This is a genomic window from Bacteroides sp. HPS0048, assembly GCF_964240755.1.
In the GTDB taxonomy this organism is placed as follows: Bacteria; Bacteroidota; Bacteroidia; order Bacteroidales; family Bacteroidaceae; genus Bacteroides; species Bacteroides nordii.
Genome location: NZ_CAXSVC010000007.1, coordinates 1 through 57,671, shown reverse-complemented (window position 1 = coordinate 57,671; position 57,671 = coordinate 1). Strand labels below are relative to the sequence as shown.

Below are 57,671 nucleotides of genomic sequence, written 5' to 3'. Positions count from 1 at the left end.
AAGTAATAGTAAATAACATTCCCGATATTCTGGACGTCAATAATCTTATTCAGTTGATGAGAGATATGGGGGTGACAGTTGCAAAGCAAGGTGTTGATACTTATAGTTTCAAAGCAGAGAGTGTAGATCTGGCCTATTTGGAGAGTGATGAATTTCTGAAGAAATGTTCCAGTTTGCGGGGATCTGTGATGCTGATAGGCCCTATGGTAGCTCGTTTTGGCAAAGCAATGATTTCCAAACCCGGTGGTGATAAGATTGGCCGTCGTCGTTTGGATACCCACTTTATTGGTATTCAGAGTTTGGGAGCCGATTTTAGATACAACGACGAACGCGGTGTTTATGAGATTACTGCAGATAAATTGCATGGTACTTACATGTTGTTGGATGAAGCTTCCGTAACCGGAACTGCCAATATTGTAATGGCTGCTGTTCTGGCGAAAGGAACAACAACAATTTACAACGCTGCTTGTGAGCCTTATCTACAGCAGCTCTGCAAGATGCTCAATCGGATGGGAGCCAAGATCAGTGGTATTGCATCTAATCTTCTGACTATTGAAGGGGTGGAAGAGTTACATGGGACACAGCATACCGTATTGCCTGATATGATTGAGGTAGGTAGTTTTATCGGTATGGCGGCTATGACAAAGAGTGAAATCACTATAAAGAACGTTTCTTACGAAAACCTGGGTATTATTCCTGAAAGTTTTCGTCGTCTTGGTATTAAACTGGAACAGCGTGGAGATGATATTTATGTCCCTGCACAGGAAAGCTTCCAGATAGAATCATTTATTGACGGTTCTATTATGACTATTGCCGATGCACCCTGGCCGGGACTTACTCCCGACTTGCTTAGTGTGCTGCTTGTAGTAGCCACACAAGCCAAAGGAAGTGTGCTGATACATCAGAAGATGTTTGAAAGCCGTCTGTTCTTTGTAGATAAACTGATAGATATGGGAGCACAGATAATACTTTGTGACCCGCACCGTGCTGTTGTAATCGGACACAATCATGGTTTCAAATTGCGTGGTGGTAATATGACTTCACCCGATATTCGTGCCGGTATTGCTTTGCTGATTGCTGCTATGAGTGCCGAAGGGATCAGTCGTATTCATAATATAGAGCAGATAGATCGTGGTTACCAGAATATTGAAGGCCGGTTGAATGCTATTGGCGCGCGAATTACACGAATATGATAAGAAAAGAAGAAGTATATAAAATAGGAATTTTTAATAAACCTCATGGTATACATGGTGAGTTGTCGTTCACTTTTACAGATGATATTTTCGACCGTGTTGATTGTGACTATTTTATTTGTCTGCTTGACGGTATTTTTGTTCCTTTCTTTATAGAAGAGTACCGTTTTCGTTCTGATTCCACAGCTTTGGTGAAACTTGAAGGAGTAGATACTGCCGAGCGTGCCCGCATGTTTACCAATGTGGATGTATATTTCCCTATCGAACATGTGGATGAAGCAGAACCGGGAGAACTCTCCTGGAATTTCTTTGTTGGTTTCCGTATGGAGGATTCCGCTCATGGTGATTTGGGAAAAGTGACAGATGTAGACATGTCTACTGTTAATACGCTTTTTGTAGTAGAACGTCCGGATGGTGAAGAATTGTTGGTGCCTGCACAGGAGGAGTTTATTAAAGGTATTGATCAGGAACGTAAACTTATTGTGGTTGATTTGCCCGAAGGGTTACTGAATCTTGATGAACTTGAAGAAGAATGAATCAGTGTTAATCTGTGTGATCAGTAGTAGAAAGAATTAGCGAAATGCTTACATTTGTACGCAATACGATAAAATAATGCCAAAGAAGAAACGCAGTAAAGCTTTTTGGAACAATATAAAGTTCAAGTATAAACTCACTATTATCAACGAGAACACACTCGAAGAGGTGGTGGGGATTCGTGTATCAAAATTGAATGGTCTTTCTGTTTTGCTCTCTGTGTTGACTATTCTTTTTTTGATTGCTGCCATTATTATTGCTTTCACTCCTTTGCGCAACTATCTTCCCGGATATATGAATAGTGAAGTTCGTAACCAGATAGTAGCTAACGCTTTACGTGTGGATTCTTTGCAACAACTGGTAGAACGGCAGAATCTGTATATTATGAATATTCAGGATATCTTTAGCGGAAAAGTCCGTGTTGACTCCGTACAAAGTATGGATACACTGACAACTTTGCGTAAGGACTCTCTAATGGAACGTACCAAACGTGAAGAGGAATTCCGTCGCCAGTATGAGGAGGCAGAGAAGTACAACCTTACCTCTATTACTTCGCAGCCTAATGTGAACGGACTGATTTTTTATCGTCCTACACGTGGTATGATTTCTGCTCACTTTGATGCAGAGAAGAAGCATTACGGAACAGATATAGCCGCCAATCCCAATGAAAGTGTACTTGCTACGTTGGATGGTACGGTTATTCTGAGTACCTATACAGCCGAAACCGGTTATTTGATAGAAGTGCAACACAATCAGGACTTCGTTTCTATTTATAAACATTGTGGTTCATTATTGAAACGTGAAGGTGATAAGGTACAGGCAGGAGAAGCTATTGCATTGGTAGGAAACAGTGGTACGCTTACTACTGGTCCTCATTTGCATTTTGAGTTGTGGAATAAAGGACGTCCGGTGAATCCCGAAAAGTACATTGTATTCTAAATCATGAATAAAGAGATAAAAAAGAAACAAATAGCTATATTAGGCTCTACAGGCTCTATTGGTACGCAAGCTCTACAGGTGATTGAAGAACATCCCGAATTGTATGAGGTATATGCTCTGACAGCCAATAACAAAGTAGATATGCTTATAGCCCAGGCACGAAAGTTTCAGCCCGAGGCCGTGGTTATAGCTAACGAAGAGAAATATGATCAGCTGAAAGAGGCGTTAAGAGATTTGCCGATTAAAGTATATGCCGGTACCGAAGCTTTGTGTCAGATTGTAGAGTCCGGACCGATAGATATCGTGTTGACTGCTATGGTGGGATATGCCGGACTGAAACCTACGATCAATGCCATCCGCGCCCGTAAAGCCATTGCTTTGGCAAACAAGGAAACGCTGGTTGTAGCCGGAGAATTAATTAATGTATTGGCGCAGCAGTACCGTACTCCTATTTTACCTGTAGACTCGGAACACTCAGCAGTATTTCAATGTCTTTCCGGTGAGGTGGGGAATCCTGTTGAAAAAGTAATACTGACTGCTTCTGGTGGTCCGTTTCGTACCTATACTCTGGAGCAGTTGCAAACTGTCACTAAAGTGCAGGCGTTGAAGCATCCTAACTGGGAGATGGGAGCTAAGATTACGATCGACTCTGCTTCTATGATGAATAAAGGTTTTGAGGTGATTGAAGCCAAATGGTTGTTTGGTGTGCAACCAAGTCAGATAGAAGTAGTGGTGCATCCTCAATCGGTTATTCACTCGATGGTGCAGTTTGAAGATGGTGCCGTGAAGGCACAATTAGGTATGCCTGATATGCGTTTGCCTATTCAGTATGCATTCTCTTACCCCGACCGCGTTGCTTCTTCGTTTGATCGTCTGGATTTTGCCAAGTGTACCAGTCTCACCTTTGAACAGCCTGATACCAAACGTTTCCGCAATCTGGCTTTGGCTTATGAAGCTATGTATCGCGGAGGCAATATGCCTTGTATTGTTAATGCCGCCAATGAAGTGGTGGTTGCTGCTTTTCTGCGTGATGAGATAGGCTTCCTTGCAATGAGTAATGTAATAGAACAAACGATGGAACGTGCTTCGTTCGTACAGGTTCCTACGTATGATGACTATGTGGCAACTGATGCCGAAGCCCGCCGCATAGCCACTGAACTAATAGTAAATTGTAAATAGTAAAATTGTAAATAAACCGATGGAAACATTCTTAATCCGTGCCCTCCAGTTGATAATGAGCCTTTCGTTGCTTGTTATTATACACGAAGGAGGACATTTTCTCTTTGCCCGTTTATTCAAAGTGCGGGTCGAAAAGTTTTGTTTATTCTTTGATCCCTGGTTCACTCTTTTCAAGTTCAAACCAAAGAAGAGTGATACAGAATATGCCGTAGGCTGGTTGCCTTTGGGTGGTTATGTCAAGATCTCTGGAATGATAGACGAGTCAATGGATACTGACCAGATGAAACAACCTGAACAACCGTGGGAATTCCGTTCTAAACCGGCTTGGCAACGATTGTTGATAATGGTAGGTGGCGTATTGTTCAATTTCCTGTTGGCATTGTTCATCTATTCTATGATTCTTTTCACCTGGGGTGACCAGTATATTAAAATTCAGGAAGCACCGTTGGGTATGCAGTTCAATGAGACTGCTAAGGCTGTAGGTTTTCAGGATGGTGATGTGCTGTTATCAGCTGATGGTGTGGAGTTTCTGCGTTATGATGCTGATGTGTTGAGCCAGGTTGCCGATGCACGTGAAGTGACTGTACTTCGTGGAGGACAGAAAGCTTCTGTTTATATTCCCGAAGATATGATGCAGCGTTTGATGGCTGACAGCGTACGTTTTGCTTCTTTCCGGGTACCTTATGTGGTAGATAGTATAATTGCCAATTCACATGCAGCTCAGGCTGGCCTAATGCCGGGTGATAGTATTATTGCACTTGATGGCAAACCTGTTTCTTATTTTGATTATCTCGAAGAGATGGCTACACGTAAACAGAAGGCAGCAACTTTGAATAACGATACTGTAGATTTGCATCAGATCACGCTGACTTATGTTCGTGCCGGGGAGATGGATACCGTAACTTTAGGTACAGATTCTGCTTTCCGTATCGGTGTTTATGCACAGCCTATGAATCGGGTGATGCCGATGGTTACTAAGGAATATGGTTTCTTTGAATCTTTCCCTGCCGGTGTGCATTTAGGAGTGAAAACATTGAAAGGCTATGTTGGCAATATGAAATATCTCTTCTCAAAAGAGGGAGCTAAGCAGTTGGGTGGTTTCGGAACAATCGGTAGTATTTTCCCCGCTACCTGGGATTGGCATCAGTTCTGGTATATGACGGCATTTCTCTCTATTATTCTTGCCTTTATGAATATTTTGCCTATCCCTGCATTGGATGGCGGACACGTATTATTCCTTTTCTACGAAATTATTGCGCGTCGCAAACCGAGTGATAAGTTTATGGAGTATGCACAGATGGCAGGTATGTTCCTGCTTTTCGGATTGTTGATATGGGCTAACTTTAATGATATATTGAGATTCTTCTTTTAAGATAAATTCGGTACAGAATATACAGGAGGCACAGAGGTTTTATAATATTATCCTCTGTGCCTCCTGTGTTCATTTTTAATTTAAAAATTTCTATTCTTTTTGATGAAGATCAATCACTTATACACTGTCTCATAGGAAGATAAGGCTTATCTTTGCCCTAAATATAACATTGGGTATTATGGTAAAGAACATCGTATTTGACTTTGGGGGTGTCATTGCTGACATAGATCGTGATAAAGCGGTTCAGGCCTTTATTAAGTTAGGACTGAAAGATGCAGAAACACGTTTGGATAAGTATCATCAGACTGGTATTTTCCAGGAGCTGGAAGAGGGTAAACTGACAGCAGAAGGATTTCGGGATAAGCTGGGAGAATTGTGCAGACGTGAGCTGACAATGGAGGAGACCAGACAGGCATGGCTGGGATTCTTCACGGGGGTAGATATACGCAAGCTTGATTATATGCTGGAACTCAGAAAGTCTTATCATGTATATATTTTAAGTAATACGAATCCCTATGTAATGTCGTGGGCATGCAGTCCCGGATTTTCTTCTCAGGGGAAGCCTTTGACGGATTATTGTGATAAATTGTATCTGTCTTATCAGGTAGGTTGCACCAAGCCTGAACCGGAAATATTTAACTATATGTTGAAAGATAGTGGTATGCTTCCTTCCGAAACACTTTTTGTTGATGATGGAGCTTCGAATATACATATCGGCAAAGAGTTTGGGCTGCATACTTATCAACCGGAGAATGGTATGGACTGGCGGAAAGAATTGTCACAGTTGTTAGCAGGTCTGTAAAGTACCGGTATGTGAGAGTTACTTTGCCTGCATACAGAGTACGCCTTGGCTGTATGTACGCCGGGCGTATCCTGCATGCAGGCAATATATATACTCTATGTATCGCTTTTGTTGAGGTATATGGAGGAAATACATGATATTACTTTACCGTTGAAGGTTGAGAAATCCGTAATCCGCTGATAATAGCTGCTGCCACTGCAAATCCACTTCCTACGAGCAAGCAGACGGAAGTACTCTTTTCATGTGCTATGAAACTGAATAGCAATGCAACAAGTGTTGTTCCGAATGTTTGTCCCAATAACCTTGCCATTCCCAACATTCCGCTGGCTCCTCCCGACCGTGTGGTAGGTGCGGAGGATATGATCGTACTGTTATTGGGTGTTTGAAACAGACCGAAGCCTGCACCACATAGTGCCAATCGCCAGATAATGCTGAGATCGGTTGATTCTGCGGTGAGTGTAGACAGTGAAAAGAGTCCGGTTGCGAAAAGTATCATGCCGATACTTCCCAGGATTCCCGGATGGATGCGTTCAACAAGGTATCCGGCTGTAGGTGCGGTAATCAGAGTGGCAATAGGCCATGGAGTCAGTAGTAAACCAGTCATAACCTCATTGTGTCCCAACGTGTTTTGCAGAAAAAAAGGCAGGGAAACCATTGCCAGCATCTGTGCGGTAAACGAACAGATGGAAGTACTGATGGATAAAGTGAAAATGGGTATTTTTAGTAAATCCAGCGGCAAAAGCGGAGAGGATTGTCCCAATTGCCGACGAACGTAGTAGATGCCTACTATAACCAATATAACTATCTGAATGGCAATGTAGTCCATTCGCTCGTGATGAGCAAATCCGTCCATTGTATAAATAAGTAGTCCGAATGTAACTGCGTTGGCAATAGCACTTTTTATATCAAACTTACGTTTGGAACGTTCTTCTTTCCGGGGTAAATATTTGTGTCCGAGTATCAGGGCTGTTACTCCCAGAGGTATGTTGATGGCAAATAACCAGTGCCATGAACTGACGGCAAGTATGGCGCTTGCTATGGAAGGTCCTGCTGCTGCGGATATGGCAACTACCATTGCATTGATTCCCATTCCGCGTCCAATCTGGTTGCGCGGATAGATGGTACGTAATTGGGCTGTGTTCACGCTGGTAATGGCAGAGGCACTGAATCCCTGAAAGATACGTGCAAGTGTCAGTGTCCAGAATGAAGTAGACAGTGCGCAGATTAATGAGGTGATGCAAAAGAGCGCTATTCCCGAGAGATAGACACGTCTGTATCCGTATATTTCTCCTAACGACGAAAAGGATAATAATGAAATTACGATTGCCAGCTGGTATCCGTTCATAATCCATGTGATAACGGAAGGAGATACATCGAAGTCGTGTGAAAGAGTGGGCAATACGATATTTACAATATTAATATCAAGTACCGACATGCAAAGTGCAAAAGATATGGCTACTACCGCCCATATCCGTCGCGGAAGGGGAAGGCCGTCTGTTTCTTCTGTGTCAGAAGCTTTTGGGGGAAGTGTTTGGTCCATAAACGAAAAATGCTTTAGTCTTGCAAATTAAACAAAACAAAAACATTTTCAGTTGTTAGGATCAGTTGAATATAAGTTTTTTTAGCGGTGCAGGCGAATCACCCGTTGGTTGCTGCTTCCTCTGAACTCCAGATGAGGAGAATAGAGTGCCTGGATGAAACGCCCTTCTACAAGTACATCAATATAAGGCAGGGCGGCTGCCAAGCGGGGCTGTGCCTGTATCTCTTCATAGGTATATCCGGTGTAACACCAGATGTTTTGCCGGGTTTCTTCCTTTATCCGTTTCACTAATAAAAGAAAAGCTTCGGGATTAAAAAACGGATCGCCTCCCGAGAAGGTTACTCCATCCAAGAGTGGATTCGTTTTTATTTCACGGATCATATCCATGATTCGTTCTTCTGTCAGCTCTTTACCGGCACACGGGTTCCAGCTCTCCGGATTGTGACATCCCGGACAACAATGGCGGCATCCTGCCAGATAAATGGAATACCGGATGCCTTCACCATCTACTATCGTTTCCGGATAAGTGTATAGTAAGTTGAGAGTCTTCATTTGATTTAGTTGAAAATGGAAAATTGAAAGTTGAAAATGGAAAATTAGCTGCGTGCATTGTCATACTGAATAGTAATTTTCCATTTTCAACTTTCAATTTTCAACTCTACAAGTGTTTTACTCTATCTTTTTCTTCTGCCCGTTTAGCCGAATTCCACGAACTTAAATCACCTGTCAGGTAGCCGGTGATGCGGCGCATACGCAAAATATTCTCGCTTTGGCATACCGGGCATTTGTCATAAATGACTCCCTTGTATCCACAGTTGTGACAAGTATCTACCGGGTGATTAATAGAGCCATAGCCGATACCTTCGTCATACATGACCTTTACAATTTTAGCGATGGCACGTATATTCTTCTGTGCTTCACCATCCAGCTCTACATAAGTGATGTGCCCTCCGCGTGTAATGGCATGGAAGGGGGCCTCACGTTTAATTTTTTCTACGATGCTGATGGGCTCTTTTACATCCACATGGAAAGAGTTTACGTAGTAATCATTATCAGTTACCCCTTCAATTTTGCCATATTTACGGCGGTCCATCCGGGTGAAACGTCCGGAAAGACCTTCGGCTGGAGTTGCCAGCACAGAATAGTTAAGGTTATATTTAGCTTTATATTCGTCTGCTACTTTATTCATTTCCATCACAGTCTCGTACAAAGTATTCCACGCTTTATCGCTGTGACCATGTCCTTTGCCATAGAGCGCTACCATGGCATTGTGTCCGCCAATGAAGCCAATACCTAATGTACCGCTGCGCAATACATCGCCTACCTCCTCATTCGGATTCAGGTTGCCGCCCCCTTTCCATACATCATTGCCCATCATAAATGGGAACTGGCGTGCCAGAGCAGTGCGCTGATATTGATAACGGGCATAGAGCTGATCGGCTACTAAAGTGGCCATCTCACGTACCGATTCCAGGAAAATCTCTTTGGCTTTCATCTCAATGGCATCCGTATTACGCTTGTCTTCAATGATATTTTCTGCCTTAATGCGTGCCTCAATAGCTAAGCGGGGCATATTCAGAGTGGTGAATGAGAGATTTCCGCGTCCTAATGAAGATTTTTCTCCGACAACATTCTCAAATACGCGTGTACGACAACCCATTGTTGCCAATTCATAGCGATAACGTTTCGGATCGTTGGCATCCCACTTTTCGTTTTGGTTGAACGGTGCATCCAGGAACATAAAATTGGGGAATAGTGCCTTGGCTGTTGTACGGCAGGCTTTCAGAAAAAGGTCGAAGTTGGGAGCACTGAAAGTCATGCGCCCTTCCTCTGCTGCTTCAAAATCACTCATTGCCTTTTGATAATCTTCTTCTGAGTAAGATACTCCGTTTTTTACCTTAAATATCTGAATGGGGAATACCGGTACTTCTCCGCGGGTACCGAGCCCTTCGATAGTGGCTGTCAGTAGTTCTTCAATCACCATGCGCCCTTCGGCAGAAGTATCTGTTCCGTAATTTATAGAACTGAACACCACCTGGTTGCCTCCACGTGAATGCATTGTGTTGAGGTTATGAATAAAGCCTTCCATAGCCTGGTGCGTATCTTTGCGAGTCTGAAAGTAAGCTTTTTCTATGACTCGTGCCAGATGTTCTTTGTCTATATTGATCTGCAGAGCGGTTAGCGCCATACGCAGTGTTTCGCGTTCCAGTTCACTGGTTTTGATAGAAGGAAGGTGTTCTTCTATTAATGCGCGGATCGCTTTTTCTTCTACAGCTGTGTTGCTTTCCATTGCAACGTAGAAACTGATGAATGAACTCAGATGCTTGCGGAATGATTTGCTTACTCCCTTTGCCATGAAGAAGTCGAATGCAGGGATTGCTTGTCCGCCATGCTGCTCGTTCTGGTTGGTCTGGAAGATGATAGTGGCGAGTGTTGCATAGCTTTGTATGCTTTGCGGAGTACGGATACTTCCGTTTTTGGTACGGAACCCGCGCTCGAAGAGGTCGTCCATATCATACTGAATACAGGTCGTCGTCTTTGTCGGATAATAATCCAGATCGTGAATATGAATATCGCCCAACTGGTGTGCTTCTGCAAATCGTTTGGGTAACAGGTATTTATATGTATAGTCTTTGGTCACTTCCGATGCAAAGGTCATCATCTGACCTGCCGGAGTGTGACTGCTCATATTTGCATTGCTCAGATTTACATCGTTTTTGTCAATGGCTACAATACCATCCATTACGTGTTTCATTTGAGTTTTTTTATCACGTTCCGTATTACGCCATTCGCGGTAGATAATGTACTTTTTGGCTACTTCGGGCCGTACTTTCATTAATTCTTTTTCTACCAGATCCTGAATCTCTTCTACAGTAATAGTGGGATTGGAAAAACGGCTGATGACATTCATGGTAATGTCAGCCACGAGCTGCTGTTCTTCGGTGATGCCGGAGGCACTGAACGCTTTGGTTATAGCGTTCTTAATTTTACTAATAGAGAAATCTTCTCTTTTACCATCACGTTTGATGATACAAATTTCAGCGTAGTTCATAACTTTAACTCCCGAAAGCTTTATTCAGTTGACAGTGGGCAATTGACAATTGACAGTTTTTGGCTGACCAAAAGGCAGTTGACGTTTGACAACTGAGTGGTTAATAAAAAATAGGCGGCAATTAAAATCAGATAAACAGTAATCGCTCACTGCCAACTGTCAATTGTCAACTGTCAATTGTTAATTGTCCATTGGTTCCGGCCGGTCTTCTGACTTATCCCTCCTTCGCACGCCTTCCCACGCATAAAATGCAGTGACATAATGTGCGGATTCTCAGGGAATTACAGCAGCGGGTACTGTCGCCGATTTGCACAGCGTTCCCTTGTGACTAAACCTCTTTTTAGTTCCGAAACCGGGACAAAGATAAGAGATTTACTTATAGGTATAAAGGCTTTTAACATTAAATTTCGGGAAACTTTTCTTTCTTCCTGATATAGAAAGTTTTCCAAAACGGAAAACTTTTAAGATTTATAAGACCATCCAGATTGCTATAATATGCCCTACGCTACCTCCCAGGCAGAAGAGATGGAATACTGAATGCATATAAGGTTTACGAAGAGAATAGAATACTGCACCGATGATGTAAGACGCACCTCCACCTATCAACCACCAGAAAGCAGGTGAAGCTCCCATCTCCGAAAGACAGTTCATTAGTGGTTTCAGGGCTATTAGGATAGCAGCACCCATTCCAATGTAACAACATGTTTCGAGGTTACTGTGTTCTTTCAGTTTCTTGAAACTCAGAATAAAACCTGCAAGTGCGGAGAGCCATACGAAGGTGAAGATTCCCCATCCCCATCCGCCGGCATGCCGCATCACCAATAGTGTGAATGGGGTATAAGTGCCTGCGATATGCAGGTAGATAGCTCCGTGGTCAAATTTACGCAACAATTCTTTTCTCGGTCCCGGTCTGGAAGCATGATACCAGGTTGAACTGATATAGGACGATAACATACCTGCCAGATAGACTGCAATGCAGGTAACTGCCCAGTTCGGCTCACTACCGGTAGCCGCTTTTACCAGCAGGAAATATCCTGCTACAACTCCCAGCAAAATTCCGGCAGCGTGACTGAGTGTATTAGCGAGTTCTTCGCCATGAGTATATCGATGATTATCCAAAGTTGCACATTTTAGCTTTCGGCCGTAAAGGTACTCTATTTTTCTAAAACATTTTCCTGTGGCAGTTTAAAAATGGATAATAAGACTACTTGTTCATATCAGAATCTATTTACGATTGGACGATTTACGATGTACGATTGAAGTTACTCTTTTAAAAGCTTGTTTCAGCGTTGTCAAAAACGGAGTAATCCCAATCGTACATCGTAAATCGTCTAATCGTAAATAGATTCATATCTGAATAGTAACGAAGATTATGGGTATATCTTTTCGGTAGCGGAAGTGCCCCTAAACGACATCGTCACCGTTGCCCGGTGTTGTACTTTGTTTTTCTCAGAAAGGAACGTTCCTTTTCCCGGTGAGCAGTCTTGTTTTACATGTACATGTTTCACTGCTCCACATGTACATGTCGTACTGTCCCACATGTACATGTCGTGCTGCTTTACATGTACATCTAAAACAACGTTGCATACCGAGGCGTCATACGTTCCTCTATGAGGCAGAGCTTTATTGATACCGGAGAAAAAGACTGATGGTAATGACAAACATCATTTAGCACAAAATTGATTCTAATGAACTAAACTCACCATAGAATTACAGAATTTCACAGAGTTTCAATTAACCATCGCTTGGCGTACCTCCCCGTGCGGGAAGCACTTCTTTTTTTAAGATAATCTTGCTATTGTATTGTCCTGCTATCTGCTTGCGAAATTCAAGAAAATCTTTATAAGATTCTTTAGGGTAAACGCCTTTGTGCATTAGTAAACGGTGTACAATATATATTTCCTTGCCCTTCATTTGTAAAGAAGAGCTAAAGGTACCGAAATTGTTTTCCGCTTTATAGCTTTTGGGAAGAGATTCTATGGCATATCCTTCCGGTATTTGCAAAAGAATGCTGTCTGTATCCAGATAGCCGTAGTTGATATGGACATCCTGAATACGTTGTTTGAGTTCGGGCGTAATAAAACCCTTTCGAAAGATATTGGCAGGAATAAATAGTCGGTTACCTGTCTTGTTTCCATATTGCTCGGTATCCACTGCGTATTGCAGAGCAATCTGGGGGATTGCATCTTTTTTCTCGGTTATCTGTACATCACTTATGTTGGCTTGTACCAGATTGATATTAGAACGCAAATGATCTTTTTGCCGGGCGGGTTCAAGGTGGGTAATGCCTATCATGTTTTCATATTGGAAAAGACGGGAAGTTTCACAAGCCTTTACTTTTGCTCCTCCGGTAGGGGTAAGTGTGATTTGGGCAATTGTTGTTTGTGTGTTGAGTGAATCGGGGTAGGAGGGTAATCGGTGAAGTTTACCTCCGTCCGGTGTAACGAGGAGAGCATCGTGTCCGGCAATGTCACTGTGTATATATCCAAAAGGTAATTGCGGATTGGTACACTCCAGCCAAAGCGTATCTCCGGGGAGTGGAACTTGCAGGATGACATGGTTCATCTGATTGGCACTGGAAAAGTCGGGCAGTAGCCGTTCATTGTCTGTGCTGATGGCAGTATATACAGAAGAGATGCCCAGTTCATTCAACATAGCACGGGTGTAGTTGGATAATCCTTTGCAATCGCCGAAACCCGCACGGCAGACGTCGGCTGCTGCAATGGGTTGCAATCCTCCGATACCTAACTGGATACTCACATAGCGCGTTGTAGTAGCCAGGTAGTTGTAGATGGCTTGTACCTTTTCACGGGGAGTTGTACAATGGGCAGTTAATTCACGTAGTTTTGTTTTTATAGGTTCAGCCAGTTGGTCACGTCCCGTGAGTAAGCTGTTTTGCCATGCGCCATATGATTGCCAGGTACTCATATCTCCTTGTGTACCATCAAAGATAAATTGCCCCGGCGAAAAATAAATCCGGGGAATACGCTCGGGTAGTGATGCACCGAATGGTTCATATTCGAGGGCGGCTATTGGTCCTATAGATGCCTCTGTGAGGGTACTACCGTCCGGGGTTGTTTTTTGTGTAATATCTGTCTGGATATTGATTGCCCGGTAGCGGGTAGGCATGTTTGGGGGAGTCCGGAGACTGTATACAGCCTTGACCACCGATTGATTGTACATTTTTTGAGGAACAAAATTCGGATAGGCTATCAGCCCGTCTTTGCATTTCACTTCCCATTCATATTTTATCGTAAGCGGATAGCGTGGGAGGTTACACTCGTAATAATAAGTATAGTCATCACTGGTTAGTCCCGAAGAGTATTCAGTCATTTGTAAATCCGATTTCTTAATTTTGCGGATGACCTTGCCGGTCGGGTCTGTAATCTCTCCGGAGAATTTCCGCAGAGAACGAAACTTGTCACACATACAAAAGAAGTGTGCAGCGTTTCGTCCTTTTTCATTAAGAATGGTGATAGTATAACTTTCTTTTTGCAGAGCACTTGTTGCCGATTCACAGATAATCTCTGTGGTGGCATTTTGTACGACGGAGTAGGCGTCGCGAGTAATGTCTACTTGCGCTCGTATAGCAAAAGGTACAAGCAAGAGTAACAGAATACTACTGTATAATTTGTTTCTTGTCATGATCACTTTACAATTTTTTTAGTACTACTGTTTCATTATTCTTTTCTGCTATTACTTTCCAGAAGTGATGCAGTCCGGCATACTCTGTTGGTAGATAAAGCAATTTGCTGGAGTTGAATATATAATTGATTGTTAGTTTATTGCCTTGTACGGCAATATTGTAACGACACATGCCTTGACCATCTTCAGTTTTTATCTGTAGTGCCTCAGGCAGTTCATCTACTGCATATCCTTCAGGGATGGTCAGATTAACGGACAATGTGATTTGTTCTGCATAGGGATATTCTACAGGAAGCTTTCGTTCGGTTTGAGTGAAGGGATTCTTTTCTGTGTGCAGAAACACGAGCGGGTTTAAGTAAATGAAGTTGTCGTTGACGGTAGCTTGCTTTTCAAATATGATAGTTTCTTTGACTTGCGGAGAGAACTTGTTGATACCTTGTGTATTGAATACACTTATTTTTACGTCTTCTTTCGATGCCAGTTCGTTAACAAATTCTGTACTGTCTTTGGCTGTCTGATATTTTTTTCTGAAGGTAGAGGCATATTGTCCCATATAGCTTGTGTTACGGCTACCGTATATTTTACCATCCGGGCTGATAACTGCATTTACCATAGAGCGTAATTGATTTTTACAGGTTTGACTCAAATCGACCCATCTGCTTTGGCGACCTCCTATTATTGCCCGTGCCCGGTTTACCATTAGCACGGGAGGAAGTACATTCAGGTAGCCATGGGTTACTGAACCGTCCAGATAGACAAGTGTACTGTCTGTATTGGCTATACCTACAATGAAGGTATTCAGTTTCTGTATGCTAGGGTGTGCGTAAGGAAGTATTCCCATACTGCGGCGGCTCATAACTATCGGGAAAGAGGGAATGCCTGCATCCTTGAGCATGCTCATCAGGATGAAGTTGATTTCGGCATTGTTACCTATACCTTCTTTTACTGTTTTTTTACTTTTACCTCCATAAAGTGCATATTCTTCATTCCAGGATATTTTCTTTTTTAATAAAGTGTAAATAGCAGCTATTTTTTCTTCATTACTTTTTAAGTTATCTAAGTTTAAGGCAGCCATTTCTTCCCGGTATGGATTCTGTATTTTAAGTTGTCCGCCAAATTCACTGTCATCCAGTAATGCTTCATCTATATTCTCCCAGGTTTGGGTAAATGATTTATAGAGTGCTCCCGGAAAATCAAGTCCACCCAATTCAAGATTGACCTGTGTACCGTAATCTTCTACGCACCAGATGTAATTATCATCATGCAGGCCCGGTAGCTTGTTACCTTTGAAACACAAATGCCGACCGTTACATTGAAATACTTGCCCTCCGATAACGAGATTGACGCCAACTGTTTCATCCTCGGTTTGCAGTTGCTCTGTTCCGTGCATATCCAGGTTGAATTTGAAATATTCGGGCACGGTGATATCATATTCTGTATAATGAACAGGAATAGACTGTTGGGCACTCCAGTTATTTATATGGAAATAGAAGTCGGACAATATCTTATATCTGTATTCAATGACGGTTCCCGGTTTTACGTTAGGAACAGAGAATTTAACTTGCATGTATTTATCATTGAGGCGTTCTTTAAAGATGAATTCGCGTTTCATTTTCGTACGTACCGTTTTGCCCTCCTCTATATTATAGGCGAAAGCATCTATCTGACTTACTATTTCTTTCATGGAACTCCCTTTCTTGTCCTCATAATACGGTATGACAACATTGGCAAAAGAGGTTCCCTCTGGTTTGAGTACTTTGATTTTAGTTTCATAAATGTAGTTGATCCGGAAGTCATTATTGACAACATCATAGAAAACATTCGTCTTCTTGCAGAGTACTACGGCTGCGGCCGTGGTGTCCGGTTCGTAAACTGTCATTTTGAGTTCTTCGTCCGAGGGCTTTCCGAATTTCGTATTAACCTCCGGGGTCGTTGTTTCTTGTCCCAAAACACCGCTTGCTATGAAACAGGTGATAACAATGAATAGTGTGCGTTTCATTTCTTATATGTTTAAAGTTTTTTGAGTACAATGAGTGCATTGTTTTTTTCGGCAGTGGCGGCCCACAATGCTTGTAAATTAGGATATTCCGCCGGTTCAAAATGAAGCTGTTTCACTATAAACATATATTTCAACCGAATGATTCTTTCCTCTTTTTCGATGTAGTAATGACAACTGACCCCCTTCTTTTCGGTAATATATACCTGGCTTTTGGGAATTTCTTCTATTTGATATCCTTCAGGCAATATGAGGGTGTTTGTTACGGTGTACATATAGGCTTGAGGCAAGTCTATGGGCATTACTCTATCTGCCTGTATAAAGGGATTTTTGCTAATATGGGTAAATAACATCGGATTGATATACAGGTATTCTTCGTTGGCATTGTCTGCTTTCCGGGTGAATTGTATAGCTTCATAAACAGAATTATTGGCTGCATCAATCTTTTTTTGTGTGTAATTTGTAATGTGACAATCATTTTGGGCTTCGTGTTTTCTTATGAAATCTATACTGTCTTTGGCCTGCTTATACTGATTGATACGGTCGAATGCAAAATGGCCTGTACGTTTAATTTCTTGTGTTCCTGTGAGCAACTGTTCGGGTGTCAATGTTGCACGGATTGTCATGCTAATTGTATTATTGGGGATTCGGGTAAGGTCTACCCACTTTTCCTGGTCACTTAACTTGTTGACAATCCGGGCTTTTTCTACAGTTAATTTTTCGGGCAATACATTTGGGAAAACTTCCGGCATAGAACAGTCAAGATAGATAATCTTTTGTTTGTCAGTATGTATAGCCACTACAAAAGTGTTTAGTTTTTGTAGGGATGGATAATGAATGGGAAGTCTTCCCGTATTACGCATACGTAATACTACGGGCCATGCTTCAATGCCACAATCACGCAACATATTTATAAAGATAAAATTAAGGTCGGCATTACTTCCTGTTCCTTTTTTTATCGTTTTTTTAAGATCGGGGCTATAGAGTTTGTACTCTCCGTTCCATGTCATTTTTTGTTTTAGTAGTTTAAAGGTAGCTTCCACTCTCTTTTCAAATGGCATATCTGTTAGTTGTAACGCTGCCATTTCCTCATGGTAAGGATTAAACAGGAAAAGCTGTTGGCCGAAATCTTCAAAATCTTCTTTCAGTAAGAAGTTATCAATATCTTCCCAGGTTTGAGTATACGACTTATAATTTTCGCCTTGTTTCACTCCTTGCAGATCAAAAGAAACACTTACCTTGTGGTCATTGCTACACCATATATATTCTTCGTCATTGGGTAATGCCGGAAGATGGTGTGCAGTAAAGGTGAGTTCGCGTGCGTGTACCGAGAGAGTTTTTTTGACTTGTCCCAATCCTCCTAAAGTAGTATGTTCTATTGTGTATCCACCATCTTTCTCTTTTACTTTTATTCGGTCTCTGCCTTGCATTTCGATGTTGAAGATAAAGATATTGGGTATCAGGATACTGTATTCACTGTATATTGTAGGAATTTCTGTTTGCATCACCCAGTCTTCCAGTTGAAGATAATAATCGGATGCCTGTTTATAACGGTATTCAATTACAGTTCCTTCTTTTACGGCAGGTATGGAAAACTTGAGTTGCATATACCGTTCATTGATGCGCTCTCGTACGATAAAGTTGTTTTTAGTGGTTGTCTTTACTCGTTTACCATTTTCCAGATTGTAGGCATAAGCTTCCAGATCATAGATATTATCTCTATTCTCTGAGGTCTGTTCCGGTGCATAATAGGGGATATTGATGTCGGCATATTGTTTGCCTTCTGACTTTAGTATCTTTATTTTCACACTACGTTGTGTGATAAGTACGAATTCATTATTAGTATATCTGTAATTGCTTTTCCCTATATCATATAATACAATGGCTGTTGCTGTGGTATCGGGTTCGTAAACAGTCATTTTTAGTTCATTATCCGATGGTTTTCCAAATTTCAAGGTCGGCTCTATCGTATGTCCGGAAATGTGCAAATTGAAGAAGAATACCAGAAATTGTATAGTTAGTGTGTATTTCATAATTATTTGTGTTTTTGTTAATATTACAAATATATGTAAAAAGACATAATAACGGTTCTTTTCAGTATTTTTTTTGTAAAAAAGGAGTAAAAAGCAAAGGGATTGCTCATTTTTTGAGCAATCCCTTTGCATGAATGTAGAGTTCGGCTATTATTATTTACACCAGGTGGCCGATCCATTCTTCGCGATCACCCGGGAGAAGATCAATTACGGGAATTTCAATCATCGTGTAGCATCCCGGTTGTTGACGCATAGAAGCGCGGGCAACACAAACCAGAACCTGTGCTGTCAGGGCAGGGTTATTGATGCGCATATTGAATTCAAATAACTGATTTTGTGTTTTACCGGATACACCTTTACGGGTCAGGTTTACGCCATGCCCCATGTCAAGAAGTGCGTCGACGTTAGGTACTTGTTGTACGTGAGTTTCGTCGTTTACAAAATAAGCGTCAGATTTGATTGCAGCAGCCACTTCATCAAATTTGTAGCCATCTTTCAGCTCGATGTATACCATACGGCGATGGATTCCGGTTCCGGTAGGAATAGTCATTGAAAGGGCGGCTTTTACTCCGTCAATAGCTTTTACTGCTACGGTATGTCCCATGCTCATGCCCGGACCAAAGTTTGTATAAGTGATGCCTTTGGGAGCAATGGCTTCCAGCATAGTGCGTACAATGGAGTCGCTACCCGGATCCCAACCTGCTGAGATGATAGATACAGCTCCGTGTTCTTTTGCAGAAATACTGAGTTCACGGCGAAGTGCGGTAATACCTGTGTGAATATCGAAACTATCTACTGTATTGATTCCTAATGCTAAAATTTCTTTGGCGTATGTTTCTACGCTACGGGTAGGGGTACAAAGGATTGCTACATCTACTCCCTGCAGTTCTTTTATATCTTTTACTACGGCGTAATCATTTAGTTCGGTTGGTTTGTTTTCAGCTCCTGCGCGGCGAACTACACCTGCTATTTCAAAGTCCGGGGCTGCCTGAAGGGCTTCCAGTACATAACGGCCAATATTACCATAACCAACAATGGCTGCTCTTACTTTTTTCATTCTTTTATGGGTTTCGTTTAACATATTTCTTTTTTTATGCTGCAAAAATAATCATTTTTTCTGTTTCTGTCGGTGAAATGGTTGTTAAAGTTAGTTTTTGTTACTCAAGGTTAGTGAAGCACAATATTTGTCGTGCGCGTGCGTTAATAAAGTATTATGATAGAATACGTCAAAGGCGAGATTGCCGAACTTAGTCCGGCAACAGCAATAATCGATTGTAACGGTTTGGGGTATGCCGTGAATATTTCATTAAATACATACTCTGCAATTCAAGGGAAAAACACTTGTAAACTATATATTCATGAAGCCATTCGCGAAGATGCGTATGTGCTGTATGGCTTTGCTGATAAACAGGAACGTGAACTCTTTTTGTTGTTGATCTCTGTATCGGGTATTGGTGGCAATACGGCACGAATGATTCTTTCGGCACTTTCGCCGTCGGAGTTAGTTAACGTTATCAGTACGGAAAATGCTAATTTGCTGAAGACTGTGAAGGGGATCGGATTGAAAACTGCACAGCGTGTGATTGTAGATTTAAAAGATAAAATAAAGACTGCTGCGCCAGTAGCAGGGGGAGGGCAGAGTACTTTGCTGTCTGCCATGAATACGGAAATACAGGAAGAAGCTGTTGCTGCATTGACGATGCTTGGGTTTGCTGCGGCTCCCTCACAAAAGGTAGTACTTGCCATTTTGAAGGAAGAACCTGATGCTGCTGTAGAACAAGTGATAAAACTGGCCTTGAAGAGATTATGAGAATGATGTGCCAATATGCTAATGTATCGATGTGCCAATGTGCTGTGCTGTTATATCGCAGGTTCGTTGGCACATTGGCACATTGGCATATTGGCATATTGGCACATTACTCCATTGTCATATTATTCTTATTTTTAGGAAGTTTGCCTGTTGCAGCGCAGATACTGCAACCTATGCCCATTGTTGAGGAAAAGGTAGAGTATGATGCATTGACCAATCGCTATTTGATCCGTACTATTATCGGCGGGCAGGAAATGGACGTTCCTATCATAATGACTCCCGCTGAGTACTTAGATTGGAGTATGAAACGCTCCATGCAGAATTACTACCGTCAGCGTAATGACTCCGTATTTTCTAAGGGAAAAGAGGAGTTTGACTTTACGAATATGAAATTTAATCTTGGTCCGGCTGAAAAAATATTTGGTCCGGGTGGTGTTCAGATTCGTACTCAGGGAAGTGCAGAACTCAGTTTGGGAGTAAAGTACAACAATGTTCAGAACCCTACTTTGCCTGAAAGTATGCGTAAAACCTGGGGATTTGATTTTGATGAGAAAATTAATATTAATGTCAATGGTAAGGTCGGGGATAAGGTAAACCTTGACATGAATTATAATACGGACGCTACTTTTGACTTCGACAGTAAAAAACTGAAACTGAAATATGAGGGCAAAGAGGATGAGATAATAAAACTGCTTGAAGCGGGTAACGTGAGTATGACTACCGGCAACTCGTTGATACGCGGTGCTACTTCTTTGTTTGGTGTGCGTGCCGATTTACAGTTTGGAAAGTTAAAGTTGCAAACAGTGATCAGCCAGCAGGAGAGTGAATCAAAAACCGTTAATAGTAAAGGAGGGGCACAGACCATTCCTTTTGATTTCTCAGCAGATGAATATGATGAGAACCGGCACTTCTTTCTGGCACACTATTTTCGCGATACGTATGACCATAATATGGCACAATTACCTAATATTCTTTCCGGAGTGAAAATTAACCGGGTTGAGGTTTGGGTAACGAATAAGCGAGGTAATTATGAGAACCCGCGTAATATTGTAGCTTTTACGGATTTAGGAGAGTCTCAAGCCTATATTAGTAAGGGAGCTCCGTGGATCGCAATCTCTAAGGACACCCTTCCACCTGCTAATGGTGATAATAATCTTTATCAGCAGATGACAAGCACCTATAGTGCTGCACGTAATATAAGTGCAGTAAATTCTGTGATAGGATCCATTCCTGGGATGGAAAGCGGCATGAATTATGAAAAGATAGAGACGGCCCGGTTGTTGACTTCCTCGGAGTATACAGTGAATACTACTTTAGGTTACATCTCTTTAAAACAGACTTTACAATCAGATGAAGTACTCGCTGTAGCTTTTGATTATACCATTAATGGAAAGACCTATCAGGTCGGTGAGTTTTCATCCGATATCAAGGAGACATCCGACTGTCTTTTCGTTAAACTGCTAAAAAATACTTCCAACTCTCCGGATGCTGCTTGCTGGGACCTGATGATGAAGAACGTTTACTCACTGAATGCCTATCAGGTACAGAAAGAAAAATTTACATTAAATATTACTTATCTGAGTGACACCACCGGAGTTTATTTACGTTATATTCCGGAGGGTAAGATCAATAAGATACCTTTACTTAAAGTAATGAATCTGGATCGCTTGAATAGTAAGAATCAGCTAGGAGGTGACGGCTTTTTCGATTTTGTGGAGGGATATACGGTCAATGCACAGAATGGCCGTATCTTTTTTCCGGTAGTAGAGCCTTTTGGATCGTATCTGGAGACAAAATTTGATAACCCGAACATTGCTAAGAAATATGTTTTCAAGGAATTATATGACTCTACTCTTACCGTAGCGCGTCAGTTGGCTGAGAAGAATAAATTCCGTTTACAAGGTGAATATCGTGCTTCGTCTGCCAATGAAATACGTCTTGGTTCGATGAATGTGCCACGGGGATCGGTACGTGTTACGGCCGGTGGACGGACACTGACTGAAAATTCCGACTATTCGGTCGATTATACAATGGGAGTAGTTACGATTCTCAATCAGAGTATTATTGATGCCGGAACTCCTATCAGTGTAAATCTCGAAAGCAATACATCTTATAATATGCAGCGTAAGACAATGCTGGGATTGAACTTTACGTATGATTTTTCGCCTGATTTCCAGTTCGGAGGTACTGTGATGTATCTGAAAGAGAAACCACTGACTACCAAAGTGGCTATGGGAGACGAACCTATATCGAACACCTTGTGGGGGTTGAATGCCTCCTGGAAACGTGAAAGCCAATGGTTAACTAATATGGTAGATAAGTTGCCGTTTGTGGAGGCTACTGCTCCTTCCAATATTAATCTCGGATTGGAATTTGCTCAGCTTCTTCCGGGACATGGGGGAGGATTGCAGGACAACTCTTCTTATATAGATGATTTTGAGAGTGCACAAAGTGGTATCGATCTGCATCAGCCTTTGTATTGGCAACTCTCTTCTACACCCTTTAAGGCAACGGGACCTGATAATCTCGAATTGTTTCCCGAATCGAGATTGTCTGATAGTATTCCCTATGGAAAGAATCGTGCTTTATTGGCATGGTATCATATCGACGGATTATTTACGCGCCGTAACTCTTCACTTACTCCGACACACATAAAGAATGACCTCGATCAACTCTCGAATCATTATGTTCGTGAGGTGTACGAATCTGAGTTGTATCCCAAAAAGGAGCTGAATAATATGGAAGCATCTACTATGTCTATATTGAATGTGGCTTACTACCCTCAGGAACGTGGTCCTTACAATCTGGATAGAGACCTTGACGAAAATGGTAACTTGCTGGAACCGGAAAAGCGGTGGGGAGGTATGATGCGTAAGATTGAAACAACCGATTTTGAGAAGGCCAATATTGAATATGTTGAATTTTGGTTGCTCGATCCTTTTATTTATGCAGATGGAGATGAACCGGGAGCGGATAATACACGTAGAAAAAATGCTCGGAGTACAACAGAGGGCGGATATCTGTATCTTAATTTAGGAGATGTATCTGAGGATATCCTGAAAGATGGTAAGAAGTTTTTTGAAAACGGTTTGCCTATTGATGGTGATGAATCAAAAGTAGACTATACAAACTGGGGGCGTGTTCCTAAAGATCGTAGCCTTGTATATGCTTTTGATAATACGGCAGGAGCACGCAAAAAGCAGGATGTCGGATTGAATGGACTTTCGGTAGAAGATGAACGTGCTTATCCTACTTATGTTAAGTATTTGGAAGAAATCCGGCCAAAATTGAATGCTTCTGTTTTTGAAAAGTTCTACGAGTCGCCTGCAGGTGATAAATATCATTATTTCCGGGGTTCCGATTACGATGCAGAGGAAAAGAGTATTCTCGAACGTTACAAATATATCAATAATACCGAAGGGAACTCGGCCGCTAATGAAGATTCTCCTGAGGGGTATCCGACGGCTGCTAAGACTTCTCCTGATATAGAAGATATTAATCAGGATAATACACTTTCGGAAACAGAAAAATATTTCCAGTATCGTATTCATCTGACTCCATCTGAATTGAAAGTGGGTACGAACAATATTACCGATAAGCGTGTCACTAAAGTGAAATTGCGTAACGGCCAAACGGAAGAGGTGACCTGGTATCAGTTTAAAGTGCCAGTACGCAGTGGTACACCTGTTGGAAGTATCAGAGATTTCAAGTCGATACGGTTTATGCGTATGTTCCTTACCGGGTTTTCTAAACCTGTGATTTTGCGTTTTGCCACTCTCGAACTGGTACGTGGTGATTGGCGTACGTATACAGATCCGTTGTACAACCTTCAGAATCCTGCACCTACAGTGACAGGTACCTTGGATGTTTCAACCGTTAATATTGAAGAGAATGGGGATAAGACACCTATTAACTATGTGATGCCTCCGGGTATTAGTCGTGTTATTGATCCGGGACAACCACAGTTGCGTCAGCAAAATGAACAGGCTATGAGCTTGAAAGTTGAAAACCTTGCGCCGGGTGATGCACGTGCTGTTTACAAAAATTCTACGATGGATATGCGCCAGTACCGCCGGTTGAAGATGTTCACTCATGCCGGGGCTTTAACAGGCGATGTAACTGACCCTAAAGACGGAGAATTATCTGTTTTCATTCGTCTGGGTTCCGATTATAGTTCTAACTTTTATGAGTACGAAATCCCGTTGAAGCTAACTCCGGCAGGCAATTATAATGGAGACTCAGATGTTGATAAACTGATAGTATGGCCTAAAGATAATATGCTGGATATTGCACTTTCTGTGTTTACTGACATAAAGAAGAAGCGCAACCAAACAAAGAATAATTCGCTTTCAGGGGTAAGTTATGGAAAGCTTTATTCTGAATATGACCCTGACAAACCAGCCAATAAGGTAAGTATCATAGGTAATCCGTCACTTGCAGAGGTGAAGACGATGATGATTGGTGTGCGCAATAATTCACGTGCCAAGAAGTCGGCAGAAATCTGGGTAAACGAATTGCGTCTGTCCGATTTTGACGAAGAGGGTGGCTGGGCAGCACAGGGAAATATGAATGTGCAGTTGTCGGATCTTGGAAGTATCAGTATGGCGGGACATGTAGAGACTGCCGGTTTTGGTGGACTGGAACAGAGTGTAAGCGAACGTCGCCTGGATGATTATTATCAATACCAGTTTACTACTACGTTTGAGTTGGGACGTTTTTTCCCGAAGGCTGTGAAACTTAGCGCACCGGTCTATTTTTCATATTCCCGTGAAAAGACTTCTCCCAAATATAATCCGTTGGATCAGGATATGCTGTTGAAAGATGCGCTGGATGCTTTGTCTACAAATGCCGAACGAGATTCATTACGTAATATCGCTAATACGATAACGACCTATAAGAATTTTAGTTTGAGTAATATGCGTGTGGGAGTTACCAGTAAGAATCCGATGCCTTATGATCCGGGGAACTTCACAATGAGCTATAGTCGCACGAACAGACATAATCAGGGTAGTACCACTGTCTATGAGAACGAAACGGACTGGCGGGGGGCACTTTCTTACAATTATGCTCCTGTATATAAAGCCTGGGAACCGTTCAAAGGATTGAAGAGTAAATCAAAATGGATGAAGTTCGTTAAAGAACTCAATTTGAGCTATCTGCCGCAGAATATCTCTTTCAATACGGACATGAACCGGCATTACTATGAACTTCAGTTGCGTGATATGGAGAACCTGAGTGATCCGGCAGAAATACCAGTTAGTGTGGCAAAGGATTTTCTTTGGAATCGTGACTTCTCTTTGCGTTGGGATCTGACTAAAAATCTTCGTATGAACTTTACGTCAGCTACTCATGCTGAAATAGAAGAACCCTACGGAGTGGTGAACAGAACGCTTGATCCGGATGAATATGAAGCAAAGAAAGATACAATACGGCGTAGTCTGCTTAGTTTCGGACGTCCGATTGATTATCAACAGACATTTAATGCTACGTATAAATTGCCGTTTGATAAGTTCCCTGTTACAGACTGGATGACAGCAGATACGCGTTTCAATTCTTCTTATAGCTGGGATCGTGGTGTCTCTCTATCTGATGGAAAAGAAATGGGTAATACAATTGCAAACCAACGGACTTTTGATGTGAATGGGCGTCTCAATTTGGAGACTTTATATAATAAGGTGCCTTTTCTTAAAGAGACAAATCGCCGTTTTGCTACTACCTCTTCGACGCGTCGTCCTAATAATCGGCAGAAAGCAAAACCTAAACGGTATGAAAAAGAGATACAGTTGAAGAAAGATACTACTATAACCGTTCGTCACAGTTTAGGTTCGAAAAAGCCTAAGGTTTCAGCACTGACGGTTGATGGTGATCGCTATCCTATTCGCTATAAGGTGATAGATGCTAATACGATCCGTATTGAAACCAGAGATAGTGTCCGGGTGAAACTGACGGCTATCCAAGGGCCGAAGCCGGAGGATAATCCCTGGTATAAAATAGCGCAATCGGCAGCACGCGTCGCTATGATGGTGCGTAATGTAAGTATTACATATAAGAATACATATGCTATGACTTTGCCGGGTTTCCAGCCTGAAATAGGGGATATGCTTGGACAAACGAGAGGGAGTTCCGGTTTCGCTCCCGGTCTTGATTTTGCTTTTGGTATGACAGGTGGAGATTATATTGATAAGGCAATCCGGAATAACTGGCTTATTCAGAATAATTCTAATATAGAGCCTGCCACTACTAATGCTCAGGAAGATCTACAGATACGTATGACCCTGGAGCCTTTGCGTGATTTGAAGATAGACCTTAATGCAGGGCGCACACGCAATGACTCCCGCTCTATACAATTTATGTACGATGGAATGCCCGAGGTACGAAGTGGTAACTTTAATATGACTGTTATAACGATTGGTAGCTCTTTTGAACGACATAATCCATCCAATGGATATTCCTCGTCTTCTTTCAATCGTTTCTTAGGAAATCTGGATGTGATTCAAAAGAGAGTAGAACAATTGTATCAAGGCGTTTCCCTTCCGGGAATGGAGCATTATCCGCAGACTTTTAATAGTATTAGTAAATACAATTCGAGTGTGATGATACCTGCCTTCCTGGCGGCTTATACGGGTAGGGATGCGGGTAAAAGCTCGCTGGATATTTTCCCGGGAATACTTTCGATGATGCCCAACTGGCGTATAACTTATAGCGGACTGAGTAAACTTGAATTTTTCAAGAAGTACTTCAAGAGTGTCACCCTGACCCATGGTTATCGTAGTACTTATAGTGTGGGTAGTTATAGTACTTTCCAGAGTTTCCATAGTTATATGGGCGATCTGGGATTTGTAGACGATGTACAAACAGGTATCCCTGTTCCTTCATCTATATACGATGTTTCAGCTGTTTCTATCAATGAGCAATTCTCTCCTTTATTTGGAGTGGATGTTACTTTTAAAAATGGTATCACTACCAAAGTGGAGTACAAGACTACGCGTATTCTGAATCTTAGCCTTGCTGCCAATCAGGTAGTAGAGAGTGGAACGAAGGATTTTGTGGTAGGCATGGGTTATAAGATTATGGGACTGGAACTCTTCCCCGGGCGTAATACGAAGAACTCTAAGAATAAAATAAGTAATGACCTTGCTTTGCGTGCGGATGTATCTTTCCGCAATCAGTTTGCACTTTGCCGGGATATTCAGCAAGTCACTACGCAGGCTACCAGTGGTAACAAAGCACTCAAAATATCTTTCTCTGCGGATTATACGCTCAGCCGCTTACTTAGTGTGAGTCTCTATTATGACCGTCAGAAGAACACCCCGCTTGTGTCTGCTTCCTCCTATCCGGTGACCAGTGCTGATTTCGGTATGCGTCTGAAGTTCTCACTCACGCGATAGTATGTTTTGAAAATCATTACCTTTGTCTACGTAAAAAATAAACGTATAGTTATGATAAAAAATAAAAAGATACCAATGGCCTTATGGCTACGGAGCCATTCCCGTACAAGGGTTACTTCTACTGACGGATGGTATCTGCGATTTGCTGATGAACTTTTTTCACTGATCGCCTCTTCCCGGTTGTATACAGATAAAACACCGGAAGATATACAAAATGTTGCTGTCTTGCTTACTATATATCTGGAAGACAGTATTGCAAATGATGGTGGCTGGAGACGTTTTAGTGATTTATGTTATAAGTTATATAGTCGTAATCTCCCTTTTTATGAAATTCCGGCAGATTATGTCTCTGATGAGATAAATGAAGTGGATATTGCCTTTGTACTGTGGAAACTTAATTCAAATGATGATGATGAAGCAGTCATTGCCAATCCTTTTGATGAAAAGATATTAGAATTGGCAAATAATGTATATGAGGCAATGGATGTTGTTTTTGAACAAGCGCCAATTTGTGAAATTCCTTCCGATGACTGGGTATTGCCTGCTGAGCAATTGTTGAAGGAAAGAACAGAAATACCTTCTATACAGACGGATACAGCCTTGCCGGAAAGCGTGAGATTATTTTTGGCTGCTACAGGAGGAGAGCAACTTATGTATTTCCCGCATTATGAACAGATGGAGGCTTTTTTTGTGAAACATTTGCACTGGAGTCGGACAGATATACCGGATAAGCTGGATGCGGAGTTTGGTAATACGGTTGTTTTTGCTAACCCCAAAGGAATTCTCGTAGCACCTGGTGTGGCATGGTTCTTTTGTGATAAGCGTAATGAAGTGGCATATGATAAGGAAATGGCTATGAAAGAGGGTTACAAGTTGTTTACGGATAAGGGGTATTGTCCGTTTGATTTGTTGAAATATGGTGTGGAACGGAATTTGTTCCCTGATGTCCGGTTGCCTTTTGAGAATGGAAAAGAAATATTAGGAAAGAACTGGGATTTTATTGCCCGTTACTTTCTGGGTGAATATTATGAAGGAACCTAATTATGACGATAAAAAATAATAATACCCGTTCAGGTGCTTCCCGCTCTAAAAGTAGCGAAAAAGCAAAGCCTACTGGGAAACGAATTGGAAAGTCAAAACCCGCTAAGGCGAACAATCAACTGAATAGACGGGTGAAATAATGTACTAAACCGGGAATTGTGTTAAAAGTTATATGAAACAAGGAATGGCGGACTCTATGTCCGGCACTCCTTGTTGAAACAATTAAGAGAGAGAGTATTTGTTTATTAATCAGCTTTTAGAGTAACAATAAGTGGAGTAGTGTTCTCTACTTTTACTTTCGCTGTTTTCATATCAATATAACTGATAGAAAGAGTTGAATTTTTAGGGGCATCCAATACGAAAGTTCCATCACGGTCTGCCACAGTACCGGTGGTGGTTCCTTCAATAAGTACACAGGCACCTACTACAGGGTTGCCGCTTGTGTCTTGTACTTTACCTGCTATTCTGATCTTTCCGTCCGATGGCATATTTACGCTTTGAACTTCTCCACGAACCCCACGGATGCGTATTCCTGTATCATTTGATCGGGTTATTATTCTTACTTCCGTTTTTCCGGATACATCCATAACTTTTACTCCATATGTGTTACCTTTTTCTGGGCGCAGTGCCTGGATTTCTGTAGCAGAAACAGGTTTGTCATTCAGAAAATAGGAAACGTCTTTAGCTTTCACATTATTTTCTTGATAGAGGGCATCTAATCTTTCACCTAAAGTTTTTGCTGGTTTTTCTTTTTGGGCCGCATATTCTTCTTTGGTTTTCAAATTTATCAGAATAACACCATTCGCTCCGCGTGCACCATAAATAGCAGTTGCCGAAGCATCTTTCAGTACAGAAATAGATTCTATCCAGTCCGGATTTATCGCATTCATCATATTATTACTAACTTCTTTGCCATCTACGATAATGAGCGGATAGTCTGTTTTTTCAATTGGAAAACTTTCTTTAATGGAAAATGAAGTACTCTTTTCCATACGAAATGCTATAGGGAGGGTGTACTGGGTAGCTACTGCTTTGCTTTTTCCTTTCTCGTCTGTTTTCTTGCCGGGGGTCCATTGCGGCATATTCTCTATTAACCGAAGGGCTTCTGCATCTAAGGAAGGATCTACGCTACGTGCGATTTTAGGAGAAGTCACTTTCCCTTTTTCATCTACTACAAATTGTACGATAACGCGCCCTTGTGTGCCTTTCTCTTTGGCTTCGGCCGGGTATTTCATATTCTTATCCAGATACTCCTTAAGGGCTTCTGTACCACCGGGAAACTCTGGCATTTCCTCCATATCTGACAGAGCGTCTTCTTTGGAAGAGATAGTAACGATAACGGCCTCTTTTTGTTTTGTTTTCACGGTATCCTTTATGGTAAGAGGTGCTGGAATAACTGTTGGATTTACTACGGTACTCTCAGCAGTAGGAATATTTTCTGCCACTTTCGTTTCTACAATTGCTGTCAAATCATTAACTTTGACGGCTGAAATCTCTGCAGCTTTTTCAGAGATCTCGGGACGGGCAAAGGCTGTTACTGTAATGGTTGCTAACGGGAGTACATACAGATACTTTAAGCGTGCCCATGGATTGGATTTTTCTTTTAACATCATAGTGATACGTTTTTTAAGTGTACTGTGATTAAAGCTGTTGGCCATAGAGTAGAGCCTTGTGCCGACAGCTTTTTTAATTAATAATAGTTGATATTGTTTTGCATCGACGCCTTCTTTAATAACCGTTTCATCTGCTTCATATTCATGAATGTTTTGCAATTCCTGTTTCAGTAACCAGGCTGCGGGATTAAACCATTGGAAGAATATGCAGACGTCTGCTATCAGTAAATCGATAGAATGACGGTTGCGGATGTGTGCTGTTTCGTGGATGAGTATTTCACGCCCGTTTTCCTCGATATCAGCACGGGAAATAACGATATATTTCATCCAGCTAAAAGGGGCTATCTCCTTATTATGTGTGATAACCTGTATACCGGAGTAATATTTTTCTTTTTTACCCGAACGGAGCAGTAGTAATAACCGGGTGAGTGAATAGAAATTTCGACAGGCAAAAAACAGAATACCTGCAAGGTAAATAATCAGCCCTATCTGTATGCCCGACAATGTGTTGCTATTAGCCTCTACAGGAGTAGTAACACTGACTGTGTCCTGATAGAAATTTGCCATTATCAGAAGTTGTTCAAGGGTGAGCATCGTTTTTGCCATTTCGGTGTGCTGGGTAGTAGTGACCTCAATCAGAGGAATGAGCAATGACAGGAGTAGAATCCCGAGCAGGGCAACCCTGTTGAAGCGGTGAAAGGTTTCTTTGCTTAGCAACAGTCTGTAGAATAGGTAGAACAATGCCAGGCAAATAGCTGATTTGAGTATGTAGGCAAAAAAGAGTCCCATAGTATTCGTTTTTTATTTGTTTGCTCGTTCTACTTCGTCAATGAGCTGCCTGAGATCATCAAGAGAGATATCTTCTTCCTTGACCAGTGAAGATACGGCACTAAGATAAGAGTTATTGAAATATTTGCTAATGACATTTTTTAAAGTACCCTTACGGAAAGCTTCTTCACTGACGATAGCGTAATATTGATAGGTATTGCCATAAGTATTGTGTGCAAGAAAACCTTTATCCTCCAGTCCGCGGACAATGGTGGACAGTGTATTGAAATGTGGCTTCGGTTCATTATAGAAAGCCAGCATCTCTTTTACAAATAAAGGGCCTTTTTCCCAGAAAAAACCCATGATCTCTTCTTCTTTCGCTGTTAGTCCTTTCATAACTTTATCTATGTTTAAGACAAAGAACGAAAAGTTTTAGTTCATAAACTAATTTTTGTAGTTAATAAAAACTAAAGAGATGATTTATACAGGGAGTCTGTTTAAACAACTTGTATTTTATGTATTTTCCTCTTCTTCTTCTTGTTCCGGTTTTGGATTCTTAGATTTTTTGATTCGTCCACTTTTCTTCAACGCTTCGGCAATGATCCACTGAAGCTGGCCGTTCGTACTACGAAACTCATCGGCTGCCCATTTTTCAATGGCATCCATTGTTTCGGCATCTACGCGCAGAACGAAACTTTTAGTTGAAGATTCTTTTTTAGCCACGGTACTTATTCCTGTTTTTATGTCCTACGCCCCATCATCAATGTCTGATAATGAGGCGCAGAGAGATTTATTATTTTATTATTCAAACACTCTGTTTGCAGCATTAGTGGTATTTGCCACGAAATTCATTCTGATTAATGATTCAATGTTCCGGTATTTACTACTGGTTGGGCAGCCTCATCAGCGCAGAGTACAACAAGCAGGTTACTCACCATTGCTGCTTTCTTGTCTTCATCCAGTTCAACAATTTCCTCCTCCGAAAGTTTATGAAGTGCCATTTTTACCATAGAAACGGCTCCTTCTACTATTTTTTCTCTTGCACTGATAATGGCTGACGCTTGTTGACGGCGTAACATGACTGCAGCAATTTCGGGAGCATAGGCAAGGTAGTTGATACGAGCTTCAACAACCTCCATTCCTGCCATAGCGAGCCGTTCGTTGAGTTTTTGCTCCAGTTGTTCGTTGATTTCTTCACCTCCGGAGCGTAGAGTAAGTTCTTCGACGTTGGATTCACTATCGTCATAGGCGTATTGTCCGGCTACCTGTCGGAGAGCGGCATCACTCTGTATCATCACGAAATTCTCAAAGGCATTCATACGACTGGCTACAGCATTACTACCGGTTGCCACGTTGGCCATGGTTTGAGAGTCTATCTCAAACATGGCTTTATAGGTATCTTTTAATTTCCATACGAGTACCAGTCCGATAAGAATCGGGTTTCCGATTTTATCATTTACTTTGATAGGTTCTATGTCAAGGTTACGAGCGCGGAGAGAAAGCTTTTTTGCATCCAGGAAGGGATTCATCCAAAAGAAACCGGTTTCTTTGAATGTACCTTTGTATTTGCCGAAGAAAACCATAGTACGGGCTTCGTTTGGTTCCAGGCGATTGAATCCAGGTATAAAAAGCATCGAAATAAGGATTCCCAAAAGTCCTGTAGTGACAGTGAAACCATTGGGGCGAACAATGAGAAAGAACGAAGCGATACTTACTCCCAGTAATAAAGCAATAATAAACAGCATGGCAAAACCATTCATCTTAAAGCCAGTGAAAAGAGTTTCTTTTGTTTCCATAAGTCGTGATTTTAGTGATATCATTTTGATATCACAAATATATCATTATTATTTTAGTATAAACAATGGAAAAGGAAGATATTCTTATATGTATTAATGTTTTTTATGAAGAAAGATTATAATAACGTAGTTAACTCGTTTTTGTACGGTTTTGAATGTATTTCACCACAGAGGTCGCAGAGGGCACAGAGTTTAAATTTTTATTGAAACGCAGATGAACGCAAATTCTCGCAAAGGGAAATAACGATAAAATAAAGAACTACAGTTTTTTAATCTGCGATCATCCGCGTTTCATCAGAGAAAATAATATCTCTGTGCCCTCCGTGTCCTCTGTGGTGAACTGATTCATTTCGGATCAGCTTTGAATAAAACTTGAAACAGACTTCTATATTTAGTATATAAAAATTCCACAGACTAATATTTTCTCACAATAAGTGAAATAAAATATTAGTTTGTGGAAAACGATATAATCCGTAGAATTTCTCAGGCAGGGTTATACTAATGCCTGGCTGATATCGGTTAGTAAGTCTTCTGCACTTTCAAGCCCAACCGAGAGGCGGATTGTTTTTGGACTGACATCCATGCTTTGCCGTTGTTCTTCGGTGAAAGAACCGTAGATAGTGCTGGCCGGATGAATGGCAAGTGTTTTATTATCAAATAAATTGGTTGCCCGCCGAATGAGCTGCAAGCGATTCATAAAACGGAAGCAGGCTTCGCGTGATGCAAGGTCAAATGTAAGCATAGCACCGGGATAAGCACCAAATTGTTTCGTACTTAATTGATAAAACGGATTGGATTCGAGGCCGGTATAGTTAACCGCTTCCACTTGAGGCAGGGTTTGCAGGCGTTGTGCTAACTGTAGGCAAGTGGCAGCCTGCCGTGCATAGCGTACTTCCATAGTTTCGATACCTAACGTCTGCATATAAGCAACCTGGGGAGTCATGTATGCACCTAAATTACGGTGGATTTCCTTACGTAACTTCGCAGTAAAGGTAGAAGCACCAAACTGATCTGCCATGGAACGAAGTTTTTTCGAGTTCCTCCAGTCGAAGGTGCCATAATCGAGAATAAGACCACCCAGACTGGTGGCTCCGCCAGAAATGTATTTGGTACTGGAAACAATCTCGATATCTACCCCGAATTCATTGGCATGAAAGATGTGAAACGGCACAACAGTAGTATCTGCTATCAAAGGAGCACCTATCTGGTGTGCTATGCCGGAGAGTACTTTTAAATCGGCTACTTCAAGCTGGGGATTGGTGATAACTTCAAGAAAGACGGCGCAGGTGTTTTCATCAACCTGAGCACGAACAGCTTCGGGGTTTGTAAGGTCGCAAAAGCGAACTTCAACTCCGAATGCAGCGAGCGTACTTTTAAAAAATGAATAAGTATTACCGAAAAGGTGGGCGGAAGTAACAATGTTGGCTCCTGCTTGTGCCAATGTGAAAAAGATATTGCTGATAGCCGCCATACCGGAATTCAATGCTGTGACGCTTAGCGCACCTGTGATTGTTTGAATACGTTTCTCAAAATACTGAACGGTGGGATTGGTTATTCGCGAATATGCATGATCTGCCGTACGTCCGCAAAAAGCTTCCTCCATAGCTTCCGCCGTATCAAATTCATAAGCAGCAGTATTATATACCGGCATGGAGAGTGAATGATAAGCATCTTCTTTATCAAAAGGAGTATGCAGAAGTTCCGCTTCAAAGCTGTTCTTATTCATTTTATCTTTAGTTATTAATTCTCTGTTTATTATTGTTTATCGGTTGTCACATGCTTTTTTCAATTGTTTTAATGCTTTTTCGAGCACACTGCGTGGGCAGGCTACATTGAGTCGCATGAAACCTTCACCTTCTTTACCAAACATAGTTCCGTCGTTTAGTGCAAGATGTGCACCGTCCACAAAAAGGTCTACCAACTCTTTTTGATTCAGTCCCAATGTTCTGCAATCAAGAAAAACGAGGTAAGAAGCCTGTGGACGAATCATTTTAATATTCGGAATATATTCGCTAAGAAAGGCATCTGTGAAATCGATATTCGACTGAATATAGGCAAGAACCTGATCGAGCCATTCGGTGCCGTTACTATAGGCGGCAGCTACACTAAGGTAAGCGAACAAGTGTCCTTCGCTAAGCTCGCTTGCCTCCATGTATTCCTGAAAACAGCGACATATCTCTTTGTTCTCGATGATGCAGTACGAGCTTGCCAGTCCCGGCATATTAAATGCTTTGCTGGGAGACATGAACACGAGTGAATTTTGACGTGCTTTCTCTGACACAAGTGCAAAAGTGATATGCTGATACGGTGGTAAGGTCAGATCGGCATGAATTTCGTCAGAGATGACGAGTGTCTTGCTTTCATAGCATATTTCAGCTATTTGTTCCAGTTCTTCCCGTGTCCATACACGACCTCCGGGGTTGTGCGGATTGCTAAGAATCAATAGCTTACATCCCTGTATGTCTTTACGGAAACGGTCAAAGTCAATATAATACTGTCCGTCACGAAGTACCAACGGACTATACACCACTTCACGCTTATTTTTCTCTGTTACCAGAAAAAAAGGATGGTATACAGGCGGCATCACCATTACTTTATCGCCCTTTTCTGTGAAACATTGTATGGCAAATGCCAATCCACGGACAATACCCGGCATAAAAGTCAGTTCTTCACGCTTAACTTTCCAGCCATGGCGACTCTGCAACCAATTGATAATGGAAGTATACCACTCTTCGCAGGCAAAAGTATAACCCAGTACTTCGTGTTCCAACCGTTTTCTCAAAGCATTCATTACGAAGGATGGAGTACGGAAATCCATATCCGCTACCCACATCGGAAGCAGGTCATTGCGTCCCCAGCGTTCGCTCACGGCATCCCACTTTACAGATTCCGTTCCACGGCGGTCTATTATTTCATCAAAATTATATTTCATCTTAATATTCTGTTTTAGTACTAATATGCTTGCAAATGTACAATTCATCTGTTGCATAATGAAAACAGAAGTAAGAAAATTAATCCGGAAAGAAAAAAATACCACAAATGTGGTAGGGGATATGCAGTATTTACTATAATTATGCATTTTCTAATAAAGAATGCTAACGTAAAAATATCTCATCCTATGAAAAAAATGTCTGTTATTCTCCTTTTATTGGGACTTATTGTTATTGCAGGATGCCATAATGATAAAGAAGAAGAGATTATTGTTTGTACATGTGATTTCCGCCAGATCAATATTCGTGCTGTTTATACCGATGGAACTCCGGTTATTTTGGATAAGTTTGAAACGATTAATTTAGAAACCGGACAAAAAATGGAGTTTGGTATGGATGCGTATTATAAAGATAGCGGGCAATATCCGGTCATGAACGATGATTACCGGAAGGAATTGGAAAATAAGCCCTTAAAAATCAAGTTTCTTGGTTATAAGAACGAACAAGTTGTTATAGAAGAAGCCTTTATTGTTTCTGCGGATGAATGTCATGTATATATGGTTGATGGAAACGATAGCGTCATTCTGCCATTACCCGATAAGCATTAACGTTCGCAAAGATTAAATAAAACCGCAGTCGTTCTACTTCTTTTTTGTACTTTTGTAGCATAAAAAGGAACACTATGACGAAAGCCCTGTTTTTTGATATCGACGGTACATTAGTGAGTTTTGATACGCACGCTATCCCGGTCTCTACTATCGAGGCGTTGATTGCCGCTCACAAGAAAGGAATTAAGATTTTTATCGCCACAGGACGTCCGAAAGCGATTATCAACAATTTGTCTGCCATTCAGGATCTTGGATTGATAGACGGTTACATCACTATGAACGGAGCTTATTGTTTTGTGGGTGATGAAGTTATTTATAAGAGTGCTATTCTTCCCGGTGAAGTACAGACATTGGCACAAATCTGTGAGAAGAAAGGATATCCTTGCATTTTTGTCAGCGAACACAACTTGTCTGTTTGTCAACCCAATGAACTGGTTCATCAGATATTTTACGACTTCCTGCATGTGAACAAGATGCCGGTGAAGACTTTTGAGGAAGCCATACAAGAAGAAATTTTTCAGATGACTCCGTTTATTACCGTAGAAGAAGAGAAAGAGATACAATCGTTGATTCCGAATAGCGAATCCGGACGTTGGTTTCCGGCTTTTGCAGATATCACAGCAAAAGGAAATACAAAGCAAAAAGGTATTGACGAGATGATTGCACATTTTGGTCTTAAACTGGAAGAGACTATGTCATTCGGTGACGGAGGTAATGATATCAGCATGTTGCGTCATGCTGCCATTGGTGTCGCTATGGGAAATGCCAAAGATGATGTAAAGCAGACGGCAGATTATATAACTGCTTCTGTAGATGAAGATGGAATTGCAAAGGCTTTGAAACACTTCGGAGTGATTTAGAGTGGGTGCAACAACAGTAGATACTAACAATAAAGAGTTTCAGGATGCCCTGAATCTTATCCAATATACCCGCCAGTCTGTCTTTCTGACAGGAAAGGCCGGTACGGGTAAGTCCACGTTTCTGCGCTATATCTGTGCCAATACAAAAAAGAAGTATGTAGTGCTTGCTCCTACCGGTATTGCTGCCATTAATGCAGGTGGAAGTACTATGCATAGTTTTTTCAAACTTCCTTTTTATCCTATTCTGCCGGACGATCCGAATCTGAGCCTTCAACGGGGGCGTATCCATGAATTCTTTAAATATACAAAGCCACACCGGAAATTGCTTGAGCAGATAGAATTGGTGATTATTGATGAGATCTCGATGGTGAGGGCGGATATTATTGATGCTGTAGATCGTATTCTGCGGGTATATTCCCGTAATTTACGGGAACCTTTCGGGGGGAAACAAATACTGCTTGTAGGAGATGTATTCCAGTTGGAACCTGTGGTGAAAAACGATGAGCGGGAGATATTGAATCGTTTTTATCCTACGCCTTATTTTTTCTCTGCACGTGTGTTTGGTGAGATTGACCTCGTGTCAATTGAGTTGCAGAAGGTGTATCGGCAGAGTGATCCGGTCTTTGTCAGTGTACTTGACCATATACGCAATAATACTGCCGGAGCAGCCGATTTACAACTACTTAATACACGATATGGTACACAGATAGAAGAGAGTGAAGAAGATATGTACATCACTCTCGCTACACGACGGGATAATGTGGACTATATCAATGATAAAAAACTGGCCGAACTTCCCGGTGATCCGGTAACTTTTGAAGGTGAAATAGAGGGGGACTTTCCGGAAAGTAGTCTGCCCACTTCCAAAGACCTGGTGCTGAAGCCGGGTGCACAGATTATATTTATCAAGAATGACTATGACCGCCGTTGGGTAAATGGTACTATCGGTACCATAGCAGGTATTGACGATGACGACGGAACGATTTATGTTATAACAGATGATGGGAAGGAATGTGATGTAAAGCTGGATTCCTGGAGAAATATCCGTTATCGCTATAATGAAGAAAAAAAGGAGATTGAAGAGGAGGTTTTAGGAACTTTCACCCAATATCCCATTCGCTTGGCATGGGCTATCACTGTACACAAAAGTCAGGGATTGACATTCAGCCGTGTGGTTATCGATTTCACCGGAGGAGTCTTTGCCGGAGGACAGGCGTATGTGGCATTGAGCCGTTGTACATCGCTGGAGGGCATTCAACTAAAGAAGCCGATTAACCGGGCGGATGTTTTTGTACGACAGGAGATTGTGAATTTTGCCCAGCGTTTCAATAACCGGCAGGCCATAGACAAAGCGTTGAAACAAGCGCAGGCAGATGTACAATATGTAGCTGCTGCCCGTGCTTTCGATCGTGGGGATATGGAGGAGTGTCTGGAACAATTCTTCCGCGCCATTCATTCACGTTATGACATTGAAAAGCCGGTTCCCCGCCGACTGATCCGTCGGAAGCTGGAAGTAATAAACACATTACGCGAACAGAACCGGCAACTGAAAGAGCAGATGCGGGCACAGCAGGAATATCTCAAGAAGTATGCCCGTGAATATTTACTTATGGGCAATGAATGTATCACGCAGGCACATGATGCCCGTGCTGCCCTTGCAAATTATGATAAAGCATTAGAGCTCTATCCTGACTACATAGATGCCTGGATTCGTAAAGGGATCACCTTATTTAATAATAAGGAATATTTTGATGCCGAAACTTGCTTTAGTACGGCTATACGCATTAGCCCTGCCAGCTTCAAGGCTTTTTATAACCGTGGGAAGCTTCGTCTGAAATCCGAGAATACGGAAGGAGCCATTGCCGATCTTGATAAGGCAACTTCATTGAAACCTGAACACCCTAAAGCGCATGAATTCTTTGGGGATGCTCTGTTGAAAGCAGGCAAAGAAGCGGAAGCAGCCCTTCAATGGCGTATCGCCGAGGAATTAAAGAAAGCGCTTTCCGCACGGGGAAGTACGCCAGGCGATGATAACAAAAGGGGTACTTAATTCGTTATTTATAGATAAACTTGTTTCAGTGTTATTTAAATTTGAACGGAAAGAAATCAAACTCATCACAGAGTGACACAGAGTAGTATTCCTCTGATTAAAATGCGGATGATCGCAAATGAACGCAGATTAAAAGACTGTAGTTCTTTATTATATATTTGTTTCCCTTTGCGAAAATCTGCGTTAATCCGCGTTTCATCAAAGATTTAAACTCTGTGGAACTCTGTGTTACTCTGTGGTGAAACACACTCAAAACTGGAAGTATAATAAACAAAATACATGATTATGGAATGGAGGAATAACTTGATTACCGGCTTGCAGTGGTCCGATGATATAATTAACAGGGAAGGCAAGGAACAGGTGGCACACCAATTGGCTGCACGGGTGAAAGACGGTGAAGTAATTGGTGCAGGTTCCGGTTCCACTGTCTATCTCACTCTTTTTGCCATAGCCGAAAGAATCCGGAAAGAACAGCTTCATGTTGAGGTGATTCCTGCTTCGATAGAGATTTCAATGACTTGTACGCAGTTGGGCATTCCACAGACAACTCTTTGGGAGAAGCATCCGGATTGGACTTTTGATGGTGCCGACGAGGTAGATCCCTTCCGCAATCTTATTAAAGGAAGAGGAGGAGCGTTGTTTAAAGAAAAACTATTGATAAAAAGCAGTGACCGGATTTTTATTGTTGTGGACGATAGTAAGTTTGTTTCCCGGCTGGGTAGTAAGTTTCCTGTTCCCGTTGAGGTCTTTCCTACTGCGATGGTGTATGTAGAAAATCAGTTGAAAGAACTTGGAGCCTCAAAGATTATCTTGCGCATGGCTAAAGGAAAAGACGGACCAATACTCACCGAGAATGGAAATTTTATTCTTGATACCTGGTTTGGGGAAATTGGTGAGTCCTTAGAAAAAGAGATAAAGAATATCACAGGGGTAATTGAAAGCGGACTTTTTATAGGATATGATATAGAAGTATTAGTCGCCAAACAAAAATAAGAATTGGGGTGCTTCCCGCACGGGGAGGTACGACAAGCGATGGTTTATCTTGAGTTCCGGATTATTCCGGAACTTTGATAAGGTTATTTATTTGTGTACTGATTGTTTCTGCAACAACATTGGAAGAGTCATCGGAAGTGAAAACAATAATCCCCTGGGGAGAGGCAATATAAATGCGAGGTATATTCTGTGAAGCGAACTTCTTGAAAACAGCATCATTCTCCTGGGCGGAATAGGGGATTGTAAGCTGGTTATTAGTCCAGTATTCTGTCAGACTTTCGTATCCCTGAGATCTGCTTATAATTATGAAACGGACAATCTCATTATCTTTGAACTGCTGATAAGCACTTTCTATTTCCGGCAGTTCTTTCCGGCAATCGGGGCATCCGGTATTGACGAATGCAATTAGGCATACCTTACCACGGAGTGTAGCTGTTGATACAATATTTCCACCATTATCCTCTACCGAGAACTCCGGTAAGGTATCTCCCGGTTTTAATGAAAATACATCCGGATCTTCCTGAATACACCTTCCGAAGATGAACAGGAGTGAAATTAACAATGTCAATCTCATGAAAGCTGACGCAATTGTACTTTTAGTATAGGGTATTGAAATTAACATTGCTGACGGTAAATTGAGTGATCTTGTTTTTACTTTGCAAAAGTACGTACTTCATACATACCAAAGTACGTACTTTTATCTATATAAAGTACGTATTTAACACAGTATTAAATACGTACTTTCTTTCTTACTTATTTGGTTTCTTTTTCAGTCGCTTCTTTCTGTTGTTTCTGTTCTATTTTCTTTGTTACAAATTGTATTTTCAGGTTAGCTTCTTCCTGTTCCTTCTTTATTTGCTCGATGGACGACAGTAGTTGTGATAATTCATAAATACCGGCAAGTGCTTGTCTGTCGGCAGAGGTCATGGTAGTAGTATACTTGCGGTCTCCAATGTATTCTACTTTGATATTTTTGTCCCGGTTCAGGTAGAGGAATCCCATTACATTGCCATCTGCCCCCATTTTATAATCTGCTTTTTCTATTTTTTCTCCCAGATCAGTTGTTTCATAACTGTCTTTAGATGCAGGAGTTTCGGCAAAACTACCATCAGGAGCTATTACTTTCACTGCAAAGTGATGAAGGTTACTTCCGCCGCAATAAATAGAAGTCATACTCATCACTCCCTGTTCATTCACTTGAAACCGCAGGAAGGAGCGGTGTAGATTCTTCTCTACCGTTTGGGTAGGCCAGAAGTAGTTACCCGTTTGTTGGTATTCAGCATCTTTTTCCAGTACGTATTTGTTTTTAATCGATTCAAATTCTTTCTGCTTTGTTTGCAAAATACTGTCCAGATAAACCAGGCTCTGCTGTTGTTCTTTTAATTCTATCTGCTGCATCAGGCTTATACCTTCTCTCCGTGCATCGAAAGCTTTGGGATAGAGTATTTTGATACTGTCTATCTGCAATTTGGCTTCGTTGTAATCTCCTTGCTCAAAGGCTGTACGGGCTGTAGTCAGTCTTTCATTGGCTTTTTTTTCTGCTTCGTTACCGCAAGAGGCTAATACAAGCGTGGCACATAGTCCTACAATCAGTTTCTTCATTTTGTTGTTCTTTAGTTATGAATGACAAAAATACAAATTTAGTGTGAAGAGCGTAGCGTGAAGGATGAAAAGTTGTACCTTTGCACTCCAAAAGTAGTAGTTGGCAGTTGGAATTCAATTCCGGCTACTAAATTCTAACTTCTAAATACCAATTATGATAGAGTTGACTCAGGAAGAACTGAAACAGCGATTTAACGATAAGATATTCGGTCAGATTTCAGAAACAGCCGATGCGCTCGGATTAGAGTGTTATGTGGTGGGCGGATACGTCCGCGATATTTTTCTGGAACGCCCTTCTAAAGATGTAGATGTAGTAGTGGTGGGAAGCGGCATTGAGATGGCGCAAGCATTGGGCAAACATTTGGGCAAAGGTGCTCATGTGGCACTTTTCAAGAATTTTGGTACTGCGCAGGTGAAGTATCACGGCACTGAAGTGGAGTTTGTGGGTGCCCGCAAAGAATCTTACCAGCGTGATTCACGAAAGCCCATTGTGGAAGACGGTACATTGGAAGATGATCAGAATCGTCGTGATTTTACGATCAATGCGCTTGCCGTTTGTTTGAATAAAGCACGGTTTGGTGAATTAGTCGATCCGTTTGGAGGGATAAATGATCTGAAAGAAAAGGTTATACGTACTCCGCTTGATCCGGATATAACATTTAGTGACGACCCTTTGCGGATGATGCGTTGCATTCGTTTTGCTACCCAACTTGGCTTCTACATTGATGATAATACTTTTGAATCGTTGTGTCGCAATTGTGAACGGATTAAAATTATTTCGCGTGAACGGATTGCAGATGAACTGAACAAGATCATTCTTTCTCCTGTACCTTCTAAAGGTTTTATCGATCTGGAACGGAGTGGGTTATTGCCACTTATTTTCCCCGAACTGGCAGCGTTGCAAGGAGTAGAAACACGGAATGGGCGGGCACATAAAGATAATTTTTATCATACGCTCGAAGTACTTGATAATATCAGTAAGAAAACGGATAACCTTTGGCTTCGTTGGGCAGCTCTGTTACACGATATTGCCAAACCTGCTACCAAACGGTGGGAACCTAAAATCGGATGGACTTTCCATAACCATAATTTCATTGGTGAAAAGATGATTCCTACCATCTTCCGGAATATGAAATTGCCCATGAACGAGAAGATGAAATATGTGCAGAAAATGGTAAGTCTGCATATGCGTCCTATCGTGATTGCCGATGACGTTGTGACGGATTCTGCCGTGCGTCGTCTGCTTTTTGAGGCAGGAGATGACATTGATGATCTGATGACTTTGTGTGAAGCTGATATCACTTCTAAAAATATGGAGCGTAAACAACGTTTCCTGAATAATTTTAGTTTGGTACGTCAGAAGCTTAAAGATCTGGAAGAGAAAGATCGTATTCGTAATTTTCAGCCTCCGGTAAGCGGTGAGGAGATTATGGAAATATTCGGACTTTCTCCCTGTAAGGAGATTGGTTCGTTAAAAAGTGCTATAAAAGATGCGATTTTAGATGGTATTATTCCTAACGAATATGAGGCTGCCCGTGAACTAATGCTCAAGAAAGCAGAAAGAATGGGACTTAAACCAATAAAGTGAAATAGGGATTCAGAGAAAAGTGCCGGTTGTATTTCACTTAAATACAACCGGCACTTTTTATATATACAACTATTTTATAAAATGCTGTGTTGTAACGGAAAACCGTGATAGTTCTTGTCTTTTTATTTGTTTCTGATGTTATTCTTTTTTCTTTTCTGTTTTATTTTCAAATAAAACTGTCTTTGCAATAAAAAAATACCGTTCATGTTATGGCTGGTTCGATAATTAATGTTTATTTTGCAAAACACATTTAAACATAAACTAAATCATTTTAAAGGTATGAATGGGATGGTACGTGAATTTAGCTCTTGTAGGAGCGTGGCTTTATTGTTTGTATCTACTCTTTTTTGTGGACAAGCGATGGGGCAATTGGTCGAGAAAAGAACCTTTGTTTCACAAAAAAAAATCAATGCATTTGATAATACTACTTTTTGTACGGCCTATTTGTCGGACGGGACAATGTATACGATGCGTGACATTACGATTAGTGATTTAAGGAACATCGATCGTATTGTTTTTAATCCGACAGGAAGTTCACTGGCTGTGTTGCGCCAGAAGAAGCCGGTAGCTATTTTTTCTTTTCGCGACAGGAATAAAAAACTATTTGAACTGAAAGAAAAAAGAAAGGGACTGAAAGAAAAGCCGTTGGCACTGGCAATGTGCTACGGAAGTGATGCACGCAATTTTATTGTATCCAATTCGCTCGGGGAAATTGTGGTGTATGACACGAAAGAATATTTGCCTCAGGCTTATATTCAGGGAGATGCTCCCGCTACTTCGCTGGCGTTGAGTTCTAATAACTATTTTATAGCTTCGGTTGTAGGAAAAGAGGTTGTTATCTGGAATTTTCAGACCCGGGAAAAGCGAAAGTCTATTCCGATGCCGGCGGTAGTGAAAGAAGTTGCTTTTTCTCCGGATGCTTCGCTGTTGGCAGTGACGACGGATGATAAACGGCTCACGATTATTGATACCAAGATTTGGGATAAGGTGGATATCTTTGATAAACTGGGAGGAATGCTGACCTCACCTTCTTTTCATCCGGAAGGAAAATATGTAAGTGTGGTACGCGATAATAAAGATATTATAATAGTCAATCTGAAAAATAGTGTTGTTGAGCAGGAACTACCCGAAGCACAAATAGGTGTTATGGGGACTCGTTTCTTTAAAAATAACCAGAACAGTGAAGTCTTTCTGTTGTCGAACCGCCCTTATCAGATTGTATTCTGGGATGCCAATGGTCTGAATCCTTTCTATGGTAAGATTATGGGTAAAGAGGTGGATGCCAAAATGAACGAATGGGTGAAGATGATGCAGGGTGAATCGATGGAAGATTATGCGATTCGTGTGAATGACGAAAGCCGTTTGAAGCAACAGCAGTTGTTTGCCCAGGAAGTGGCAACCGAACTGGCAGGCGATCGTATCTCTATTGACAATCCGTTCGTGGGCGATTATGATACTTCGAGCAACCTGCTCAATATCGGTTTTAAGGAGTTACCCTCTATCGCATTGGAAGTTCCGGCAGGCGAAGCAGGAGATTTCAATGATGCGAAGAATCTGAAATTTGAGAATGCTGTCTATGTACTGAATGACAAAGATGAATTTGAGCTTGCTTATGTGGAAGTGAAAAATGAAACGACCAATAAGGTGTATATTTATGATAATATCGGGCGTACAAAGCTGACTGCTTTGGAGGCAGATGCCAACTTTGTTCCGCTTGAAATTATGCAGCAGGCTACTCGCGAAGAAGTGCAGTTGAAGGAGATAAAGGAACAGGTGGTGGAAGAGAAAAAACAAGATAAACTGATTACAGATAATACACAGATTAATGTAAAAACAGAAGTAGTGCCGGGTGTGAATGCCGATGGTAAAAAGATTCTGAACTATAAAGTGGGGTATCAGTACGAAGTTATTAATAAGGAGTTTTCTGCAAAAGAAGATTTCCCCTCGGGAGGCTATAACATTGAGAAATCCAATGCTGCTATGTCTTTGATGAAGATTATCAAGAATGCCTTCGAAGGTGATTTCTCTAAATATCTTGCCGAAGGAAAACAGGTAAAAGTGATCATTACCGGTTCTGCCGACGCCAGTCCGATTCGTGGACGTATTGCTTATGATGGCCGTTACGGTGAATTTATGGATGAACCTTATTATAAAGACGGTAATCTGGATAATATAACGGTGACCAAAACATCGGGAATAACCCAGAATGAGCAACTTGCTTTGCTGCGTGCTGCCGGTGTACAAAACTATATTGATAAAAATGTAACAACATTGAATAATACGAAGAACGAATACGAGTATCATGTGGAAGTGGCCAAAGAACGTGGTGGTGAATTCCGAAAGATCAATGTAGAGTTCGTAATTATGGATGCATTCCAACAATAAACAAACAATGAAAAGATTTTTTTTACTGACAATCATTCTCACTGCGGGAGCAGTTGCAGGCAGAGTAGTAGCACAGGATGCTGCCTCTGCTTCCAAACGTGCTAATCAGCAGTATGTGCTTTTTGAAAGTGAGCGCGATAAAGGAACAGACGTAACTGCCATGTATGATTACCTGCTGGATAGTTATGCCAATTTCATTAAAGTGGTGGAGGCACCGGATAACGGTCAGTATCTGGAGGGGGCAAAGAACCGTTTGCGTTCTCTGTATCCCTACCTACTGAACGGAGCGGTGTATTACTCCGAGCAAAAGCAGCCGGCAAAAGCGCTGGATCTTGCTGCTGCTTATATTGATATGCCGCAGTTGCCGGCGTTTAGTAGTGAATTGCTGTCTAAAGACAGCCGTTATGCCTCGGTAGTGTATTACGCAGCTGTTTCGGCCTATAATTTGCAAAAGAATGAACAGGCTCTGAAATATTTCCGGGAGTATTTGAATACAGGTACGGAAGCACAGGAAAAAGACTGCTATGTATATATGAACATGATTTATCAGTCGCAGAAGAAGTATGCCGATCAGGAACGTATCTTGTTGAAAGCAAATGAGAAGTATCCGGTATCGCTCGATTTTTTGTATAATTTGGTTAATGTGTATATTGCTACCAATAATATGGAGAAACTACTGGGAGCAATTGACAAGATTTTGGCTGTTGATCCAAATAATGATAAGGTGTTGCCTATTAAAGCACGCATTCTCGAACGTCAGGGTAAAAATATAGAAGCGCTTGATATCTACAAACGTCTCTATGCACTTTATCCCAATAACTTTGAGTTGATGACCGGTGTGGCCCGTGCTAACTTTAATTGTGCAACGGAAATAGTAAATAACGGTGCTACGATTGCCAATGATACTGAGTATGCATTGGTTCGGCAGCGTGCCTCCAGTTATTTGTTGGATGCAAAAGATCTCTTTTTGAAGATTCTGGAGAAGGACCCCTCTTCCAAACTGTATATGCAGGGGCTTGCTGGAGTTTACCAGTATATGGACATGAAGGCCGAATATGAAGTGCTGAACAAAATAATTGAGGATGGTGCCTCCTATACTTCATTTCCCGGTCGTTTACTGGCTTATAATGAAAGCTTGAAAAATACTGAAAATGTAGTTCGGGAGCAACCATCCGTTCCGGTTCCGGTAGATCCGGCTATGTTAGTGATCCGGGTGGATAGTTTTATCGATGCCAATAATAATAAAGTGATTGATGCCGGTGAAAGCTTTGCTGTTCAGTTTACTGTTGAGAATAAAGGAAAGGGAGATGCTTATAATATTCGTCTCCGCTTGTCCGAACAGCAAGGGTATGATCAGTATTTTGAGGGGCCGCGTGAACTGGATGGAGGAAACATCCCTGCCGGTACTTCCAAAGAGTATACCTTCCGTTATATCGCTAAGAAAGAGATGCCTACTGCATTGGCTAAAATCAATATTTATGCTTTTGAAGCGAATGGATTTGATGCCGATCCTTCTGAATTGATAGTGAATGCACAGGAATATTCGATGCCGCGTTTGCGTATAGCCGACCATCAGTTCTTTGCATCTGAGGGATCTTCGATCACTTTGGGTAAGAATGGTAAACTGACAATTGCCGTACAGAACTTCGGAACAAAAACAGCGCATAACGTAAAACTGAATTTTACACTGCCGAAGAATGTCTATACTACGGATAGTCCGGAAATGACCATTGATAGTATTGCTCCGGGTGATGTGGCGACACTGGACTATGGTTTTCTCGTGAATAAACGTTTCGATGAGGATTCTGTGGCAGTGATGCTGGCAGTGACTGAATCTACGCGTTCGGCTTTTCTGAATGAAGCATATAAAGTGAAAGTGGGTGATTACCTTACTGCGGCAAGTACCATGAATTTAAGCGGAAATGTTATTGCGCGTAAGGCTGTTGCCAAAGACTTCTCGCTTACTTTTAAGAGTGAATTGATGGAAGATATTCCGGTAGGTGCTGTAAACCGTCATCGTTATGCATTGATTATTGGTAATGAAGATTATAGCATGACCGGTGCCAATGCAGAAATCAATGTACCTTATGCCGTGAATGATGCCATGGTATTTCGTGAGTATTGTATTCGTACATTCGGTGTGCCCGATAATCAGATAAAGGTGGTGCCTAATGCTACAGCCGGTATGATGCATGAGCAACTGGATTGGCTGGTAAATATGGCAAGTACTGATCCGGAAGCGGAGCTGATATTCTATTATTCGGGACATGGCAATAATGACGAAGCAACCAAAGAACCCTATTTGTTGCCTGTAGATATTACCGGTAAAAATATCCGCTTGGGTATCTCGTTGGCTGAGTTATATAAAGAATTGGCTACTTATCCGGTGAAGGGTGCGTACGTATTTCTCGATGCTTGTTTCAGTGGTGGCTATAAGAGTGCTGCTCCGCTGCTTGCACAGAAAGGAGTACGCGTAGTGCCGAAAGTAGGATTGCCTCAGGGTAACACTTTGAGTTTCTCTTCGAGTAGTGGTGATCAGACCTCAAGTGTTTATCACGATAAAAAGCAGGGCTATTATACTTACTTCCTGATTAAAACGATTAAGGATGCAAAAGGAAACCTTTCAATGAAAGAACTCTTTGAGAAAACCAGTGCTGCCGTGAAAAAAGCAACTGCCATGATTGGTAAAATACAGGAGCCGCAGTGCATGGTTTCTCCTACATGGACGGAGTGGGAGAATTTAAGGTTGGAAACTCAGATGGAGGAGTAGTGAGGAATGATTAGTGAGTAGTGATAAGTGATTAGTACCGTGCGGCATGATGCGCAGCCTACTAATCACTTATCACTACTCACTAATCACTATTTCAGAGTTCAATAATTTCTTCATTACAGATCGTCAGTTTTTCAACTCCTTCGCTGGTGACAGCCCATGAGTTTTCAATACCAACAGGACCGACACCTGGTAGAACGATTTTGGGCTCTAAAGCAAATACCATACCTGGTTCCAGCTCTTGTTTCATACGTGGTGCAATTACAGGCATTTCGTTAATTTCCAATCCAATGCCATGACCGATGAAACGTGCCTGTTGGCTGATGCCCATGAAGTTTTCTGCAAATCCGGCTTTGGTAACCATCTCAATGGCAGTGTTATACAAATCTTCACATACAGCTCCGGGCTTAGCCAGTGAAGCAACCTCGTTTTGTATATCCAGACAAACCTGATGTGCGGCATAGGCTTTTTCACTTAGTTTACCAATAGAGAACACGCGGCTCATATCGCCCATATATCCGTTGAAGTTACCACCTAAATCTACCATTACGCTTTGGCCTTCTTTCAGCGGAGAGCCATTCACTCCTCCCGGCAGTGCCGGATCGAGCCCTTCACCTCCCAAAGCAAAGTCGTAGGGAGAAGGTGCAGCAGCGTTATCACCAGTCAGTACGCTTCCCATAAAGATTTCCATACTTTGACCGAATACGCGGAAAATACCTAATGATCCTTCCAGGCGCATCAAGCGTTCAATTTCGATGGAAAATTCGCGATCAGTCATTCCCGGACGATAGACAGAAGGAATCCGATCGTATGCTTTGGCATGTGCAATTCCCGAACGACGGAACAATTCTATTTCGATGGCTGTCTTTATACTCCGTGCCTGGCGGATAAGCGGGGTACCATTAACAACTTCTATATCGGGAAACATGGCAGCCAGGCGTACATATTCTGTATAGGGCAGTTCGTCACCTTCGAGCATCAGTTTGGTTGGCATAGGCAATTTTTCCTCTTTCAGGATATCTATGATCTGTTCCGGCTTGCGGACAGAGAAGATATGTTCTCCCGATATATTGTTGGGACGTTTTACAAATAAGCGGGCGGGAGCGTTAAGAGGTAAGTATAAATATCCGCTGACAACGCGGCCATACGTATAGAGCAAGTTTACATTACAAGTGATTAGTGCGGCATCAATGCCTTGTTGAGCCATTAGCCAGCGTATTTTATCGCGGCGCAGTTTTAATTCCGGTTGTAACATCTCATTATTATGTTTTGATTTTGAGATGCAAAGTTAGGCTATTTTAGTTGAAAATGAAACCTTCCGGTAAAAAAGTGCGCTACCCACGTCCTGTCCCAGGAGGAGAGTAGCGCAAACCACAAATACAAATACAACTAAACAAAGTTTTTCTATTTACGATTAAACAATCCGGAGATTTACGATTAGACGATTTACCGTTTACGATTGAAGTTACTTGTGAATAAATAGATGTAATACCAATCGTAAATAGTAAATTGTCCAATCGTAAATCTTAAATAATTCCTTGTCCAAGCATCGCATGAGCCACTTTCATGAATCCTGCAATGTTGGCACCTTTCATATAATTGATATAACCGTCACTTTCAGTACCATATTTTACGCATTGGGCGTGAATATCGTTCATAATCTGATGCAGATTCTTATCTACTTCTTCTGAAGTCCAGGAGATATGCATTGCATTTTGAGTCATTTCAAGGCCGGAAGTTGCTACACCTCCAGCATTGACTGCCTTACCCGGACCATACATGATACGTGCAGCAAGGAATGTATCGATAGCTTCGGGGCGGCATCCCATATTAGACACTTCACCTACACACATCACTCCGTTAGCAACCAATTGTTTGGCGTCTTCTTCGTTCACTTCATTCTGAGTGGCGCAAGGCATAGCGATATCTACTTTCTGTTCCCAAGGTTTTTTACCCGGGTAGAAAGTTGCATTCGGATATTCTTCGGCATAAGGAGCTACAATGTCATTGCCGCTGGCACGCAGTTCGAGCATATAGTCTATTTTCTCACCGGAAATACCATCCGGGTCATAGATGTAGCCGTCAGGACCGGAAATGGTAACCACTTTGGCACCTAATTCTGTAGCTTTAATAGCAGCACCCCATGCTACATTACCGAAACCGGAGATGGCTACTGTTTTACCTTCAAAACTGGTTCCTTTATCTTTCAGCATTTGCTGAACGAAATAGCAGGCACCAAAGCCGGTAGCTTCGGGACGGATACGGGAACCGCCGAACTCCATACCTTTACCGGTGAAAGTGCCAGTATGTTCGCGTGTCAGCTTTTTATACATACCAAACATATAACCAACTTCGCGGCCTCCTACACCTATATCACCGGCAGGTACATCCATATCCGGACCTATATGGCGCCATAATTCGAGCATAAAAGCCTGACAGAAACGCATGATTTCGGCATCGCTCTTTCCACGGGGAGAGAAGTCTGAACCACCTTTACCACCACCCATCGGCAGGGTAGTCAATGCGTTTTTGAATGTTTGTTCGAAGCCCAGGAACTTCAAAATAGAAAGGGTTACAGATGCATGGAAACGGATACCGCCTTTATACGGGCCGATAGCATTATTGAACTGTACACGATAGCCTAAATTGGTTTGTACTTCACCTTTATCATCTACCCATGTTACACGAAACGTAAAGATACGATCCGGTTCGACAAGTCTTTCTATTATTTTGGCTTTTTCGAACTCCGGATGCAGATTGTATATATCTTCAATAGAGAGAAGTACTTCTTTGACTGCCTGAAGGTACTCAGATTCACCGGGATGTTTCGCCTCAAGAGAGGACATAATTTTCTGAATGTTCATAATACTATGTTTTAAAAGGTTTATTCTGATAAAATGTCAGCTACTGACACTGCAAATATAGGAAAACTTTTCTATAAACCTCTTTTTTATGGTGATATTTTGATTAAATAATGATAAAATGACAAAAGTAGGAAGGGATTTACGATTAGACGATCCGGAAATTTACAATTAGACGATTTACGATTTACGATTGAAATTACTTGCAAATAAATGTAATCCCAATCGTAAATTGTAAATCGTCTAATCGTAAATTATTTAAAGTGTTGTTGGATTCATTTCCAAATTATACATAATAAATCCGTATATATCGGCTTGCTCTTCCAGTACTTTTGTCATTGGTTTCCCCGCTCCGTGTCCGGCTTTGCTATCGATGCGGATAAGGGTTGGATTAGTACCGTCATTGCACTCCTGCAAAGTAGCTGCAAATTTGAATGAATGGGCCGGAACTACTCGGTCGTCATGATCGGCAGTAGTAACCATGGTTGCCGGATACTTCGTACCAGGTTTCAGATTATGTAGTGGAGAGTATCCTTTAAGGTATTCGAACATCTCTTTGCTGTCTTCACTTGTTCCATAATCACTGGCCCAGTTCCAGCCGATAGTAAACTTATGATATCGGAGCATATCCATAACTCCCACCTGCGGAATGGCTACTTTGAACAGTTCGGGGCGTTGCGTCATACAGGCACCTACCAGCAAACCACCGTTTGAACCACCTACGATGGCTATTTTATCCGGATTGGTATACTCATTGTTAACAAGGAATTCGGCGGCAGATATAAAATCATTGAACACATTTTGCTTTTCCATCTTAGTACCGGCAACGTGCCACTCTTCACCGTATTCATTACCACCCCGCAGGTTTACCTGTGCATAAATACCTCCATTTTCAAGGAATGGAATGCGGTTGATGCTGAATCCCGGGTTGAGGCTAATGCCAAACCCTCCGTATCCATAAAGAAATACCGGGTTTTGCCCATCTCTCTTCAAGTCTTTTTTATATGTAAGGAACATCGGAATCATAACACCGTCTTTACTGGGGAAGAAGATCTGTTCGGTTATGAATTCGTCCGGGTTGAACTTTACTTTCGGAGCACGATACAGTTCATAAGTATTTGTATCCATATCATATTTATAGGTGGCTCCGGGAGTAGTAAATGAAGTAAAACCAAAAAAGCATTCTTTATCATCTTTGGTGCCGCTGAAACTTATGGAACCTAATGAGGGGAGTTTGATTTCATGTAATCTTTTCCCATTAAGATCATGGACATAAGCGTGGTTGGATGCGTCTTTGTCGTAAGTCAGAAAGAGTTTACCACCAATTATTTCTGCATCGGAAAGAACGTTGCTGCATTCGGGTACAAGTTCTGTCCAGTTTTCCAATATTGGATTGTTGATATCAGCCACCATAATCCGGTTTTTCGGAGCACCGTAATTGGTAAATATATACATTTTGTCACCGATAACCTCTATCGGAGAATATTGGTAATCAAAGTCAGTAGTCAACTGTATAAGTGGTGCATTTGATTTTTTTAAATCCTTTATAAATAAGTTGTTTCCTCTTCCGGCTCCCGATTCATATATAAAGAGAATGCGTTCATCTTTACTTGTGCCGGCCGAATAGAAACGTTTCGGATATGCGGGATTCTCGTATATTAGCTTATCCTCAGCTTGCGGAGTACCGATTTTATGGTAATATATCTTATGGTTTTCATTGACATTAGAGAATTCTTTACCTTTTGCCGGAGCATCGTATGCGCTATAATAAAATCCATCCTTTTGCCAGGCTGCTCCTGTGAACTTGGCCCAGTTAATATGATCTTCGAGCAATTTGCCTGTGGCGGTATCCATTACATAGATCTCGGACCAGTCCGAACCACTACGCGAAATGGTATAAGCTGTATATTTACCATCGTTGGAAAAAGAGAGGCTGGTGAGTGCTACCGTACCATCATCTGATAATTGGTTCGGATCCAGAAAAACACGGGCTTCTCCGTCTAATGAGTCTTGTACATATAATACACTCTGGTTTTGCAATCCGTCATTTTTATAAAAATAGTATTTTCCATGTTTCTTGAACGGAGTACCTATTTTCTCATAATTAGCCAGATCGGTTAAGCGTTTCAGCAGTTGCTCACGGAAAGGTATTTGAGCAAGGTATGCGTTTGTCACTTTGTTTTCTGCTTCTACCCAGGCGGCGGTAGCAGCACTGGTATCATTCTCCAGCCAGCGATAAGGGTCGGGTACTTCTGTACCGAAGTACACATCTATTGTGTCTACTTTTGTCGTTTCCGGGTAGACCAATTTTTTTTGTTGGGATGTACATGACATGACCATAATTCCACTTAATAATAAGACTGTTTTTTTCATTATAAATAGTTGTTTGTAGTGAGAAAAGTACAAATATATACAGAAGCGGTGAAATAACCACCTTTAATTCTATAAAATTCATTTGCATTTCCGGATAAAAAAGGCGAATTTTGTCTTTCAATTTTTAACTACAGGAAATCCATGCTCAGTAAATACAAATTAAATCAGCTTTATTTCAAAGATACGCAGTTTGCCAATTTGATGACGCGGCGTATTTTCAATGTCCTGTTGATAGCCAATCCGTATGACGCTTTTATGCTTGAAGATGACGGGCGTATTGATGAAAAAATTTTTAACGAATATACTTCCTTGTCGCTTCGTTATCCTCCCCGTTTTTCGCAGGTTTCTACAGAAGAGGAGGCTTTGGCACTGCTTGCAAGTATGACATTTGATCTTGTTATTTGTATGCCGGGTACGGGAGATAATGACAGTTTTGATATCGGGCGTCATATCAAGAGTTTGTATGAGCACATTCCTATTGTCATTCTTACTCCTTTCAGTCATGGTATTACAGCACGTATTGCCGATGAAGATCTGAGCGCATTTGATTATGTGTTCTGCTGGCTGGGCAATACCGATCTGCTGGTATCTATCATTAAGTTGATAGAGGATAAGATGAATTTGGAGCACGATGTGGCAGAAGTAGGAGTACAGCTTATTTTACTGGTGGAAGACGGCATCCGTTTCTACTCTTCGGTGTTACCCAACCTGTATAAGTTCGTCCTGAAGCAGAGCCAGGAGTTTTCTACTGAGGCCCTGAATGCTCATCAGCGTACTTTGCGTATGCGTGGACGTCCTAAAATAGTACTGGCACGTACGTATGAAGAGGCTATTACTCTGTATGAAAAATATAAAAACAATATACTTGGGGTGATTACCGATGTGCGGTTTCCTCGTGTAGAGCGTGGGGAGAAGGATGGGTTGGCAGGTATTAAACTTTGTGCTGCCATACGAAAAGAAGATCCGTTCGTGCCCCTTATTATCCAGTCGTCCGAATCGGAGAATTCTTCCTATGCAGCCAAATATGGTGCCAGTTTTATTGATAAGAATTCCAAGAAAATGGATGTGGATCTGCGCCGTATTGTTTCTGACAATTTTGGTTTCGGAGATTTTGTCTTTCGTAACCCCGAAACGGGAGAGGAGATTGCCCGCGTGCGGAACCTGAAAGAGCTGCAAAATATTCTTTTTGCTGTTCCGGCCGAATCATTTTTGTATCACATTTCACGCAATCATGTATCGCGCTGGCTGTATTCGCGGGCTATGTTTCCCGTGGCGGAATTCCTTAAACCTATCACCTGGAATAGCTTGCAGGATGTAGATGCTCACCGGCGGATTATCTTCGAAGCCATTGTGAAGTATCGTAAGATGAAAAATCAGGGAGTGGTGGCTGTTTTTAAGCGCGACCGTTTCGACCGTTATTCCAATTTTGCCCGTATCGGTGATGGGTCTTTGGGAGGCAAGGGACGTGGACTGGCTTTCATTGATAATATGGTGAAGCGTCATCCTGAATTTGAAGAATTTGAGAATGCCCGTGTTGCCATCCCGAAGACGGTAGTACTCTGTACGGATGTCTTTGATGAATTTATGGACATCAATAATCTATATCAGATAGCTCTTTCTGACGCCGATGATGACGTGATTCTGAAATACTTTCTGAAAGCAAAGTTGCCGGACAGACTGGTAGAAGACTTTTTCACTTTTTTTGATGTGGTGAAGTCGCCTATTGCCATTCGTTCCTCTTCATTGTTGGAAGATTCCCATTATCAGCCATTTGCCGGGATTTACAATACTTATATGATTCCTTATCTGGATGATAAGTACGAGATGCTCCGTATGCTTTCCGATGCTATCAAAGGGGTGTATGCATCTGTCTATTTCAAAGACAGTAAAGCATATATGCAGGCTACCTCCAATGTGATCGATCAGGAGAAGATGGCTGTTATCCTGCAAGAAGTGGTGGGTAACCAGTATGGCGACCGCTATTATCCGTCTATGTCCGGTGTGGCCCGTTCGCTCAATTACTATCCGATAGGAGATGAGAAAGCGGAAGAGGGTACGGTCAATCTCGCTCTTGGGCTTGGTAAATACATTGTGGATGGCGGAATGACGCTTCGTTTCTCTCCCTATCACCCCAATCAGGTATTACAGACCAGTGAAATGGAAATAGCTTTAAAGGAGACGCAAACCCGCTTTTATGCGCTCGATCTTAAAAATGCAGGAGAAGACTTTTCTATTGATGACGGATTCAATCTGCTGAAACTTCATGTGAAAGAGGCGGAAAAAGATGGTGCGTTGCGTTACATTGCTTCTACTTATGATCCTTATGATCAGGTGATCCGCGATGGATTGTATCCGGGCGGACGCAAAGTGATCACGTTTGCCAATATTCTGCAACATGATGTATTCCCTTTGGCTCGTATCCTGCAATTGGTTTTGAAACATAGCGAACAGGAGATGCGTCGCCCTGTAGAGATAGAGTTTGCTGCTACTTTGAGTCGTGAACAAGATAAGACGGGTACATTCTACTTGTTGCAGATTCGTCCCATTGTCGATACAAAAGAGATGCTTGACGAAGATCTCACCGCTATTCCGGATGAAGATGTCATTCTGCGTTCTAACAACTCATTAGGACACGGAATCATGAATGAAGTGTGTGATATCATTTATGTTAAGACCGACGGATACAGTGCTTCCAATAATCAGGCTATCGCCTGGGAGATAGAAAAGATGAATCAGCAGTTCTTAAACGAAGGGAAGAATTATGTACTGGTTGGACCCGGACGATGGGGAAGTAGTGATACCTGGCTCGGCATTCCGGTGAAGTGGCCGCATATTTCTGCTGCCCGTGTCATTGTGGAAGCCGGGCTGACGAACTATCGGGTAGATCCCAGTCAGGGAACACACTTCTTCCAGAACCTTACTTCGTTTGGAGTGGGCTATTTCACTATTAATGCTTTTATGAATGACGGTGTTTATAATCAGGACTTCCTGAACGCACAGCCTGCTGTTGAAGAAACGAAATTCTTGCGGCATGTGCGGTTTGAAAAACCAATAGTAGTGAAGATGGATGGTAAGAAAAAGTTGGGAGTGGTGTTGATGCCACAAGATTGATTCTTTTGGTGGCGTTTTACTTTCACTATAGAACGCTAAGAGACAGTTTTGATTTAGCTCTGTTATGTAGTCTGTTTGTTATTGAGTGTGTAATGGAGCTGAATCAAAAGTAACAATATTTTAAACGCAAATATCCCCACATATCCGCTTTATTAAATTTTTAGTAGTGTAGATCATAAAGCAGATTTCCACTTTAAATGTAATTTAGTTTCCACTTTAGCCAAAAGAAAATTCAACATTCTCAATGCTTGCAAAAAGCATTCCCTCTTTTTTTCTTAATAACACTTTGCTTTCTCTGGCCAGCCAACCAATAGCAAGAGCTACATCTTCAAACGTCAAACCCAGCTCATGGCACAAATCGAACATGGAAAGTTCACCTTTTTCATTTAAGATGCGCCACACTTTTCCTGCATTTAAGCCAATTTTATTCTTTTCCATAATGCAAACTTTAAAAGATTAAACAATTTATTTATCTATAATTTAATCATTGTGAGCATATGAAAATAATGTTATACACATTACCTATCCACAAAGATAACATTTTTGCAGAAAAAAGCAAACTTAATCTGTATTAATTGGAAATGATATCATTCTGAGTTGCTCTCATCTTGAAATGATTATATTTATCTTTTTGTAATGATTTAGAGATATAGAAACGGTGTGAAAATGGAAAGATAGGATAGCTTGCAAGGTGGAAAAATATTACAAAGAATGAGGATTGTAAATGCCTGACTATTAGTGTCGTATGTAAGTGGCTTTTTCCTCTACCATTATCTTTGCCATGGAAAACATAGTTCTTTATGAACGTTAATAAGAATAAATTTCTTAATATTGTCTCG

Annotated in this window: 37 protein-coding genes and 1 riboswitch (1 of these 38 running past the window's edge); of the genes, 17 read left to right on the top strand and 20 right to left on the bottom strand. The window is 41.6% G+C overall.

All coding sequences use genetic code 11. From position 1 onward, the window contains the following. The 6 genes from murA to ACESQI_RS07790 form a co-directional block, all read left to right on the top strand. Positions 1-1,193: the 3' portion of a UDP-N-acetylglucosamine 1-carboxyvinyltransferase gene (murA, locus tag ACESQI_RS07815; RefSeq protein ID WP_373125685.1), read on the top strand. Its footprint begins 112 nt before the window's first position; the window shows 1,193 of its 1,305 coding nt (coding positions 113-1,305); its start codon lies beyond the left edge, outside the window; it ends in the stop codon at positions 1,191-1,193. Next, on the top strand, positions 1,190-1,729 hold the full coding sequence (rimM, locus tag ACESQI_RS07810) for a ribosome maturation factor RimM (protein WP_320969833.1): 540 nt from the start codon (positions 1,190-1,192) through the stop codon (positions 1,727-1,729). The genes murA and rimM overlap by 4 nt, the downstream gene beginning before the upstream one ends. Positions 1,730-1,805: 76 nt before the next feature. Beyond that, positions 1,806-2,666: a M23 family metallopeptidase gene (locus ACESQI_RS07805; RefSeq protein WP_002562453.1), complete on the top strand. Its 861-nt coding sequence runs from the start codon at positions 1,806-1,808 to the stop codon at positions 2,664-2,666. Between the two features lie 3 nt (positions 2,667-2,669). Next, on the top strand, positions 2,670-3,845 hold the full coding sequence (locus ACESQI_RS07800) for a 1-deoxy-D-xylulose-5-phosphate reductoisomerase (RefSeq protein ID WP_002562452.1): 1,176 nt from the start codon (positions 2,670-2,672) through the stop codon (positions 3,843-3,845). Between the two features lie 19 nt (positions 3,846-3,864). After that, positions 3,865-5,217 (top strand): RIP metalloprotease RseP, encoded by a 1,353-nt coding sequence (gene rseP, locus ACESQI_RS07795; protein WP_373125682.1) that lies wholly within the window; start codon positions 3,865-3,867, stop codon positions 5,215-5,217. Positions 5,218-5,395: 178 nt separating this feature from the next. Continuing rightward, positions 5,396-6,019: an HAD family phosphatase gene (locus tag ACESQI_RS07790; RefSeq protein WP_007487053.1), complete on the top strand. Its 624-nt coding sequence runs from the start codon at positions 5,396-5,398 to the stop codon at positions 6,017-6,019. A gap of 139 nt (positions 6,020-6,158) precedes the next feature. On the opposite strand, the gene ACESQI_RS07785 is transcribed toward ACESQI_RS07790, so the two are convergent. The 8 genes from ACESQI_RS07785 to ACESQI_RS07750 form a co-directional block, all read right to left on the bottom strand. Then, positions 6,159-7,559 (bottom strand): MFS transporter, encoded by a 1,401-nt coding sequence (locus tag ACESQI_RS07785; RefSeq protein ID WP_373125680.1) that lies wholly within the window; start codon positions 7,557-7,559, stop codon positions 6,159-6,161. Positions 7,560-7,640: 81 nt separating this feature from the next. Next, on the bottom strand, positions 7,641-8,111 hold the full coding sequence (gene nrdG, locus ACESQI_RS07780; RefSeq protein ID WP_373125678.1) for an anaerobic ribonucleoside-triphosphate reductase activating protein: 471 nt from the start codon (positions 8,109-8,111) through the stop codon (positions 7,641-7,643). 106 nt (positions 8,112-8,217) lie between these two features. Next, positions 8,218-10,611: an anaerobic ribonucleoside triphosphate reductase gene (locus ACESQI_RS07775; protein ID WP_007487057.1), complete on the bottom strand. Its 2,394-nt coding sequence runs from the start codon at positions 10,609-10,611 to the stop codon at positions 8,218-8,220. 181 nt (positions 10,612-10,792) lie between these two features. Beyond that, a riboswitch (cobalamin riboswitch) is annotated at positions 10,793-10,977 on the bottom strand. A gap of 102 nt (positions 10,978-11,079) precedes the next feature. Then, positions 11,080-11,730, bottom strand: coding sequence for a hemolysin III family protein (locus ACESQI_RS07770; RefSeq protein WP_122201846.1), 651 nt, complete (start codon positions 11,728-11,730; stop codon positions 11,080-11,082). Between the two features lie 615 nt (positions 11,731-12,345). Next, a complete protein-coding gene (locus ACESQI_RS07765; RefSeq protein ID WP_320908624.1) occupies positions 12,346-14,256 on the bottom strand; it encodes a DUF3857 domain-containing protein in 1,911 nt (636 codons plus the stop codon). 7 nt (positions 14,257-14,263) lie between these two features. Further along, entirely contained in the window at positions 14,264-16,255 is a 1,992-nt protein-coding gene (locus ACESQI_RS07760; protein ID WP_025866738.1) for a DUF3857 domain-containing protein, read from the bottom strand. 11 nt (positions 16,256-16,266) lie between these two features. Beyond that, positions 16,267-18,285, bottom strand: coding sequence for a DUF3857 domain-containing protein (locus ACESQI_RS07755; protein ID WP_234130296.1), 2,019 nt, complete (start codon positions 18,283-18,285; stop codon positions 16,267-16,269). Positions 18,286-18,442: 157 nt separating this feature from the next. Beyond that, a complete protein-coding gene (locus ACESQI_RS07750) occupies positions 18,443-19,342 on the bottom strand; it encodes a diaminopimelate dehydrogenase (RefSeq protein WP_025866739.1) in 900 nt (299 codons plus the stop codon). A gap of 156 nt (positions 19,343-19,498) precedes the next feature. Between ACESQI_RS07750 and ruvA the strand changes: the two genes are divergently transcribed. From ruvA to ACESQI_RS07735, 3 genes are read left to right on the top strand one after another with little or no spacing between them, the layout of a single operon-like run. Beyond that, entirely contained in the window at positions 19,499-20,095 is a 597-nt protein-coding gene (gene ruvA, locus ACESQI_RS07745; RefSeq protein ID WP_002562440.1) for a Holliday junction branch migration protein RuvA, read from the top strand. Next, entirely contained in the window at positions 20,092-27,483 is a 7,392-nt protein-coding gene (gene sprA, locus ACESQI_RS07740) for a cell surface protein SprA (protein ID WP_373125674.1), read from the top strand. The genes ruvA and sprA overlap by 4 nt, the downstream gene beginning before the upstream one ends. Before the next feature lie 51 nt (positions 27,484-27,534). Then, entirely contained in the window at positions 27,535-28,524 is a 990-nt protein-coding gene (locus ACESQI_RS07735; protein WP_232302077.1) for a DUF3843 family protein, read from the top strand. A 245-nt stretch (positions 28,525-28,769) separates the two neighbouring features. Here ACESQI_RS07735 and ACESQI_RS07730 read toward each other — a convergent pair whose 3' ends face one another. From ACESQI_RS07730 to ACESQI_RS07705, 6 genes are all read right to left on the bottom strand, one after another. Next, positions 28,770-30,926, bottom strand: coding sequence for a TonB family protein (locus ACESQI_RS07730; protein WP_007487068.1), 2,157 nt, complete (start codon positions 30,924-30,926; stop codon positions 28,770-28,772). A gap of 12 nt (positions 30,927-30,938) precedes the next feature. Then, on the bottom strand, positions 30,939-31,301 hold the full coding sequence (locus tag ACESQI_RS07725; RefSeq protein ID WP_007487070.1) for a BlaI/MecI/CopY family transcriptional regulator: 363 nt from the start codon (positions 31,299-31,301) through the stop codon (positions 30,939-30,941). 117 nt (positions 31,302-31,418) lie between these two features. Then, complete coding sequence (locus ACESQI_RS07720) at positions 31,419-31,628, bottom strand: Arc family DNA-binding protein (RefSeq protein ID WP_195661356.1); 210 nt, start codon at positions 31,626-31,628, stop codon at positions 31,419-31,421. Positions 31,629-31,762: 134 nt separating this feature from the next. Continuing rightward, entirely contained in the window at positions 31,763-32,701 is a 939-nt protein-coding gene (locus tag ACESQI_RS07715) for an SPFH domain-containing protein (RefSeq protein WP_007487074.1), read from the bottom strand. 493 nt (positions 32,702-33,194) lie between these two features. Further along, on the bottom strand, positions 33,195-34,427 hold the full coding sequence (locus ACESQI_RS07710; protein ID WP_007487075.1) for a PLP-dependent transferase: 1,233 nt from the start codon (positions 34,425-34,427) through the stop codon (positions 33,195-33,197). Between the two features lie 36 nt (positions 34,428-34,463). Next, entirely contained in the window at positions 34,464-35,633 is a 1,170-nt protein-coding gene (locus tag ACESQI_RS07705; RefSeq protein WP_007487076.1) for a MalY/PatB family protein, read from the bottom strand. Positions 35,634-35,819: 186 nt separating this feature from the next. On the opposite strand from ACESQI_RS07705, the gene ACESQI_RS07700 reads away from it, so the two are divergent. From ACESQI_RS07700 to rpiA, 4 genes are all read left to right on the top strand, one after another. Then, positions 35,820-36,239: a hypothetical protein gene (locus tag ACESQI_RS07700; RefSeq protein ID WP_002562430.1), complete on the top strand. Its 420-nt coding sequence runs from the start codon at positions 35,820-35,822 to the stop codon at positions 36,237-36,239. A gap of 74 nt (positions 36,240-36,313) precedes the next feature. Next, complete coding sequence (locus ACESQI_RS07695; RefSeq protein ID WP_002562429.1) at positions 36,314-37,099, top strand: Cof-type HAD-IIB family hydrolase; 786 nt, start codon at positions 36,314-36,316, stop codon at positions 37,097-37,099. A gap of 1 nt (position 37,100) precedes the next feature. After that, positions 37,101-39,149, top strand: coding sequence for an AAA family ATPase (locus ACESQI_RS07690; protein WP_195661354.1), 2,049 nt, complete (start codon positions 37,101-37,103; stop codon positions 39,147-39,149). Between the two features lie 285 nt (positions 39,150-39,434). After that, complete coding sequence (gene rpiA, locus ACESQI_RS07685) at positions 39,435-40,142, top strand: ribose 5-phosphate isomerase A (protein ID WP_025866746.1); 708 nt, start codon at positions 39,435-39,437, stop codon at positions 40,140-40,142. Between the two features lie 61 nt (positions 40,143-40,203). Here the strand turns inward: rpiA and ACESQI_RS07680 are convergent, their stop codons facing one another. Together ACESQI_RS07680 and ACESQI_RS07675 are read right to left on the bottom strand one after the other, a co-directional pair. Then, a complete protein-coding gene (locus tag ACESQI_RS07680) occupies positions 40,204-40,716 on the bottom strand; it encodes a TlpA disulfide reductase family protein (protein WP_044157945.1) in 513 nt (170 codons plus the stop codon). 179 nt (positions 40,717-40,895) lie between these two features. Next, complete coding sequence (locus tag ACESQI_RS07675; protein ID WP_281962349.1) at positions 40,896-41,744, bottom strand: hypothetical protein; 849 nt, start codon at positions 41,742-41,744, stop codon at positions 40,896-40,898. 154 nt (positions 41,745-41,898) lie between these two features. Between ACESQI_RS07675 and ACESQI_RS07670 the strand changes: the two genes are divergently transcribed. From ACESQI_RS07670 to ACESQI_RS07660, 3 genes are all read left to right on the top strand, one after another. Next, a complete protein-coding gene (locus ACESQI_RS07670) occupies positions 41,899-43,332 on the top strand; it encodes a CCA tRNA nucleotidyltransferase (RefSeq protein WP_122201858.1) in 1,434 nt (477 codons plus the stop codon). 288 nt (positions 43,333-43,620) lie between these two features. Beyond that, a complete protein-coding gene (locus ACESQI_RS07665; RefSeq protein WP_373125765.1) occupies positions 43,621-45,717 on the top strand; it encodes a WD40 repeat domain-containing protein in 2,097 nt (698 codons plus the stop codon). Positions 45,718-45,724: 7 nt separating this feature from the next. Continuing rightward, on the top strand, positions 45,725-48,487 hold the full coding sequence (locus ACESQI_RS07660; protein WP_373125668.1) for a caspase family protein: 2,763 nt from the start codon (positions 45,725-45,727) through the stop codon (positions 48,485-48,487). Between the two features lie 94 nt (positions 48,488-48,581). On the opposite strand, the gene ACESQI_RS07655 is transcribed toward ACESQI_RS07660, so the two are convergent. The 3 genes from ACESQI_RS07655 to ACESQI_RS07645 all read right to left on the bottom strand — a co-directional run bounded on the left by ACESQI_RS07655 (position 48,582) and on the right by ACESQI_RS07645 (position 53,721). Further along, entirely contained in the window at positions 48,582-49,742 is a 1,161-nt protein-coding gene (locus ACESQI_RS07655) for a Xaa-Pro peptidase family protein (RefSeq protein WP_007487086.1), read from the bottom strand. Between the two features lie 271 nt (positions 49,743-50,013). Continuing rightward, positions 50,014-51,351, bottom strand: coding sequence for an NADP-specific glutamate dehydrogenase (gdhA, locus tag ACESQI_RS07650; RefSeq protein ID WP_002562420.1), 1,338 nt, complete (start codon positions 51,349-51,351; stop codon positions 50,014-50,016). A gap of 255 nt (positions 51,352-51,606) precedes the next feature. Continuing rightward, the gene (locus ACESQI_RS07645; protein WP_195349803.1) at positions 51,607-53,721 is read right to left on the bottom strand and encodes a prolyl oligopeptidase family protein; all 2,115 of its coding nucleotides are present in this window, start codon (positions 53,719-53,721) and stop codon (positions 51,607-51,609) included. A 141-nt stretch (positions 53,722-53,862) separates the two neighbouring features. Here ACESQI_RS07645 and ACESQI_RS07640 point away from each other — a divergent pair, with 141 nt between their 5' ends. After that, positions 53,863-56,832 carry a PEP/pyruvate-binding domain-containing protein gene (locus ACESQI_RS07640; RefSeq protein ID WP_002562418.1) on the top strand — a complete coding sequence of 990 codons (2,970 nt, stop codon included), beginning with the start codon at positions 53,863-53,865 and terminating at the stop codon, positions 56,830-56,832. 216 nt (positions 56,833-57,048) lie between these two features. On the opposite strand, the gene ACESQI_RS07635 is transcribed toward ACESQI_RS07640, so the two are convergent. After that, entirely contained in the window at positions 57,049-57,273 is a 225-nt protein-coding gene (locus ACESQI_RS07635) for a winged helix-turn-helix domain-containing protein (protein ID WP_085929659.1), read from the bottom strand. Between the last annotated feature and the right edge of the window lie 398 nt (positions 57,274-57,671).

Bases quoted from the DNA above. Each gene is read 5' to 3' on its own strand.
- rimM (WP_320969833.1), top strand. From the start codon at position 1,190: ATGATAAGAAAAGAAGAAGTATATAAAATAGGAATTTTTAATAAACCT.
- ACESQI_RS07805 (WP_002562453.1), top strand. From the start codon at position 1,806: ATGCCAAAGAAGAAACGCAGTAAAGCTTTTTGGAACAATATAAAGTTC.
- ACESQI_RS07800 (WP_002562452.1), top strand. From the start codon at position 2,670: ATGAATAAAGAGATAAAAAAGAAACAAATAGCTATATTAGGCTCTACA.
- rseP (WP_373125682.1), top strand. From the start codon at position 3,865: ATGGAAACATTCTTAATCCGTGCCCTCCAGTTGATAATGAGCCTTTCG.
- ACESQI_RS07790 (WP_007487053.1), top strand. From the start codon at position 5,396: ATGGTAAAGAACATCGTATTTGACTTTGGGGGTGTCATTGCTGACATA.
- ACESQI_RS07785 (WP_373125680.1), bottom strand. From the start codon at position 7,559: ATGGACCAAACACTTCCCCCAAAAGCTTCTGACACAGAAGAAACAGAC.
- nrdG (WP_373125678.1), bottom strand. From the start codon at position 8,111: ATGAAGACTCTCAACTTACTATACACTTATCCGGAAACGATAGTAGAT.
- ACESQI_RS07775 (WP_007487057.1), bottom strand. From the start codon at position 10,611: ATGAACTACGCTGAAATTTGTATCATCAAACGTGATGGTAAAAGAGAA.
- ACESQI_RS07765 (WP_320908624.1), bottom strand. From the start codon at position 14,256: ATGACAAGAAACAAATTATACAGTAGTATTCTGTTACTCTTGCTTGTA.
- ACESQI_RS07760 (WP_025866738.1), bottom strand. From the start codon at position 16,255: ATGAAACGCACACTATTCATTGTTATCACCTGTTTCATAGCAAGCGGT.
- ACESQI_RS07755 (WP_234130296.1), bottom strand. From the start codon at position 18,285: ATGAAATACACACTAACTATACAATTTCTGGTATTCTTCTTCAATTTG.
- ACESQI_RS07750 (WP_025866739.1), bottom strand. From the start codon at position 19,342: ATGAAAAAAGTAAGAGCAGCCATTGTTGGTTATGGTAATATTGGCCGT.
- ruvA (WP_002562440.1), top strand. From the start codon at position 19,499: ATGATAGAATACGTCAAAGGCGAGATTGCCGAACTTAGTCCGGCAACA.
- sprA (WP_373125674.1), top strand. From the start codon at position 20,092: ATGAGAATGATGTGCCAATATGCTAATGTATCGATGTGCCAATGTGCT.
- ACESQI_RS07735 (WP_232302077.1), top strand. From the start codon at position 27,535: ATGATAAAAAATAAAAAGATACCAATGGCCTTATGGCTACGGAGCCAT.
- ACESQI_RS07730 (WP_007487068.1), bottom strand. From the start codon at position 30,926: ATGGGACTCTTTTTTGCCTACATACTCAAATCAGCTATTTGCCTGGCA.
- ACESQI_RS07725 (WP_007487070.1), bottom strand. From the start codon at position 31,301: ATGAAAGGACTAACAGCGAAAGAAGAAGAGATCATGGGTTTTTTCTGG.
- ACESQI_RS07715 (WP_007487074.1), bottom strand. From the start codon at position 32,701: ATGGAAACAAAAGAAACTCTTTTCACTGGCTTTAAGATGAATGGTTTT.
- ACESQI_RS07710 (WP_007487075.1), bottom strand. From the start codon at position 34,427: ATGAATAAGAACAGCTTTGAAGCGGAACTTCTGCATACTCCTTTTGAT.
- ACESQI_RS07705 (WP_007487076.1), bottom strand. From the start codon at position 35,633: ATGAAATATAATTTTGATGAAATAATAGACCGCCGTGGAACGGAATCT.
- ACESQI_RS07700 (WP_002562430.1), top strand. From the start codon at position 35,820: ATGAAAAAAATGTCTGTTATTCTCCTTTTATTGGGACTTATTGTTATT.
- ACESQI_RS07695 (WP_002562429.1), top strand. From the start codon at position 36,314: ATGACGAAAGCCCTGTTTTTTGATATCGACGGTACATTAGTGAGTTTT.
- rpiA (WP_025866746.1), top strand. From the start codon at position 39,435: ATGGAATGGAGGAATAACTTGATTACCGGCTTGCAGTGGTCCGATGAT.
- ACESQI_RS07680 (WP_044157945.1), bottom strand. From the start codon at position 40,716: ATGAGATTGACATTGTTAATTTCACTCCTGTTCATCTTCGGAAGGTGT.
- ACESQI_RS07675 (WP_281962349.1), bottom strand. From the start codon at position 41,744: ATGAAGAAACTGATTGTAGGACTATGTGCCACGCTTGTATTAGCCTCT.
- ACESQI_RS07670 (WP_122201858.1), top strand. From the start codon at position 41,899: ATGATAGAGTTGACTCAGGAAGAACTGAAACAGCGATTTAACGATAAG.
- ACESQI_RS07665 (WP_373125765.1), top strand. From the start codon at position 43,621: ATGGTACGTGAATTTAGCTCTTGTAGGAGCGTGGCTTTATTGTTTGTA.
- ACESQI_RS07660 (WP_373125668.1), top strand. From the start codon at position 45,725: ATGAAAAGATTTTTTTTACTGACAATCATTCTCACTGCGGGAGCAGTT.
- ACESQI_RS07655 (WP_007487086.1), bottom strand. From the start codon at position 49,742: ATGTTACAACCGGAATTAAAACTGCGCCGCGATAAAATACGCTGGCTA.
- gdhA (WP_002562420.1), bottom strand. From the start codon at position 51,351: ATGAACATTCAGAAAATTATGTCCTCTCTTGAGGCGAAACATCCCGGT.
- ACESQI_RS07645 (WP_195349803.1), bottom strand. From the start codon at position 53,721: ATGAAAAAAACAGTCTTATTATTAAGTGGAATTATGGTCATGTCATGT.
- ACESQI_RS07640 (WP_002562418.1), top strand. From the start codon at position 53,863: ATGCTCAGTAAATACAAATTAAATCAGCTTTATTTCAAAGATACGCAG.